This window comes from Streptomyces nymphaeiformis (assembly GCF_014203895.1).
Lineage (GTDB): Bacteria > Actinomycetota > Actinomycetes > Streptomycetales > Streptomycetaceae > Streptomyces > Streptomyces nymphaeiformis.
Genome location: NZ_JACHJY010000011.1, coordinates 55216 through 111348 on the forward strand (window position 1 = coordinate 55216; position 56133 = coordinate 111348).

General features: G+C 72.4%; 52 protein-coding genes (1 of these 52 only partly in view). 31 read left to right on the forward strand and 21 right to left on the reverse strand.

The window, feature by feature from the left end:
- Positions 1 to 433, reverse strand: partial view of a LysR family transcriptional regulator gene (locus GGE06_RS33525; RefSeq protein ID WP_184932553.1) — the start only. Its footprint begins 449 nt before the window's first position; only the first 433 of its 882 coding nucleotides appear in the window; its start codon is at positions 431 to 433; its stop codon lies off the left edge, out of view.
- Positions 433 to 843, reverse strand: a complete 411-nt coding sequence (locus GGE06_RS33530; RefSeq protein ID WP_116160410.1) for a PLD nuclease N-terminal domain-containing protein — start codon at positions 841 to 843, stop codon at positions 433 to 435. The genes GGE06_RS33525 and GGE06_RS33530 overlap by 1 nt, the downstream gene beginning before the upstream one ends.
- Positions 844 to 932: 89 nt before the next feature.
- Here GGE06_RS33530 and GGE06_RS33535 point away from each other — a divergent pair, with 89 nt between their 5' ends.
- The 3 genes from GGE06_RS33535 to GGE06_RS33545 are packed head-to-tail and all read left to right on the forward strand — an operon-like array spanning position 933 to position 4007.
- Positions 933 to 2390 (forward strand): menaquinone biosynthesis decarboxylase, encoded by a 1458-nt coding sequence (locus GGE06_RS33535; RefSeq protein WP_116160411.1) that lies wholly within the window; start codon positions 933 to 935, stop codon positions 2388 to 2390.
- Positions 2387 to 3289, forward strand: coding sequence for a menaquinone biosynthesis prenyltransferase MqnP (gene mqnP, locus GGE06_RS33540; protein WP_116160412.1), 903 nt, complete (start codon positions 2387 to 2389; stop codon positions 3287 to 3289). Before GGE06_RS33535 ends, mqnP begins: the two co-directional genes overlap by 4 nt.
- Positions 3290 to 3332: 43 nt before the next feature.
- Positions 3333 to 4007, forward strand: a complete 675-nt coding sequence (locus tag GGE06_RS33545; RefSeq protein ID WP_184932554.1) for a UbiX family flavin prenyltransferase — start codon at positions 3333 to 3335, stop codon at positions 4005 to 4007.
- On the opposite strand, the gene GGE06_RS33550 is transcribed toward GGE06_RS33545, so the two are convergent.
- Entirely contained in the window at positions 4004 to 4141 is a 138-nt protein-coding gene (locus GGE06_RS33550; RefSeq protein ID WP_181924608.1) for a hypothetical protein, read from the reverse strand. The genes GGE06_RS33545 and GGE06_RS33550 overlap by 4 nt on opposite strands.
- A 112-nt stretch (positions 4142 to 4253) precedes the next feature.
- Between GGE06_RS33550 and GGE06_RS33555 the strand changes: the two genes are divergently transcribed.
- Together GGE06_RS33555 and mqnE are read left to right on the forward strand one after the other, a co-directional pair.
- Entirely contained in the window at positions 4254 to 4709 is a 456-nt protein-coding gene (locus GGE06_RS33555; protein WP_017241016.1) for an Lrp/AsnC family transcriptional regulator, read from the forward strand.
- Positions 4710 to 4760: 51 nt separating this feature from the next.
- Entirely contained in the window at positions 4761 to 5924 is a 1164-nt protein-coding gene (gene mqnE, locus GGE06_RS33560; protein WP_116160414.1) for an aminofutalosine synthase MqnE, read from the forward strand.
- A gap of 61 nt (positions 5925 to 5985) precedes the next feature.
- Here mqnE and GGE06_RS33565 read toward each other — a convergent pair whose 3' ends face one another.
- Positions 5986 to 6519 carry a GNAT family N-acetyltransferase gene (locus tag GGE06_RS33565; RefSeq protein ID WP_116160415.1) on the reverse strand — a complete coding sequence of 178 codons (534 nt, stop codon included), beginning with the start codon at positions 6517 to 6519 and terminating at the stop codon, positions 5986 to 5988.
- A 135-nt stretch (positions 6520 to 6654) separates the two neighbouring features.
- Here GGE06_RS33565 and GGE06_RS33570 point away from each other — a divergent pair, with 135 nt between their 5' ends.
- The 3 genes from GGE06_RS33570 (at position 6655) to GGE06_RS33575 (ending at position 8591) form a co-directional block, all read left to right on the forward strand.
- Positions 6655 to 6921, forward strand: coding sequence for a DUF4229 domain-containing protein (locus GGE06_RS33570; protein ID WP_116160416.1), 267 nt, complete (start codon positions 6655 to 6657; stop codon positions 6919 to 6921).
- Between the two features lie 171 nt (positions 6922 to 7092).
- Positions 7093 to 7200 (forward strand): putative leader peptide, encoded by a 108-nt coding sequence (locus GGE06_RS43880; protein ID WP_312883392.1) that lies wholly within the window; start codon positions 7093 to 7095, stop codon positions 7198 to 7200.
- An 89-nt stretch (positions 7201 to 7289) separates the two neighbouring features.
- Positions 7290 to 8591, forward strand: coding sequence for a dicarboxylate/amino acid:cation symporter (locus GGE06_RS33575; RefSeq protein ID WP_184932555.1), 1302 nt, complete (start codon positions 7290 to 7292; stop codon positions 8589 to 8591).
- Between the two features lie 77 nt (positions 8592 to 8668).
- Here the strand turns inward: GGE06_RS33575 and GGE06_RS33580 are convergent, their stop codons facing one another.
- Positions 8669 to 11707 carry a CHAT domain-containing protein gene (locus GGE06_RS33580; RefSeq protein WP_184932556.1) on the reverse strand — a complete coding sequence of 1013 codons (3039 nt, stop codon included), beginning with the start codon at positions 11705 to 11707 and terminating at the stop codon, positions 8669 to 8671.
- 69 nt (positions 11708 to 11776) lie between these two features.
- Here GGE06_RS33580 and GGE06_RS33585 point away from each other — a divergent pair, with 69 nt between their 5' ends.
- From GGE06_RS33585 to GGE06_RS33600, 4 genes are all read left to right on the forward strand, one after another.
- Positions 11777 to 12127, forward strand: coding sequence for a hypothetical protein (locus GGE06_RS33585; protein WP_116160419.1), 351 nt, complete (start codon positions 11777 to 11779; stop codon positions 12125 to 12127).
- A complete protein-coding gene (locus tag GGE06_RS33590; RefSeq protein ID WP_312883393.1) occupies positions 12124 to 12828 on the forward strand; it encodes a hypothetical protein in 705 nt (234 codons plus the stop codon). Before GGE06_RS33585 ends, GGE06_RS33590 begins: the two co-directional genes overlap by 4 nt.
- 74 nt (positions 12829 to 12902) lie before the next feature.
- Positions 12903 to 13532, forward strand: a complete 630-nt coding sequence (locus tag GGE06_RS33595) for a TetR/AcrR family transcriptional regulator (RefSeq protein WP_116160420.1) — start codon at positions 12903 to 12905, stop codon at positions 13530 to 13532.
- A gap of 108 nt (positions 13533 to 13640) precedes the next feature.
- Entirely contained in the window at positions 13641 to 15512 is a 1872-nt protein-coding gene (locus GGE06_RS33600) for an AMP-dependent synthetase/ligase (protein ID WP_184932557.1), read from the forward strand.
- A gap of 46 nt (positions 15513 to 15558) precedes the next feature.
- Here GGE06_RS33600 and GGE06_RS33605 read toward each other — a convergent pair whose 3' ends face one another.
- The 4 genes from GGE06_RS33605 to GGE06_RS33620 form a co-directional block, all read right to left on the reverse strand.
- Positions 15559 to 16881 carry a phospholipase D-like domain-containing protein gene (locus GGE06_RS33605; RefSeq protein WP_184932558.1) on the reverse strand — a complete coding sequence of 441 codons (1323 nt, stop codon included), beginning with the start codon at positions 16879 to 16881 and terminating at the stop codon, positions 15559 to 15561.
- Between the two features lie 89 nt (positions 16882 to 16970).
- On the reverse strand, positions 16971 to 17624 hold the full coding sequence (locus GGE06_RS33610; protein WP_116160423.1) for a pyridoxine/pyridoxamine 5'-phosphate oxidase: 654 nt from the start codon (positions 17622 to 17624) through the stop codon (positions 16971 to 16973).
- Positions 17621 to 18865 (reverse strand): FAD-dependent monooxygenase, encoded by a 1245-nt coding sequence (locus GGE06_RS33615; RefSeq protein WP_116160424.1) that lies wholly within the window; start codon positions 18863 to 18865, stop codon positions 17621 to 17623. Before GGE06_RS33615 ends, GGE06_RS33610 begins: the two co-directional genes overlap by 4 nt.
- Positions 18866 to 18975: 110 nt before the next feature.
- A complete protein-coding gene (locus tag GGE06_RS33620; protein WP_184932559.1) occupies positions 18976 to 20139 on the reverse strand; it encodes a thiolase C-terminal domain-containing protein in 1164 nt (387 codons plus the stop codon).
- A gap of 106 nt (positions 20140 to 20245) precedes the next feature.
- Between GGE06_RS33620 and GGE06_RS33625 the strand changes: the two genes are divergently transcribed.
- Both GGE06_RS33625 and GGE06_RS33630 read left to right on the forward strand, forming a co-directional pair.
- A complete protein-coding gene (locus tag GGE06_RS33625) occupies positions 20246 to 21574 on the forward strand; it encodes an acyl-CoA dehydrogenase family protein (protein ID WP_184932560.1) in 1329 nt (442 codons plus the stop codon).
- Positions 21575 to 22045, forward strand: coding sequence for a nitroreductase family deazaflavin-dependent oxidoreductase (locus GGE06_RS33630; RefSeq protein WP_116160427.1), 471 nt, complete (start codon positions 21575 to 21577; stop codon positions 22043 to 22045).
- Between the two features lie 111 nt (positions 22046 to 22156).
- Here GGE06_RS33630 and GGE06_RS33635 read toward each other — a convergent pair whose 3' ends face one another.
- The gene (locus GGE06_RS33635) at positions 22157 to 22804 is read right to left on the reverse strand and encodes a TetR family transcriptional regulator (protein WP_041129739.1); all 648 of its coding nucleotides are present in this window, start codon (positions 22802 to 22804) and stop codon (positions 22157 to 22159) included.
- 318 nt (positions 22805 to 23122) lie between these two features.
- On the opposite strand from GGE06_RS33635, the gene GGE06_RS33640 reads away from it, so the two are divergent.
- Together GGE06_RS33640 and afsK are read left to right on the forward strand one after the other, a co-directional pair.
- Positions 23123 to 23908: a VOC family protein gene (locus GGE06_RS33640; RefSeq protein ID WP_116160428.1), complete on the forward strand. Its 786-nt coding sequence runs from the start codon at positions 23123 to 23125 to the stop codon at positions 23906 to 23908.
- A 139-nt stretch (positions 23909 to 24047) separates the two neighbouring features.
- Positions 24048 to 26477 (forward strand): protein serine/threonine kinase AfsK, encoded by a 2430-nt coding sequence (gene afsK / locus GGE06_RS33645; protein ID WP_184932561.1) that lies wholly within the window; start codon positions 24048 to 24050, stop codon positions 26475 to 26477.
- Positions 26478 to 26507: 30 nt separating this feature from the next.
- Here the strand turns inward: afsK and GGE06_RS33650 are convergent, their stop codons facing one another.
- Positions 26508 to 27071 carry a hypothetical protein gene (locus tag GGE06_RS33650; protein WP_184932562.1) on the reverse strand — a complete coding sequence of 188 codons (564 nt, stop codon included), beginning with the start codon at positions 27069 to 27071 and terminating at the stop codon, positions 26508 to 26510.
- Between the two features lie 126 nt (positions 27072 to 27197).
- Here GGE06_RS33650 and GGE06_RS33655 point away from each other — a divergent pair, with 126 nt between their 5' ends.
- Positions 27198 to 27761: a hypothetical protein gene (locus GGE06_RS33655; protein WP_116160431.1), complete on the forward strand. Its 564-nt coding sequence runs from the start codon at positions 27198 to 27200 to the stop codon at positions 27759 to 27761.
- A gap of 24 nt (positions 27762 to 27785) precedes the next feature.
- On the opposite strand, the gene GGE06_RS33660 is transcribed toward GGE06_RS33655, so the two are convergent.
- The 4 genes from GGE06_RS33660 to GGE06_RS33675 form a co-directional block, all read right to left on the reverse strand.
- On the reverse strand, positions 27786 to 28952 hold the full coding sequence (locus GGE06_RS33660) for a TolB-like translocation protein (RefSeq protein ID WP_184932563.1): 1167 nt from the start codon (positions 28950 to 28952) through the stop codon (positions 27786 to 27788).
- 127 nt (positions 28953 to 29079) lie between these two features.
- Positions 29080 to 29862: an enoyl-CoA hydratase/isomerase family protein gene (locus GGE06_RS33665; RefSeq protein WP_184932564.1), complete on the reverse strand. Its 783-nt coding sequence runs from the start codon at positions 29860 to 29862 to the stop codon at positions 29080 to 29082.
- Entirely contained in the window at positions 29859 to 30284 is a 426-nt protein-coding gene (locus GGE06_RS33670; protein WP_116160434.1) for a Zn-ribbon domain-containing OB-fold protein, read from the reverse strand. The genes GGE06_RS33665 and GGE06_RS33670 overlap by 4 nt, the downstream gene beginning before the upstream one ends.
- A gap of 9 nt (positions 30285 to 30293) precedes the next feature.
- Complete coding sequence (locus tag GGE06_RS33675; protein WP_184932565.1) at positions 30294 to 31436, reverse strand: lipid-transfer protein; 1143 nt, start codon at positions 31434 to 31436, stop codon at positions 30294 to 30296.
- A gap of 87 nt (positions 31437 to 31523) precedes the next feature.
- Between GGE06_RS33675 and GGE06_RS33680 the strand changes: the two genes are divergently transcribed.
- Positions 31524 to 33059, forward strand: a complete 1536-nt coding sequence (locus GGE06_RS33680; protein ID WP_116160436.1) for a FadD3 family acyl-CoA ligase — start codon at positions 31524 to 31526, stop codon at positions 33057 to 33059.
- A gap of 331 nt (positions 33060 to 33390) precedes the next feature.
- Here the strand turns inward: GGE06_RS33680 and GGE06_RS33685 are convergent, their stop codons facing one another.
- On the reverse strand, positions 33391 to 33600 hold the full coding sequence (locus tag GGE06_RS33685) for a hypothetical protein (protein WP_116160437.1): 210 nt from the start codon (positions 33598 to 33600) through the stop codon (positions 33391 to 33393).
- A gap of 212 nt (positions 33601 to 33812) precedes the next feature.
- Positions 33813 to 36908: an SARP-family global regulator AfsR gene (afsR, locus tag GGE06_RS33690; RefSeq protein ID WP_221518829.1), complete on the reverse strand. Its 3096-nt coding sequence runs from the start codon at positions 36906 to 36908 to the stop codon at positions 33813 to 33815.
- A gap of 177 nt (positions 36909 to 37085) precedes the next feature.
- On the opposite strand from afsR, the gene GGE06_RS33695 reads away from it, so the two are divergent.
- The 8 genes from GGE06_RS33695 to GGE06_RS33730 all read left to right on the forward strand — a co-directional run bounded on the left by GGE06_RS33695 (position 37086) and on the right by GGE06_RS33730 (position 48087).
- Complete coding sequence (locus tag GGE06_RS33695; RefSeq protein WP_184932566.1) at positions 37086 to 38303, forward strand: amidohydrolase family protein; 1218 nt, start codon at positions 37086 to 37088, stop codon at positions 38301 to 38303.
- Positions 38304 to 38495: 192 nt separating this feature from the next.
- Positions 38496 to 39824 (forward strand): hypothetical protein, encoded by a 1329-nt coding sequence (locus GGE06_RS33700; RefSeq protein WP_246532904.1) that lies wholly within the window; start codon positions 38496 to 38498, stop codon positions 39822 to 39824.
- 195 nt (positions 39825 to 40019) lie between these two features.
- The gene (locus GGE06_RS33705) at positions 40020 to 40937 is read left to right on the forward strand and encodes an LLM class F420-dependent oxidoreductase (protein ID WP_184932567.1); all 918 of its coding nucleotides are present in this window, start codon (positions 40020 to 40022) and stop codon (positions 40935 to 40937) included.
- An 18-nt stretch (positions 40938 to 40955) separates the two neighbouring features.
- Positions 40956 to 41717 (forward strand): SDR family NAD(P)-dependent oxidoreductase, encoded by a 762-nt coding sequence (locus GGE06_RS33710; protein WP_116160440.1) that lies wholly within the window; start codon positions 40956 to 40958, stop codon positions 41715 to 41717.
- Between the two features lie 102 nt (positions 41718 to 41819).
- The gene (locus GGE06_RS33715) at positions 41820 to 42944 is read left to right on the forward strand and encodes an LLM class flavin-dependent oxidoreductase (protein WP_116160441.1); all 1125 of its coding nucleotides are present in this window, start codon (positions 41820 to 41822) and stop codon (positions 42942 to 42944) included.
- Between the two features lie 139 nt (positions 42945 to 43083).
- A complete protein-coding gene (locus GGE06_RS33720; RefSeq protein WP_116160442.1) occupies positions 43084 to 44811 on the forward strand; it encodes an N-acyl-D-amino-acid deacylase family protein in 1728 nt (575 codons plus the stop codon).
- Positions 44812 to 44822: 11 nt separating this feature from the next.
- Positions 44823 to 46277, forward strand: a complete 1455-nt coding sequence (locus GGE06_RS33725) for an aldehyde dehydrogenase family protein (protein ID WP_184932652.1) — start codon at positions 44823 to 44825, stop codon at positions 46275 to 46277.
- A gap of 238 nt (positions 46278 to 46515) precedes the next feature.
- Entirely contained in the window at positions 46516 to 48087 is a 1572-nt protein-coding gene (locus GGE06_RS33730; protein ID WP_116160444.1) for an APC family permease, read from the forward strand.
- A gap of 92 nt (positions 48088 to 48179) precedes the next feature.
- Here GGE06_RS33730 and GGE06_RS33735 read toward each other — a convergent pair whose 3' ends face one another.
- Both GGE06_RS33735 and GGE06_RS33740 read right to left on the reverse strand, forming a co-directional pair.
- Positions 48180 to 48389, reverse strand: coding sequence for a hypothetical protein (locus GGE06_RS33735; protein ID WP_184932568.1), 210 nt, complete (start codon positions 48387 to 48389; stop codon positions 48180 to 48182).
- Positions 48390 to 48426: 37 nt separating this feature from the next.
- Positions 48427 to 48885: a carboxymuconolactone decarboxylase family protein gene (locus GGE06_RS33740; protein WP_184932569.1), complete on the reverse strand. Its 459-nt coding sequence runs from the start codon at positions 48883 to 48885 to the stop codon at positions 48427 to 48429.
- 23 nt (positions 48886 to 48908) lie between these two features.
- Between GGE06_RS33740 and GGE06_RS33745 the strand changes: the two genes are divergently transcribed.
- Positions 48909 to 49382 (forward strand): GNAT family N-acetyltransferase, encoded by a 474-nt coding sequence (locus GGE06_RS33745; RefSeq protein WP_116160447.1) that lies wholly within the window; start codon positions 48909 to 48911, stop codon positions 49380 to 49382.
- Here GGE06_RS33745 and GGE06_RS33750 read toward each other — a convergent pair.
- Positions 49348 to 49815: a carboxymuconolactone decarboxylase family protein gene (locus GGE06_RS33750; RefSeq protein WP_184932570.1), complete on the reverse strand. Its 468-nt coding sequence runs from the start codon at positions 49813 to 49815 to the stop codon at positions 49348 to 49350. The genes GGE06_RS33745 and GGE06_RS33750 overlap by 35 nt on opposite strands.
- Before the next feature lie 160 nt (positions 49816 to 49975).
- On the reverse strand, positions 49976 to 50716 hold the full coding sequence (locus GGE06_RS33755) for a GNAT family N-acetyltransferase (protein WP_312883395.1): 741 nt from the start codon (positions 50714 to 50716) through the stop codon (positions 49976 to 49978).
- Positions 50717 to 50857: 141 nt separating this feature from the next.
- Here GGE06_RS33755 and GGE06_RS33760 point away from each other — a divergent pair, with 141 nt between their 5' ends.
- From GGE06_RS33760 to GGE06_RS33775, 4 genes are all read left to right on the forward strand, one after another.
- Entirely contained in the window at positions 50858 to 51202 is a 345-nt protein-coding gene (locus GGE06_RS33760) for a hypothetical protein (RefSeq protein ID WP_116160449.1), read from the forward strand.
- Positions 51203 to 51258: 56 nt separating this feature from the next.
- Entirely contained in the window at positions 51259 to 52089 is an 831-nt protein-coding gene (locus GGE06_RS33765) for an LLM class F420-dependent oxidoreductase (protein WP_116160450.1), read from the forward strand.
- A gap of 85 nt (positions 52090 to 52174) precedes the next feature.
- Positions 52175 to 54760, forward strand: coding sequence for a bifunctional FO biosynthesis protein CofGH (locus GGE06_RS33770; protein WP_116160451.1), 2586 nt, complete (start codon positions 52175 to 52177; stop codon positions 54758 to 54760).
- Positions 54761 to 54892: 132 nt separating this feature from the next.
- Positions 54893 to 56008 carry an ADP-ribosylglycohydrolase family protein gene (locus tag GGE06_RS33775; RefSeq protein ID WP_184932572.1) on the forward strand — a complete coding sequence of 372 codons (1116 nt, stop codon included), beginning with the start codon at positions 54893 to 54895 and terminating at the stop codon, positions 56006 to 56008.
- Positions 56009 to 56133: the final 125 nt, after the last annotated feature.

Consider the following 56133-nt stretch of genomic DNA (forward strand, 5'->3'; position numbering starts at 1 on the left):
GGAACCCGACGTCGTACGTGCCCTGCCGCAGCGCCTTCCGGGTCTCGTCGCCGAGCGTGGGCCGCAGCGTCAGCCGCACCTTCGGGTAGCGGTGGTGGAAGTACTCCAGGAGCGGCGGCAGCCGGTAGGAGGTGAGGGACTCCATGGTGCCGACGGCGATCGGGCCCGAGGGCTCCGTCGTGGCCGCGACGGCCGTACGGGCCTCCTCCGCGAGGTCCGTCATGCGGCGGGCGTACGGGAGGAGCCGTTCACCGGCCTCCGTCAGGCGGATGCGGCTGCCGAGGCGCTCGAAGAGGTCCACCCCGAGGGAGGATTCGAGGGACCTGATCTGGGCCGTCACGCTCGACTGGGCGTATCCGAGTTCCGTGGCCGCCCGGGTGAAGGAGAGGACGTCGGCGACCTTCTCGAAGGTCGCCAGGAGCCGCAGCTCCATCAGCCCTCGGTCTCCGTGTCCTCGCCGGACTTGCCCTGCTCGCGCTTCTTCAGCTCCTCCTCGCGGCGGCGCAGGTCCGCCTCCCAGTCCTTGAGGAGGGATTCGTCCTTTTCGTTCTCCTCGCGGAGGGACTTCAGGAACTCCGGGTTGTCGTCGGGCGCCACCCACTCGTGCCGGTGGTTGCGGTACCCCGTCGAAAAGGGGGTGGGCGTACGGCCTCCGGCGGGCGCGTGGCGCAGCTTGCCGGCGGCGAGCCAGCCGATGGACCCGACGAAGGGGAAGAGGAGGATCACGATCACCCAGACCACCTTCGGCAGGTGCTTGACCTCGTCCTCGGGGGTGTTCAGGCAGTCGATGAAGGCGTAGATCAACAGCGCCAGCGGCAGGATGAACATCAACGCCCTGAGCATGTGGTGCAGCCCCCTGGAAGCAGCGGCGAGGCCGGTTCCGACGGCCCCGGTGACAGCCCAAGCCTAGCCCGTGACCGATACTGACCCCTATGGCTTACGACGATCTCCGCTCGCTGCTCAGGGCCCTGGAACGCGAAGGCGACCTCAAGCGCATCAAGGCCGAAGTCGACCCGTACCTGGAGGTCGGGGAGATCGTCGACCGGGTGAACAAGGCGGGAGGTCCGGCGCTCCTCTTCGAGAACGTCAAGGGCTCCGCCATGCCGCTCGCGATGAACGTCTTCGGGACGGACCGCCGGCTGCTCAAGGCGCTCGGCCTGAAGTCGTACGAGGAGATCAGCGAGAAGATCGGCGGGCTCCTCAAGCCGGAGCTGCCGCACGGCTTCGTCGGGGTCCGCGAGGCCTTCGGGAAGCTGGGCTCGATGGTCCACGTGCCGCCGAAGAAGGTGAAGGCCGGGGACGCCCCCGTGCAGGAGGTCGTCCTCACCGGGGACGACGTCGACCTGGACGAGCTGCCCGCGCTGTTCACCTGGCCGAAGGACGGCGGGTCCTTCTTCAACCTGGGCCTCACCCACACCAAGCACCCCGAGACCGGCGTGCGGAACCTGGGGCTCTACCGGCTCCAGCGGCACGACAAGCGCACCATCGGCATGCACTGGCAGATCCACAAGGACAGCCGCAACCACTACGCGGTCGCCGCCGAGCGCGGCGAGCGGCTGCCGGTCGCCATCGCCTTCGGCTGCCCGCCGGCCGTCACGTACGCCTCGACGGCCCCGCTGCCCGGCGACATCGACGAGTACCTCTTCGCCGGCTTCGTGCAGGGCAAGCGGATCGAGATGGTCGACTGCAAGACCGTCCCGCTCCAGGTCCCGGCGCAGGCCGAGGTCGTCATCGAGGGCTGGCTCGAGCCCGGCGAGATGCTGCCGGAGGGTCCCTTCGGCGACCACACCGGCTTCTACACCCCGCAGGAGCCGTTCCCCGCGCTGAAGATCGACTGCATCACCATGCGGCGGCGTCCGCTGCTCCAGTCGATCGTCGTCGGCCGGCCGCCGACCGAGGACGGGCCGCTCGGGCGGGCCACGGAGCGGTTCTTCCTGCCGCTCCTCAAGATCATCGTGCCGGACATCGTCGACTACCACCTGCCGGAGTCGGGCGGCTTCCACAACTGCGCGATCGTCTCGATCGACAAGAAGTACCCGAAGCACGCGCAGAAGGTCATGCACGCCATCTGGGGCGCGCACATGATGTCGCTGACCAAGCTGATCATCGTGGTCGACAAGGACTGCGACGTGCACGACCTGCACGAGGTGTCCTGGCGGGCCCTCGGCAACACGGACTACGCGCGCGACCTGACCGTGGTCGAGGGTCCGGTGGACCACCTCGACCACGCCTCCTACCAGCAGTTCTGGGGTGGCAAGGCGGGCATCGACGCGACGAAGAAGCTGCCCGAGGAGGGCTACACCCGGGACGGCGGCTGGCCGGACATGGTGGAGTCGGACCCGGCGACGGCGGCCCTGGTGGACCGCCGCTGGAAGGAGTACGGGCTGTGACGACCGCGGCCGTTCCCGGCGCCCAGCCGGGCCGTACGAAGGCCTTCCTCCGGCTCGTGATGATCGAGCACTCGGTCTTCGCGCTGCCCTTCGCCTACATCGCCTCGCTCACCGCGATGTTCCAGCTCGACCGGAACATCCACTGGTGGACGCTCTTCCTCGTCACCGTCTGCATGGTCGGCCTGCGGACCTTCGCCATGGCCTGCAACCGGATCATCGACCGCGAGATCGACGCCCGCAATCCGCGGACGGCCGGGCGCGAGCTGGTGACCGGGGCGGTGTCCGTGCGCTCGGCGTGGACCGGGGCCGGGATCGCCGTCGTGGTCTTCCTCGGCGCCGCCGCCCTCCTGAACCCGCTCTGCCTGGCGCTCGCGCCGCTCGCCGTCATCCCGATGGTCGTCTATCCGTACGGGAAGAGGTTCACGAACTTCCCGCACGCCATCCTGGGCCTCGCCCAGTCCATCGGCCCGATCGGCGCATGGCTCGCGGTGACCGGCGAGTGGTCCTGGGACGCGGTCATCCTGGGCCTCGCGGTGGGCGTCTGGATCGGCGGCTTCGACCTGATCTTCGCCTGCCAGGACGTCCAGGCGGACCGGGCGCACGGCGTCATGTCGGTGCCGGCCCGCTTCGGCGTCCCGGCGGCACTGTGGGGCGCCCGCGCCTCCGCGGTCGTCACCACGGGGCTCCTCGTCTGGTACGCCCTCGCGACGGACGCGGGTCTCTTCTTCTGGGTGGGCCTGGTGATCGTGGTCGCCGCCTTCGGCTACGAGCACACGATCGTGAAGCCGAACGACCTGTCCCGCCTGAACCGGGCGTTCTTCACGACGAACGGCTTCATCGGGATCAGCCTGTTCGTGTGCGCGCTCCTCGACCTGCTGGTCCGCGGGCTCACCCCGTAGTCCCGGCCGTGGTCCCGGTGCGAGGACGGATAGGCTCGGCGGCATGAACGACGGCAAGCGCACCCCCTGGATCGTGGGGGTTTCCGGGGCGTCGGGTACGCCGTACGCCGCCGCCGTGCTGAGGGGGCTGCTCGCGGCCGGGGAGGGCGTCGACCTCGTCGTGTCGCGCGCCTCGCGGCTGACGCTGCTCGACGAGACGGGGATCGCCTTCCGGGACGCGCACTGGCGCGAGGACCTGGCGACCTGGCTGGCGCGGGGCGCGGACGGGAAGCCGGACACCTTCGACGTGTCGGACCGGCTCGACGACGTGCGGTACTGGGCTGCCGGGGACCTGGCCGCGGGGCCGTCCTCCGGCTCGTACCCGGCCAGGGGGATGCTGGTGGTGCCGGCCTCGACCGCATCGGTGGCGGGAGTGGCACTCGGGCTCTCGAAGGACCTGCTGCAGCGGGTCGCGAGCGTGACGCTGAAGGAGCGGCGTCCGCTGGTGGTCGCGGTGCGGGAGACCCCGCTGAACGGACAGACGCTCAAGCACATGGTGACGCTGGACGAGGCGGGCGCCGTGGTGCTGCCCGCCTCTCCGGCGTTCTACGCGGGGGCGACGCACATCCAGGATCTGGTGGACTTCGTCGCCGGGCGGGTGCTCGACGCGGCAGGGGTGCCGCACGAGCTGTACCGCCGTTGGGAGGGAGACCTCGGTGGGGGCTCCCGTTCGGATTAGCGCTTCTTGGCGTGCTTCTTGGCGGCGCGCTTCGAGGCGGCGGACTGCTGGTGGGCACGCGAGCGGCTGGCCAGCTCCTGCAGCTCACGCATGCGGGCGTAGGCCATCTCGATCGTGTACACGGTGATCACCACTCCTGAAAGATCGTCTTTGATCCACTGAAAGATTCGCAGGGTGTCGCCCCTGCATGCCTTAGATTCTATACCTAAACTCGCTGTACCGCTGGACAATGGAAGGTGAATTCCTATGGATGCCGTGGACAGGCAGCTCATCCAGGCTCTGCGCGAGAACGGTCGCGCCTCGTACGCCGAGCTCGGCCGGCTCGTCGGGCTCTCCGGCCCCTCCGTCACCGACCGCATCAACCGGCTGGAGGCCGCCGGCGTCATCACCGGCTACCGCGCCACCGTCGACGCCGCCTCGCTCGGCCTCGGCGTCACCGCCCTCATCGGCATCTCCCTCTCCGACGCCGCCGACCACGAGGACGTGGCCCGCCGCCTGAAGGACCTCGCCGAGATCGAGGACTGCTGGTTCATCGCCGGCGACGACTCCTTCATGCTCAAGGTGCGCGCCAACGACGTCGACGGCCTGGAGAAGACGATCCGCCGGCTCTCCGGCACCAAGGGCGTCTCCCGCACCCGTACGACGATCGTGCTCTCCACCAAGTGGGAGAACCGGGTCGGGGAGCTGCCGGAGGAGGGCTGAGAGTACGGTTGGGCAGAGCTTGATTCGTAGGCAGAAAAGGGAGGCGGCCGTATGGACGCGGGGCTCAAGCGTGAGCTGGAGCAGAAGGTCCGGGACGGTGAGCGGCTGAGCCGTGAGGACGGCATCGCCCTGTACGAGTCCGACGACCTCGCCTGGCTCGGCGGTCTGGCCCACGAGGTCCGGACCCGCAAGAACGGCGACGTGGTCCACTTCAATGTCAACCGGCATCTGAACATGACCAACGTCTGCACCGCCTCCTGCGCCTACTGCTCCTTCCAGCGCAAGCCGGGCGAGAAGGACGCGTACACCATGCGCATCGAGGAGGCCGTGCGCCTCGCGAAGGCGATGGAGAACGAGAACCTCACCGAGCTCCACATCGTCAACGGGCTGCACCCCAACCTGCCCTGGCGCTACTACCCGCGCTCCCTCTCCGAGCTCAAGAAGGCGCTGCCGAACGTCTCGCTGAAGGCGTTCACGGCCACCGAGATCCACCACTTCGAGACGATCTCGGGGCTGAGCGCGAGCGAGATCCTCGACGAGCTCATCGAGGCCGGCCTGGAGTCGCTGACCGGCGGCGGCGCCGAGATCTTCGACTGGGAGGTCCGGCAGCACATCGTGGACCACAACACCCACTGGGAGGACTGGTCCCGGATCCACCGGCTCGCCCACGAGAAGGGTCTCAAGACCCCGGCGACCATGCTCTACGGGCACATCGAGGAGCCGCGCCACCGCGTCGACCACGTGCTGCGGCTCCGCGAGCTCCAGGACGAGACCAACGGCTTCCAGGTCTTCATCCCGCTGCGCTACCAGCACGACTTCGTGGACATGCAGGACGGCAAGGTCCGCAACAAGCTCCAGGCCCGCACCACGATGGCGACCGGCGCCGAGGCCCTGAAGACCTTCGCGGTCTCCCGGCTGCTCTTCGACAACGTGCCGCACGTCAAGGTCTTCTGGGTCATGCACGGCGTCCAGACGGCGCAGCTGGCGCTCCAGCACGGTGCCGACGACATGGACGGCTCGGTCGTCGAGTACAAGATCACGCACGACGCCGACAACTACGGCACGCCGAACAAGCTGGGCCGTGACGACCTGCTCGAACTGATCCGCGACGCGGGCTTCCGGCCGGTCGAGCGGAACACGCGGTACGAGATCATCCGCGAGTACCCGGGTCCGGACGCGGGGCGGCGCGAGTCGCCGCAGCCGATGCGGGTCTGACGTGATGTGACGAGAAGGGCCGGCGGGGACATCCCCGCCGGCCCTTCTCGTCTTCGCCCGCTCACTTCAGCGGCAGCAGCATGACGATGTCGTCGCGGTCGTCGCCGGGGGCGACCCGGATCGCGTCGGGGACGCGGCCGACCTCCTTGTAGCCGGACTTCGCGTAGAAGCCGTCGACGCCCGTGCCGCCCCGGCAGGTGAGGCGGATCGCCTCGATCTCCTCGAAGCCCTCGGCCGTGCGGGCGGTGTGCTCCACCGCCGCCATGAGGTCGCGGCCGTATCCGCGGCCCTGGTGCCGGGGGTGGACCATGACGGTGTAGAGCCAGACCCAGTGCTTCATCAGCGGGTGGCCGTTGAAGGTGAAGAAGGCGGTGGCGGCGACCTGGCCGTCCTCGTCGCGGCCGACGAGGAGGCGGGTGCCGCCCTCGGTCATCGCGACGAGGTGCTTGAGCAGCGCGGGGCGTATCGCGTCGGGCGTCACGGGGGGTACGAAGCCGACGGCGCCGCCCGCGTTGGAGACGTCGGCCCAGAGGGAGAGCACGCCGTCGCGCAGGGTGCGGTCGACCGCCGGGTCCACCTCGAAGGTAAGGGTCATGAGGAGAGGTTATCTATTACCTCCGAGGTGCTCAAGAGGGCCGGTCCCGGGTCCGGCGCCGGCGCGTGCTTCACTGGAGGACGCTCGTCCCGCTTGGGAACTTTGCGATCTTTCGGAACGGAAGAGTGGACTGACATGCTCCGCTACACGCTGATGCGGCTCGGGATCTTCGCCGGGTGCTTCCTCGCCCTGTGGGGTCTCGTCTACGTCGGCGTGCTGCCGCGCGGCCTGGGCGACTCGAACCTGCTCTGGGTCCTCGTCCTCTCCATCGTCGTCTCCGCCCCGCTCAGCTTCGTGCTCCTGCGCAAGGTGCGGGACGAGGCGAGCGCCGAGGTCGTGGCGCGGGTCGACCGCGCCAAGGGCCGGCTGGAGGCGAACCGTTCGCAGGAGGACGCGCTGTAGCCGCCGTCCGTCGTGTAAGGGCTGCGTAAGCTTCCTCACAGCGTCACACCCCGGGTAGGGCCTTCCAAGGCTCCGACCTGGGGTGTTCTGCGTTTCGGAGGCGAAGGGGCGTTTTCGCGCCTCAAAGAATGGCTTTGAGGATCTCAAAGTTCAAGTGTTAACGTGTTCGACATGAAGTCTGCAGTGCGCCCCTCTCATGCCGTGAGCACCCCGCTCGTGGCGCGCCTGCACGTCGATCTGTGCCGCTGTACGTCCGCGGTCTGTTGCCGTCAGCTCTGACCCGGCATCATCAGCGGCCCGCGAGAACAGCGCGTGTGTGCCGCACCCCCGTCCCCGTATTTCCCGATACGCACCTGTGGAGCGTGCCCGTGTCCGCGTCCGTGACGCCCGAGACGAAGTCCCGGATACCCAAGGTCCCCTTCTGGGCCCAGATCATCGCCGGTCTGGCCCTCGGCGCCCTGCTCGGCTGGATCGCCCGCAGCCAGGACGTCGCCTGGCTGAAGGAGACCCTGAGCCAGATCGGCGGCATCTTCGTCCAGCTGCTCAAGCTGGCCGTCGCCCCGCTCGTCTTCTTCGCGATCCTGGTGTCGATCACCAACCTGCGGAAGGTGAACAACGCCGCCCGGCTCGCCACCCGCACCCTGCTCTGGTTCATGATCACCTCGCTGATCGCGGTCGGCATCGGCCTCGCGATCGGCCTGATCACCAACCCGGGCGCCGGCACCGGCCTCACGCCGAAGGACGGCAAGCTCCCCAAGCACGAGGGCTCCTGGATCGACTTCCTCACCGGGATCATCCCGACGGACGTCATCACGCCCTTCACCGAGCTGAACGTCCTCCAGATCGTCTTCATGGCCGCCGTCGCCGGCATCGCCGCCCTCAAGCTCGGCGACCGCGCCAAGCCGATCCTCACCCTCTCCGAGTCGGTCCTGGAGCTCCTCCAGAAGGCCCTGTGGTGGGTCATCCGCCTCGCCCCGCTCGGCACCGTCGGCCTCATCGGCTTCGCCATCGCCGACTACGGCTGGGACCTGATCGGCAAGTACGCGACCTTCACCGCCGACATCTACGTCGGCTGCGCCCTGGTCCTCTTCGGCGTCTACCCGCTGCTGCTCGCCACGGTCGCCAAGGTCAACCCGCTGCAGTTCTACAAGGGCGCCTGGCCGGCCATCCAGCTGGCCTTCGTCTCCCGCTCCTCGGTCGGCACCATGCCGGTCACCCAGAAGGTCACCGAGCGCCTCGGCGTCCCGAAGGAGTACGCCTCCTTCGCCGTCCCGTTCGGCGCGACGACCAAGATGGACGGCTGCGCCGCGATCTACCCGGCCCTGGCCGCGATCTTCATCGCGCAGATCTTCGACGTGCAGCTCGGCCTCGGCGACTACCTGCTGATCGCCTTCGTCTCGGTCATCGGCTCGGCGGCCACCGCCGGCCTCACCGGCGCGACGGTCATGCTCACCCTGACCCTCTCCACCCTGGGCCTCCCCCTGGAGGGCGTCGGCCTCCTCATGGCGATCGACCCGATCCTGGACATGATGCGGACCGCCACGAACGTGGCCGGCCAGGCTCTGATCCCGGTGATCGTCTCGGCCCGCGAGAAGATCCTCGACCTCACCGCGTACGAGAACGCCTCGGCGTCCCCGGTCGACGAGAAGGAGACCGTGCTGGCCGCCTGACCCGCGCCAGGCTCGTACGCGATGTGCCCCGCACCCCGATCACGGGTGCGGGGCACATCGCGTTTCCGGCGTCCCGGTCACGGGCCGTCGTGGACGAAGGGGACCCAGACGGTCGGGTCGGTGGGGTCCTTGGCGCGGAGCTCGGCGACGGCCCGGTGGAGGGCACGGGCGGCGCCGGTGGACGCCGGGCCGTCCGGGCCGGAGAGGTGACGGTAGAAGGCGGCCGCCACCTCGGGTGCGGCCCCGTCGTTGATCGACCACAGGGTCGCCACCACGTGCCGGAACCCCGCGATGCGCAGGGCGGCGGCGGTGTGCACGGCCTCGTCCGGGAGCTCCCCGGCGCCCAGGCGGGTGTGGCAGGCGGACAGGAACGCCAGGTCGGCGCGGTCGAGCCGCAGATCCGCGAGGTCGAGAAGGCTGAGGTCGCGGTCCCTGAGACAGAGTCCCGCGCCGGCCGGTGCCGTCATGTCGAGCCAGCCGTGACAGGCGAAGTGCGCCCAGGCGTGTTCCGGCAGCCGGTGTCGCACGGCCGCCGTGGTGGCCGCCTCGTCGGCCAGGACCGTCAGCCGCGGGCGGCCGAGGATCCGGTCGAGGGCCTGGAGCTCCGCCGCGACCCCGGGCAGGACGGTATGGCCGCGTCCGGTGTCGGTGAGGGCGACCGCCAGGAGAGCGGGATCGGTGGGTTCCGGGCGGCGCCGGGCGTCGACGAGGGCGGAGAGCGTGGTGGTGTACGAGGACACCGCCGCGTACGGCAGGCCGACGGGCTCGGCCGGGCCGGCCGTGATGCGGGGGTAGCGGCCCGCCGCGTGCAGCGGAAGGATCGAGAGGGACGCCGTGGGGCACCACCACAGGCGGGGCGGGTCGGCCGACTCGGTCGGCCAGTCCAGTCGTTCGAGGACCGGCAGGGCGATGCGGTTCCAGAGCCATTCCAGGGTGTCGTGCACGGTGTGCCGGGCGCATTCGTGGGTGTCCCAGCTGGCGTCGGGCGCCATCGCGTCGTCGAGGTGGCTCAGGTAGGTGTTGGCGATCGCGTCGATGCCGGGCACGTCGACGTCGGGCAGTTCCACGACCTCGATCCCTCCGCCCGGAAGCACGATGATCGCGTCGCAGCGGATCGTGCTGATGTTGACGATGACGACGGGGCCTGCGTCCGCGGCCGGTGCCAGCTTCTTGAACGGGGCCGGGCCGAGGAACTCGGTGCCGTCAGGCAGCGGCTGCACCTCGGACACCAGCCGCTGCCAGCGCCGGGCCAGTCGCAGGCGTTCCTCCTGGTCGAGCCGGTCGTCCCCGGCGAGCCGCGTGCGGATCCGCTCCAACTCGGCCGCGCGGTCCCGGTCGTGGGCGGCGAGCGCGGCGAGGTCCGTCCGCAGGTGCAGGGTGGAGGACCACAGCACCGACCGGCCCTGTTCGAGCAGTTCCACGGCCAGTTCGGGCTGTCCGGTCTCGAGGGCCAGGGCCGCCGCGTCACGCGGCATCGCCTTGCTCTCCTGGATGCTCTTCACCTGGTCGGCCCGGTCCAGGCCGGCCCAGCCGTACTCGCGGAGCAGTGCGACAGCGGCGCGTGCTCCGGTCAGGGCCTCGTCCAGGTCGCCGGACGCCCGCGCCTCCCCGGCCCAGCCGCGCGCGGCGAACAGCCTTTCCTGGACGGGGGAGCCCTTCGCCTCCGCCGCCGCGCGCATCGCCGCCACCGCGGCCCGGCGGTCCGCCTTGTGTCCGTGGCGGCTGAACCGGCGGAACAGCCCCACGGCTTTGCCGAGCATCACCTCGGCGCGGGCGAGATGCATCGGGGGGCAGCATTCCGCGGCCGTCGTGAAGACCTTCAGTACCTCGTCCTCCTCGACGAGGACCCCGTGGTCCTCCGCCCCGAGGAGGAGCGTGCCGAGCATGCGGTTCGCGTCGAGTGCGTGCCGGCCGCTCCCGGCCAGCGCGACCGCCTCCCTCGCCGCGTCCACGGCCTCGCCGCGCCGTCCGACGGAGCCCAGTGCCTGGGCCAGCCGCGCCAGGAGGAGCGGCCGGTCGACATGCGTGGCCGGCATGACGGCCAGGGCGCGGAGGGCCGGGTCCACGCCGTCGGCGCGGTCGGCGGCGAACGCGGCTCGGACCAGGGTCTCCGGGTACTCGCCGGGCACCGCCGGCAGGGTGTCGCCGAGGATCCGCCGCATCGCCTCGGCGGCCCGCCGGTCGGCGGCCCGTCCGATCATGTCGGCCCGCGTCTGCAGCGCACCCATGAGTGAGGTCGCGGCCAGGGAGGCGTGCTTTCCGTCATCGTCCTCCAACGCCGGGAACAGCACCTCGACCGCGTCGTTCAGATCGTCGACCGAGCCGCGCCGCCTGCCCCTCAGGGTCAGCGCGGCTCCCAGGTTGTTCCGGAACAGGCCGTCGCCGACCGTCGCACGGTCGACCGCCGCCCGGCCCCAGCGGACGGCCTCGTCCAGGTACCGGTCCTCGTCCGCGTCCCGGGCCAGGTTCAGCAGGGACGAGCAGAGGCTCGACTCCAGTGCCGCCCGGTCCTCGGGGGGTCCGCCGGGCTGGGCCAGGGCCGGTCTGACGACCTCGTCCAGGAGGCTGTGGAGCGGGTCCGGGTCCTGCGTCGTCTGGAACCGCGTGTTCGCCAGGGCGAGCGCACCCTGGGTGGCCCGCAGCCGCGCGTAGTGGCCCGTCGGCAGGACGCGCAGCGCCTCGTACGCGGTGTCGATCGCCTCGGTCAGGTCCTCGTCCCGTCCCCAGCGCTCGTACTGCTCCCTCAGTACGTCACGCAGCGAGCCCAGCATCAGGGGCCGGGCGGGGTGGTCGGCGGACGCCGACCGCACCGCCTCCCGGTTGAGCGCGACCGCCCGGTCCATCAGCTCCCCGTCGCCTGTGGCCGTGGACGCCACGTACGCGCGGGCCGCGGCCGCGTACAGCATGACGGGAGGGGTCGCCGACTCCCATACGGAGGGGGGCTGGTCCGGCTCGACCTCGATACGGGCCATCCGGTAGACCCAGTCGGCCGCTTCCGGGTGCCCGGCGGTGTGCGCGCGGGCGAACCAGTGGAACGCCTTGCCGTACCGCCGCTTCGCGAACGCGTGCACACCGTTCCGGTAGAGGTCCGCGCCCTGTTCTTCGTCGACCGACATCAAACCCCTTGCCACACAGGATGGTTCGAATCGGTCTCAGCGTAGGGTGCCGCTCACTACTGTGATGTCATGTCCGAAGAAACCGCCCTCGCCTACCTGCAGACCGCCGACTACAGGTGGACCAGGCGCGCGTTCGAGTTGCTCGGGGCGCGTGAACTCACGGTCACCCCGTACGAGGGGGGCGGCGCGCCCTGTTTCGTGGTCGAGGGCCCGTGTCCCCGCTGTGACCACCACCTGGTGGACCGTCAGGTGACCACCGGGCTCACCGGTCTGTCCGGCCCCAGCCGCGGCGAGGGCGGCAACCGGGCGCCCGCGATCGTGCTGGACGTGACGTGCGGTTGTGGCGGCGCGCACGAGAACGCTCCGGCGGGGGCGGTCGGTTGCGGCGCCAGCTTCCGGATCGTGATGGACGCTGCGTGAACCCGGTGCCCCGGCCGTCGGAGCGGCCGCCCACCGAGCCCGCGCCGGCGGAACCCGGACGGTTCCGCCTGCCGGAGCGGCCGCTCACCGAGGCCGACCTGGCGGAACGCGAACGGTTCCGGGCGATGGTGCAGCAGTCGCTGCCGAGCGTGCGGGCCAGCGCGGAGGCGTGGCGCAACGGTCTCGCGGCCTTCGTCACCCTGATCGGCGCCGCGGTCGTGATCAAGGGGCGGACCACGACGGCGGAGCTTCCGCCGCTGTGGCGGCTGGCGGTCACCGTCCTGATCGGCGGCGGCCTCGCCCTCGCCGTGACGGGCCTGTGGCACGCCCTGGCCGCGCAGGCCGGGACGAAGCCGCTGGCGGTCACGCTGGCCGACATCCACCGTGAGCACGGCTCGATCGACGGCTTCGAGGTCGCGACCGCGATCCGGGCGGCGCACCGGCTGACACTCGCCCGTCGTGCGGTCGGCCTCGCGCTGGCCTGCCTGTTCGCCGGGACGGCCCTCACCTGGTGGGCGCCCGGCACGACACCGGGGAACCTGCGGGTGACGTACGGCCCGGACACCGTCTGCGGCACCCTGCTGGCAGCCGACGGCGGGCGGCTGAGGATCTCCGTGGACGGGCAGACCGAGGCGGTGGAGGTTCCGCTCACCGCCGTCACGGGCATGACGGTCACGGCTGACTGCAACCCACCCCTCTGACATGCGCTCGCCCGGCTGATCGGCGACACTGCTGCGGGGCATCCAATGGATCTTGGAAGCAGGGGTGGGGCGCCATGGCCGGTGGGGCGAAGGCGCGGCGGTTGCCGCGGGTGGTGCGGGAGCGGCAGATGGTGGACGCGGCCGTGCGGTGCTTCGCGCGGCACGGGTACCAGGCGGCGTCCATGGACGAGATCGCCGAGCTCGCCGGGGTCTCGAAGCCGTTGGTCTATCTGTATCTGGGCTCCAAGGAAGAGCTGTTCACCGCCTGCATACGGCGGGAGGCGGCGGCGCTGCTCGGGGCCGTCGCCGCCGAGGTCGGGGAAGCCGAGGTGCCGCCCGACGAGCGGCTCTGGGCGGGACTGCTCGCCTTCTTCACGTACGCCGCCGAGCACCCGGACGCGTGGGTGGTGCTGAGCCGGCAGGCGCGGACGCACGGGGAGCCGTTCGCCGGCGAGGTGGCGCGGATGCGGGACGAGATCGTGGGCTTCGTGGCGGGGCTCATCGGCGAGGCCGCCGGGATGGTGATCGCCGGGCGGGACGTGGAGGCGCTCGCGCAGGCCCTGGTGGGATCCGCCGAGTCCTTGGCCAGCTGGGCGAACGAGACCCCCGGGGTGACGGCGAAGGAGGCCGCCGCGACGCTGATGAACTTCGCCTGGGCCGGGCTCGGAAACCTCATGAAAAGCGAGCGCTGGTCTCCCCGGTAGCGCTTACCGGACAGTAAGGTTACCGGCTAGTCCGGGCAGTTGGGGCAACTCAGGGCTCAACGTACCGACGCACGACCTCAGTTCATCGCGCCAACCGAGGAGCCGCACGTGTCCGTCGTACCCGCCGCATCCGAGACCGAGCCCGCCGAGCCGCGGAAGGTGGTGGTGGACGGGCGGGTGCGGGAGGTGTCCGTCCCCGCGCTCGTTCCCCGGGTCGACCGCGGCTCGCTCGCCGACCTGCCGTACGACAACGCCCGGCAGGACCCCGAGGCCGTCCTGTTCTCGCGGAAGGACGCCGACGGGGCCTGGTACGACGTCAGCGCCGGCCGGTTCGCCGCCGAGGTGCACTCCGTCGCCAAGGGGCTCATCGCCTGCGGCCTGCGCCCCGGCGACCGGCTCGCGCTCATGGCCCGCACCACCTACGAGTGGACCCTGATCGACTTCGCCGCCTGGGCCGCCGGGCTCGTCACCGTCCCCGTCTACCCCACCTCCTCCGCCTTCCAGACCCGCTGGATCCTCCAGGACTCCGGGGCCGCGGCCTGCGTCGTCGAGGACGCCGAGCAGGCCCGGCTCGTCTCCGCCGAGCGCCGCCAGCTCCCCGGCCTCGCCCACCTCTGGGTCCTCGACGCCGGCGCCGTCGAACAGTTGCGGCAGGCCGGGGCGCGGGTCGCCGACGAGACCGTGACCGCGCGGCGCGGACTGCTCACGCCCGAGGCGCTCGCCACCCTCATCTACACCTCCGGCACCACCGGCCGGCCCAAGGGCTGCGCCCTCACCCACGCCAACTTCTTCGCCGAGGTCGACAACGCCGTCCGGCTCCTCCACCCCGTCTTCGTCTCGGAGAGCAAGGAGCCCGCCGCCACCCTCCTCTTCCTGCCGCTCTCCCACGTCTTCGGCCGGATGGTCGCCGTCGGCTGCGTCCGCGCCCGCGTCCGGGTCGGGCACGCCCCCACCGTCGAGGGCGAGGAGCTCCTCACCGACCTGGCCGGCTTCCGGCCCACGTTCCTCCTCGCCATCCCGTACGTCCTGGAGAAGGTCTTCAACAAGGCCCGCGCCACCGCCGAACGCGGCGGGAAGGCCGCCGCCTTCGACCGCGCCGCCCGGATCGCCCGCCGGTACGGGCGGACCGCCTCGCCCCCGCTCGCCCTGCGGGCCGCCCGGGCCCTCTACGACCCGCTCGTCTACCGGCGGATCCGCACCGCCCTCGGCGGCCGGGTGAAGTACGTGATCTGCGGCGGCTCCCCGCTCGGCGCCCCGCTCGCCGAGTTCTTCGCGGGCGCCGGCGTCGAGGTCTTCGAGGGGTACGGCCTGACCGAGACCACGGCCGCCTCGACGGTCACCCCGCCCCGCCGGCCGCGCACCGGGACCGTCGGCCTTCCGGTGCCGGGCACGGCGGTCCGGATCGCCGGCGACGGCGAGGTCTGGCTCAAGGGCGGTCACGTCTTCGCCGGGTACTGGGACGGGCAGCGCGGCGCGGCCGTGCCGTACACCGACGACGGCTGGTTCCCCACCGGGGACATCGGCTCCCTCGACGAGGACGGCTACCTCCGGATCACCGGCCGCAAGAAGGACCTGCTCATCACCTCGGCCGGCAAGAACGTCGCCCCGGCCCCGCTGGAGGACTGGCTGCGCGCCCACCCGCTGGTCGCCCAGTGCATGGTCCTCGGCGACGACCGCCCGTACGTCACGGCCCTGATCACCCTCGACCACGAGGGGCTGACGCACTGGCGGCGGATGCGGCACAAGGACCAGCTGGCGCTGTGGGAGCTGGCCCGCGACCCGGAGCTGCTGGCCGCGCTCCAGCGGGGGGTGGACGACGCCAACCGGCTGGTCTCGCGCGCCGAGTCGATCCGCGCCTTCCGCGTCCTGACCACCGAGTTCTCGGAGACCTCGGGACACCTGACGCCGTCGATGAAGCTCAAACGGCGGGCGGTGCTGCGGGACTTCGCCCGGGACATCGAGGAGATGTACCGGGAGTGAGGCGCACCCGGGGGTGCACGGGCGTGTCCGGGTGCGCCTCCGTGGCTCAGCAGGTGGCGTCGACGGCGTCACCGTTGGCGGGCCGGTGCGTGGTCGCGGCCCGCAGCTTGTTGTAGTTGGCGACGTACGCGTCGTGGACCGCGGGGTCCTCGAACTGGAGCATCGTCTCGTCGCTCTGGCGCAGCGAGTTGGTGGACCAGTTGTGGCTGCCGGTCCACACGATCTTGCGGTCGGGGACGCCGTAGTAGTTGCCCTCGATCAGCAGGTACTTGTCGTGGATCCAGGTGGAGTCCTTGCCGCAGTAGTACGTGGTGATGACGCCGTTGTACGCGTTGGTCGTGGCGGCCAGGAGCTTCTCCAGGGAGGTCCTGGCCAGGCCGTTGGAGCCGTCGTGGGTGAGGGCGACCTCGACGTAGCAGCCCTGGGCGTCGAGCTGGACGAGCTTGTCCGCGAGGTAGGGGCGGGAGAAGATCGTCATGGCGACGCGGATCCGCGTGCGGTGGTTGTCGGTGGTGCCGACGACCGAGTTGCCGAAGCAGTTCACGTGGTCGAGGACGGTCGCGACGGTGTCCTCTCCCGGGTCGTCGTAGAACACCGAGTCGCTGGTGGCGGCGCGCGGATAGAAGTGGATCTTCGCGTTGCCGGAGGCCACCGGGGCGCGGCCGGTGTCGTAGTAGTTGTTGTTCGGGACCTTGGCGGCGAGGTCGTCGAAGTAGCCGTTGTAGGCGTTGTAGATGCCGTCGTTGCCGGTCAGGACCAGGGCGTTGTTCCAGCCGAGGTAGCCGTCGCGGCCGGTGTGGAGGTTCGCCGAGGACTGCATGACGACGCGGGGCGTGCCGTTCGTCTCGGTGAAGAGGATGAACTTGTTGTGGTTGATGGCGTCGACGCCGCCCTTGGCCAGGGTGCCGATGCAGCCGCGGGCGGTGCCGCAGTGGGTCACCCAGGAAGGCTTCGAGGTGTCGGTGCCGAGCTCGGCGGCGAGCGTGTCGTACAGCGCGTACCCGGTGGCCTTCACGTCGAAGATCGCCTGGACGTTCACGCCGCGGTCGTGGGCGGCGGTCAGGGCGTTCGTGAACGTGGCGTCGTTGAGGTAGTAGTACGAGAGCCGGATCCGGGAGCCGGCCGGGGCGCCGCTGATCAGCTCGATCTGCTTGTCGACGATCGCCCGCTGCTCGGTCGCGGTGCCGACCGGGTTGTTGAAGACGGCCTGGGTGGTCACGCCCGCCGCCGCCGTCGCGCCTGCGGTCCCGGCGCCTGTGGTGTCGGCGCCCGCGGGCGAGGCGGAGACGGGCGAGGCGGAGACGGTGAGGGCCGAGGCCAGGAGCGCCGCCGCCAGGGAGGCGGCGCGGAGCTTGTGCCGGATGCGCATGGAGTTCCCTTCTGTTTTCGGACTCCGGTACGACTCGGGCGGGGGCTCGGGGGTTGCGGCCGATTCCGGCCCGATCGGCACGGCGCCCGTCAGGGCCAGAGGAGTTCGCGGGTCCAGCCGCCCGCGGTGCGCCGGTAGCGGAGGCGGACGTGGCGGCGGCGGGCGTCGCCCTGGAAGAACTCGACCTCGGCCGGCTCGACCACGTACAGGGTCCAGGTGGGGGCGGGGGCGTCCGGTTCGGCCTCGGCCCGGCGCCAGGCGGCGGCGCTCGCCTCGGCGAGGGTCTCGGGGGAGTCGAGGACCTCGCTCTGCCGGCCGACGAGCGCCGAGGCGAGGGCGCCGGTGGTGCGGGCGTGGAGGTCCTCGTACGCCTCCTGGGGGGTGCCGGTGGTGACGTGGCCCCGGACGCGGACCTGGCGGCCCTGGACCGGCCAGTAGAAGCCGAGGGCGGCCTCGGGGCGGGCGGCGAGCTGGCGGCCCTTGGCGCTGGTGGCGTGCGAGGCGAAGTGCCAGCCGCGGTCGTCGGCGTCGTGCAGCATCACCGTGCGGACGTCGGGCCTGCCGTCCTCGTCCACGGTGGCCAGGGAGAGGGTGTGCGGCTCGGTCTGTCCGGCCGCGGCCGCCGCCGTGAACCAGTCGTGGAAGAGGGGGAGCGGCTCGGGCGGGGCGCTCGCCGGGTCGAAGGAGGGGAGTTCGGTGTCCCAGACCCTGAGCGAGTGGAGGGCGCGGTGGAAGTCGGTCATGCCGCCACCGTAGGCCGTGCGGTGGTGTCGTAGTCCTCGATCGCGACGGCGTTCGCCGTGGCCTGGATCTCGTCGCGGATCTTCTTCGCGATGAGGTTCTTCCAGGGGGTCTTCGGCAGCGTCCGGACCATGAGCATGCGCAGGGCGATCTTCCACTTCCGGTCGACGACCATCTCCTTGACGAAGCGCTCGGCCATCCGCTGGTTGCGCTCCACGCCGGGTCGCATCCGCTCCTCGTAGCGGGCGAAGGCGACGGTGTGGTCGCCGCCCGCCCGGGCGAGCTCGCCCGCCAGGACGTACGCGCCGGTGAGGGCGAGGCCCGTGCCCTGGCCGGAGGCGGGGGAGGTGCAGTGGGCGGCGTCGCCGAGCAGCACGACCCGGCCGGTGGACCAGTGGTCCATCTCCACGAGGGCGATGGAGTCGAGGTAGAAGTCGTCGGCCTCGGCGGCGTGCCCGAGCAGGCGCGGGATCTCCCAGCCGTCGCCCTCGAAGGTGCGGGCGAGGAAGCGCTTCTGGGCGGCGGTGTCGCGGTGGTCGGGCTGCTCCTGGGTGGAGGAGAAGACGAAGAGGTTCTTGGCGTCGGTCTCGCCGGCGGAGCTGTAGACGCAGGTCAGCTTCCCGGGGAGCGCGTGGTAGGTCTCCCAGCGGTCCAGGCCCAGGTGGTTGGGGGCCGTGAAGATGGAGATGTACGCGTCGAGGTGGCGCTTGTACCGCTCCTCCGGGCCGAAGACGAGCCTCCGGGTGTTCGAGTGGAGGCCGTCGGCGCCGACGACCAGGTCGAAGCGGCGGACGGTGCCGGACTCGAAGGCGACGGTGACGCCGTCGGGGTCCTCCGTCAGGGCGGCGATCGAGTCGCCGAAGACGTACTCGACGTCCTCGCGGGTCCGGTCGTACAGGATGCGGGCGAGCTCGCCGCGCATGATCTCGTCGTCCTGCTCGACGCGGCCGCCGAAGATGTCGGCGGGCAGTTCGCCGATGGTGCGGCCGGCGTCGTCGACGTACGAACCGCCGCGCATGTCCGTGGAGTTGGCGCGGATCTCGTCGAGGACGCCCATCCGGCGGCAGACCTCGATGGCGGTGCCGCGGATGTCCACCTTGTAGCCGCCGGTGCGGAGTTCGGGGGCGCGCTCGACGACGGTCGGGACGAAGCCGTAGCGGTGCAGCCAGAGGGCGAGGGCGGGGCCGGCGATCGAGGCGCCGGAGATCAGGACGGTCTTGGCGGTCTTCGTGGTGCTGGTCATGGCAGGACTCCTCGTCGGGTGTCTGCGGGCCGTTCCCCTGCCCGCAGACATGACTATACGGATGTCCTACACGGTTGTCTATGACGCTTGTATAGATCCTTCGGGGGTGGTCAGCCGCGACCGAGCACCACCGTCCCCGAGGAGCAGAACCAGCCCCCCGTCCCCGAGGCCACCGCCAGCTCCGGCAGCGAGCCGTCCGGGCGCCGCACCTGCAACCCCGGCGCCTCGCCGCGCAGTTGGCGCACCGCCTCCACCAGCAGGAACAGGCCCCGCATCCCCGGGTGGCAGGCCGAGAGGCCGCCGCCGTCCGTGTTCACCGGCAGCCGGTCCTTCTCCTGGACGAACGCGCCGCCCTCGCCCTTCGCGCAGAAGCCCAGGTCCTCCAGGGTCACCAGGGTCATGTAGGTGAAGGCGTCGTAGATCTCGGCGACCTCGACGTCGGCCGGCCGGACGCCCGCCCGCCCGAAGGCCAGCCGGCCGCTGACGGCCGCCGGGGAGACCGTGAAGTCCTCCCACTCGGACATCGTGGTGTGCGAGACGTGCTCGCCCGTGCCGAGCACCCAGACCGGGGCCTTGCGGCAGTCCTTCACGTACTCCTCGGCCACGAGCAGCACCGCGCAGCCGCCGTCGCTGCGGATGCAGCAGTGCAGCTTGGTGAACGGGTCCGCGATCATCGGCCCGTCCAGGACGTCGTCGACGGTGATCGGCTCGCGGAACATCGCCTCCGGGTTGAGCGCCGCGTTCGCCCGCGCCCGCACGGCCACCTCCGCGAGCTGCTCCAGGGTCGTGCCGTACTCGTGCATGTGACGGCGGGCGGCCATCGCGTACTTGGCGATCAGGGTGTGCCCGTACGGCACCTCGAACTGGAGCGGGCCGCGCGAGCCGAACGAGAGGTTCGAGGTGCGGCGCCGGGCCCGGATGTCGGCGCGGGCCGTGGAGCCGTACACGAGCAGGACCGCGTTCGCACGGCCCGCGGCGATCGCGTCGGCGGCGTGCGCGGCCATGACCTCCCAGGTGGCGCCGCCGACGGCGGTCGAGTCCACCCAGAGGGGGCGCAGGCCCAGGTACTCGGCGACCTCGACCGGGGCGAGCGTGCCGAGGCCCGCCGAGGCGAGGCCGTCGATCAGCGAGCGGTCGAGGCCGCTGTCCGCGAGGGCGCGGCGGGCGGCCTGGGCGTGCAGGGCGTAGGGGGTGGCCTCGTCGACCCGGCCGCAGTCGGAGAGGGAGACGCCGACGACGGCGACGCGGCGGGAGCTGCGTGTGGTGGTGGGCATGAATCTGACGGTACATCAGATTCCTTGAATCGGGACCGGCACCTCTCTGGGCAACCGGGCCCGCACCGCCCTAGCATGACGGACCGTCAGATACGGAGGGAGCCCCATGGACGCCGATTCCGCTGCGCTCGACGCCCCGAGGGCGGAACCGCCCGCGGGCCCGCCCCCGGCGGACCCGCCCGCCGCGACGGCGGCGCGACCGCCCGCCGCCCCGGCCGCAGGCCGAGCGGACCCGTGCGCCACCCCGCCCGCGGCACCGTTCGCCGGCGCGCCCGCGCCGGCCGCGGACCCGCCGGCCGGCCGGGCGGACCCGCCCGCCCCCGGCGGACCCGCCTCCGCACTCGCCCAGGAGCAGCGGGAGCTCCGGCACGCCCTGCGGGGGCTGCTCGCCGAGTGGGCCGGGCCGGACGGGAGCCGGGCGGCCTCCGCCGGCCCCGACCGGTACGACACCGCACTCTGGGCCCACCTCGCCGGCACCCTCGGCCTCGCCGGGCTCGCCGTCCCCGAGGAGTACGGAGGCGCCGGCCGCGGCCCCGCCGACCTCGCCCTCGTCTGCGAGGAGGCCGGCCGCGCCCTCGCCCCCTCCCCGCTCCTCGCCACCACCGTCCTCGCCGCCCCGCTGCTCGCCGCCCTCGGCACCCCCGCCCAGCGCGCCGCCCACCTCCCGCGCGTCGCCACCGGCGCACTCACCTGCGCCCTCGCCGTCCCCGGCGGCCTCTCCCACGCCCTCGGCCTCACCGGCGACAACACCGACGGGAACTGGTCGGGCGACGGCCGGGCCGGCGGCATCCAGGCCGCCCGCGCGGCGGACGGCGGCTGGCGCCTCTACGGCGAGGCCGCCCAGGTCGTCGACGGACACAGCGCCGGACTGCTCCTCGTCGCCGCCCACACCGGCGGCTTCGCCCGCAGCCGCACGCTCCTCTTCCTCGTCCCCGCGGACGCCCCCGGCCTCGTACGGACCCGGCAGCCCGCCCTCGACCCCACCCGGCCCCTGGCGACCGTCCAGTTCCGGGACACCGGGGCCGAACTCCTCGGCGAGGAACCGGCCGACGTCCTCGGCGCCCTCGCCGCCGCCGGCCGCACCGCCGCCGCCATGCTGGCCGCCGAGGCCGTCGGCGCCGCCGCGGCCGCCCTCGACCGCGCGGCCGGGCGCCCCGGCTCCCGCGAAGGCTCCCGGCACCGCCTCGCCGACCTCCACGTCCAGGTCGGGGTGGCCCGCTCCCTGGCGTACTGCGCGGCCCGCGAGCCCGACGGCGGACCGCTCGCCCTCGCCCACGCCCTGGAGGCGCTGCGCGCCACCGCCGGCGAGTGCCTCCAGCTCGACGACCTCTGCTTCAAGCGGGCGGCCTCCGACGAGCTGCTCTTCGGGCCCGCCCGGCGGCTGCGCGCACGGGCCGCCGAACGGACCGGACTCTTCGGAGAGGAGGCGGCGTAGATGCCCGCCGGACGGAAGCTCGTGCAGAAGGTGTCCTCGACCCGGACCTTCGCCAGGGTCGCCCCGCACCTCATCCCGGCCATGGACCGGGCCGTGCACCGGCTGACCAAGGGAAAAGTGCTGCTCAGCGCGCGGATGCTGCCCGGCGTGATCCTCACCGCCCGGGGCGCGAAGAGCGGGCGGCCGCGGGTCACCCCGCTCGCCTGCATGCCCGAGGGGGACGGCCGCTGGCTCCTCGTCGGCTCCAACTTCGGCCGGACCGGCCACCCGGCCTGGACGGCGAACCTGCTCGCCCATCCGGACGTCGAGGTCAACTGGCGGGGCGAGGACGTACCCGTACGGGCGGAACTGCTCGCGGGCGAGGAACGGGCGGCGGCCTGGAAGGCGGCGCTCGAGTTCTGGCCGCCGTACGCCACGTACCAGGCACGGATCGAGCGCGAGATCCGGCTCTTCCGGCTCACCCGCCGGTAGGGGGGATCCCGGGCCCGGCACGGCGACGCCGACGGCGGTCCCGCCCCCCGTTTCCCGGGGAGCGGGCCGCCGCCGGCGTCGTCGACAGGACCGGTGAAGGAGAGGGTGGCGCTATCTGGTCGGCTTCTTGCCGGTGATTCCCAGGTGCACCAACAGCGCGAGGTTCGGCTTGAGTTCGGCCTGCTTCACGCCCCAGGTCTGGAAGCCCTTCTGGTGGCCGGCGACCGAGGCCAGCATCGCCACCAGGGAGCCGGCCATCGCGGCGGGGCTGACGTCCTTGTCGACCTTGCCCTTGGCCTGGAGCTCCTTCACCGCGTCCGTCAGGGAGTTGGTGACCGAGTTCAGGATCTTCATGCGGATCTTGTAGAACCGCTTGTCGCCCTCGGCGGCACCGAGGTCCACGACCCGCAGGATCGCGTCGTGCTTGCGCCAGAAGTCCAGGAAGCCCTCGACGAGTTCCTCCGAGGTCTGCCAGCCGGCCTTGCCGACCCAGGAGCGGCCGGAGACCAGCTCGGTCAGCGCGGCGCCCTCCTTGGCCATTTCCTCCGCGATCTCGAGGACCGCTCCCTCGACGTCCGGGAAGTACTGATAGAACGTCGCGGGTGAAGTACCCGCCTTCCGGGCCACATCGATGACCTTGACGTCCCGGTAGGGCGAGGAGCTGAGCATCTCACCGAGGCAGTCGAGCAGCTTCTGCCGCGTCGCCTGGCCGCGTCGTCCGGCCACGCGGCCGTCGACGGTGCGTACTTGTCCTGTCATGCCGTCAGCTTACCGAGGGGGCCTCGGAGCGCGATTCGGCCGAGTGCAAATGGGGTGCACCCCGTTCTCCGAGGTCGGCACGCGTGTCCCCGGCGGAGGGGAGGGGCGGGTTCCGGCCACCTCGGCGCCGGATCCGGGACGCCCGCCCCCGGGGTCCCCGGACCGCCGTACCCGGAGGTACCCGGATCGGCTTATGAACAGTCTGTGGACAACTTCGGTGGACAACCCAGGCGCCCCAAGGGATCCGGCCCGGTGAATCGGCATTCTGTTCCCATGCCGGGGCGTGCGGGGCGGCCCCCGCCGTCCTAGCGTGTTGACATGGCCGTACGCATTGAGGGCACCCCCTGCTGGGTGGACGCACAGCTCCCCGACCTGGAAGCGGGCAAGCGCTTCTACGGCGAGCTCTTCGGCTGGACCTTCGACCCCGACCGCGACGAGGCCCTCCTCGACGGCCGCCGGGTCGCCGGGCTCGTGCCCAAGCGCGACGGGCGCATGCCCACCACCTGGACCCTCTACCTCGCCACCGAGGACGCCGGCACCCTCGCCGCCCGGATCAAGGCCGCCGGCGGGCAGATGGTCATGGAGCCCTATCCCGTCGGCCCCTTCGGCGTCTACGCGCTGGCCGCCGACCCCGGCGGCGCGGTCTTCGGCATCCGCCAGGAGGGCGACCCCGACGGCTTCGAGGTCACGAACGAGCCGGGCTCCTTCTGCTGGATGGAGGTCTACACCCGCCTTCCCGACGCCGTCGACACCTTCTACGCCACGGTCTTCGGCTACCTCGGCCGGCAGGCCGACGCCGAGGAGGAGGGCAGGGACGCCGGCTTCGACTACCGCGTCTGGTCCCCGCCCGGCTCACGCCCCGGCGACGACAGCGCCTTCGGCGGACGGGCCGTCATCAGCGACGACTTCCCCGCCGAGATGCCCGGCCACGTCCTCGTGTACTTCGCCGTCGCCGACTGCGACGAGGCCTGCGAGACCACCGTCCGGCTCGGCGGCCGGGTCGCCACCCCGGCCTTCGACACCCCGCACGGCCGCATCGCCGTCCTCCACGACAACCAGGGCGCCCGCTTCGCCGTCCTCGCGGAACCCGCCGCCGGAAGCTGATCCGTCGCCTCCGATCCGCCACCGATATGAGGTAGGACACCCCGATCCGCCCCCGGGTTCGCAACCAGGCCCTCGGACAGGAAGAATCAGGGGCCACGGGGCCGTACCCTCATGGCCCGTACGGGGAGGTGGCAGGCAAGTGGAACAGCTGACGCAGCACGACCCGAGACGTATCGGGCCCTTCGAGGTGCTGGGCCGGCTCGGCGCGGGCGGAATGGGCCTGGTCTATCTCGCGCGCTCGGCCTCGGGTCGGCGCGTGGCGATCAAGACCGTGCGCACGGAGCTCGCGGAGGACCAGCTGTTCCGGGTCCGCTTCACCCGGGAGGTGGAGGCCGCCCGGGCGGTCTCCGGCTTCTACACGGCCGCCGTCGTGGACGCCGACCCGCGCGCCGCCGTGCCCTGGCTGGCCACCGCCTATGTGCCGGCGCCCTCCCTCGAAGAGATAGTGAACGAGTGCGGGCCGCTCCCGGCCCAGGCCGTCCGCTGGCTCGCCGCGGGCGTCGCCGAGGCCCTGCAGTCCATCCACGGCGCGGGCCTGGTCCACCGCGACCTCAAGCCCTCCAACGTCCTCGTCGTCGAGGACGGCCCCCGGGTGATCGACTTCGGCATCGCGTCGGGCGTCTCCAACACGCGCCTGACCATGACCAACGTCGCCGTCGGCACCCCCGCCTACATGTCGCCCGAGCAGGCCCGCGACTCGCGCAGCGTCACCGGCGCCAGCGACGTCTTCTCGCTGGGCTCGATGCTGGTCTTCGCCGCCACCGGGCACGCGCCCTTCCACGGCGCCAACCCCGTCGAGACCGTGTTCATGCTGCTGCGGGAGGGCCCGGACCTGGAGGGGCTGCCGGACGAGCTGCGGCCCCTCATCGACTCCTGCATGCAGATGGACGTCAGCCGCCGGCCCACCCCGGCCGACCTCCAGGCGCAGCTCGCCCCGCACCTCTTCGGCCCCGGCAGCGACGACAGCGGCACGGCCTCCGCGTGGCTGCCGCTGAGCGCCACCGCCATGATCGAGCGGCGCCGCGGCGGCGGACGTCAGGTGCCGGGACCGACGCCGCCCCCGCCCCCGGCGGACCCGCCGGGCCCCCGCCAGGACCCCCGCTTCCCGGAGCACACGCCGGAGCGCGCGCCGGAGCACGCGCCCCTCGGTGGCCGGCACGCCGGCCACCCCGAGAGCGCGGGCGGTCCCGTGCGCCTCGGCGGCGCGACCGTGCCGATCGGCCCCGGCCCCCGGGTCGCCGACACCCGCGCGGCGATCGCCGTCGGCCGGGGCGCCGACGCGGGCCCCGCGACCGGCTGGATCCGCCCGCCCGGCGGCGGCCCGGGCGCCGCCGAGCCCGGTACGGCACCGGGGTCCGGGTCCCAGCACGTCCCGGCCCAGGGGAACGGCCAGGCGGCCGCCGCCCCGCAGCCCCCGCCGGAGCCCGGCCACTGGCGGCCCTGGCGCTTCCGGATGTCGAACGACGTCTGGGGCACCCCGGTCGTCGACGGCGACCTGCTGTACGTGACCTCCTTCGAGGTGCACGCCCTGGACACGGGCAGTGGCCGGCGCCAGTTCAAGACCCGGGACGTGGCCTGGTCGATGGCCGTCGCCTCGGGCCGTATCCACGCCTCCGACGGACCCACCCTGTACGCCCTCGACGCCGCCGACGGCAGCGAGCGCTGGCGGCTGCCCACGGACGCCTGGGTGTACTCGCTGAAGGTCGACCGGGGCACGGTCGTCACCGGTACCCGCGGCGGCGGCGTGCAGGCCTGGGAGGCCTCCAACGGCGCCAAGCTGTGGGAGCTCACCGGCGCGCAGACCGACTTCGAGACCCCGGAGGCGGGGCCCGCCGTGCACGGCGACACCGTGTACGTGTGGCGGGACGCCCGGCTCCAGGCCCTCGACGCCCGCACGGGCGTGGAGCGCTGGTCGTACCCGATCGGCGACGCCGCCTCCTGCGCCAACGTGCCGGTCCGGGTCTCCCCGGCCGAGGACGGCTGCGTGTACGTCTCCGCCGGGACCCGGGTCCTGTCGATCGACATCGCCGCCGGGCACGTCCGCTGGCACTTCGAGGCCCCGGCCGTGTTCCTCTCCCCGCCCGCGTTCGCGCCGGGACCGGCCGTCACGGGCGGCGGGGTGTACCTCTCGGACCACCTCGGCACCGTGTACGCGCTTGACGCCACCACCGGGCAGGACCGCTGGCGGATCGCGACCGAGCCGCGCCAGTCCGCCGAGCCGGTGCTCGTCGCCGACGGGAACGTGCACGTCGGCAGCGGCAGCGCGCTCTACACGCTCGACGCGGTCACCGGCACCCCCCGGTGGCGGTTCGCCGCGGGCGGCGAGCTGGTCGGCTCCCCGGTCGTCGCCGACGGCCGGGTGCACTTCGGCTCGGCCGACCACGTCCTGTACACCCTGGACGCGACCGGCGGGCAGCTCCGCTGGAAGCTCGCGACCGGCGGCGAGATCACCGGCTCGCCGGTGGCGAAGGGCGGAGTCGTGTACGCGTGCAGCAAGGACCGCTGCGTGTACGCGCTCGACGCGGTCAAGGGCACGGCGACGGGACGGGGCGCGGCGGCGCGGACCTGACGGCCCGGGGCCCGAGGGGCCGGGGCCGGCCTAGGTCCGGTCCGGGCCCTGCGAGCGTTCGGGGCCGTCCTCCACGGGCGGCTCCGGCGGGCTCGGGTAGGTGAGCGTCCGGTCGGTCGCCTCCGTTCCGGCAGGCTCCGGAGGGTGCGGGGGCCGGTGCGGCCGGTCCACCCGGTGGGTGCGGCTCCGGCCCGACATCACGAGCGCGCCGATGAGCAGCAGGACCCCGCCGCCGAAGGCGAACGCGAGCCCGTCGCCGAGCCCCGTGCCGTCGGCGTCGATCGTGAGGCTGCCCTCCGCCTCGCCGACCCGCACCATCCACAGGATGGTGAAGCCGAGGACGACGATCCCGGCGAAGGCGACGAGCAGGCGGGAGCGGAGCACGACGCCGACGACGGTCACGAGGGCCGCGAAGGCGAGGGGCAGCAGGATCGAGCCCGCGATGTCGGCCTTGACGTCGGTGATGCCGGTGAACAGGTCACCGATGGCGTAGTCGCGCCCGTGACGGCCGTCGTACCAGGCACGGAAGGGGCTCCAGACGGCGGCCGTCGCTCCGGCGAGAGCCAGGACGGAGCCGGCGACGTTGCGGATCATCGATGCGGCCTCCTCGGCGGTCCGGCCCTCGTTCCCGACGCTACGCCGGGTGCGGGGGCCCCGCCACGTGGCACGGCCCCGCCGCTAGGGTGGCGCGGACACGACACACAGGGAGGGGTGGCGGCGATGGTACGGACGCGCCTGAAGCTCGCGGCGACGCTCACCGTGGTGGTCCTCGCGCTGACCGGTTTCCACACCGGCAAGGGCGGCCACGGCAGCGGTGGCGGCAGCGGGAAGAGCAAGAGCGGCAAGAGCCGGAGCCACAAGGGCTCCCACGACGACGACGATTCGGGCGGCGGCTGCTCCAGCGACGAGCAGGGCAACGACGACTACATCAGCGCGGACGACTCGGGCGGCTCCACGGCCACCGCCAGCCCTTCCCCCACGTCGGCGAAGACCGAGGTCGTGGTCGTCGACTGCGTGAAGCCCGCCCAGAAGAAGCGCAAGGGCAAGCCGGCCCGGAAGGCCGACACCACGTCGACCCTGAGGATCACCTCGCACGACGCGCTGGAGGGCACGTACGAGGTGACCCTGGAGTTCAAGGGCGCCACGGGTTCCGCGGTCGACTCGGTCACGACGGCCGTCACGGTCGGGGCCTACGAGACCAAGACCTTCGAAGTCGCGATGAAGAACCCGAAGGCCGTCTCGTCGGTCAGGAACTGCTGGGTGTACGACGTACGGAAGAAGTGACCCCGGCGGGGGCCGGTGCCGGCGTCAGTTCCAGCGGATCAGCGTCGTGCGGAGGTGGTCCTCGTCCGGGACCGGCGGGTCCACGCTGGTGATCTTCACCGGCGCGCCGCCGGAGAAGTCCCCGCGGAAGAGGCCCGTGCGGCCGTCCTCGCCCCTGGAGAGGAACGCGAAGCTCCTGCCGTCCGGGGCGAGGACCGGCTGGCCGTTGTGCCGGTCGTTCTCCGGGACGAGGTCCTCGGTCTTCAGGAGCCTCTTGTAGTCGGCGGAGAACGTCAGCTGCTTGAAGTCGCAGACCAGGGTGGTGGCGTTCCGCCAGAAGGCCGGCTCGCAGAAGACCTTGTTGTTCTCGTCGAGGCCCGCGGTGGCGATGTCGGTCAGGTAGGACCCCGAGCCGACGCCGTTGCTCGTGCGGCTCGCCCGGCTCAGGCTGACGCCGCCGTCCGTGGTGGACGTCGCGACGACCCCGCCCCCGGGGACGGCCACCGCGTGGATGTCGTCGAGGGCGAGCACCGTGACCGCCGTGGGGCCGTCCTTCTCCAGAAGATCGGGGATCTTCTCGAAGGGGGTCTGCTCCTCGGTCTTCAGGCCGCCCTTGGGGTCCCGGGAGGCGAGGCCGTCGGTGGACTGGAAGTCCTCGGTCTGCATGTCGTACCAGAGGCGGCCGGTCACCGGGTGGAAGGCGATGCCCTGGTTCTCCGGGCGCTTCGTGAAGGAGTCGGGGTCGGGCGCGCCGACCTCGCGGCCCGTGGCGAGGTCGAAGGCGGCGGCGCGGTCCGAGTCGACGGAACCGGCGACCAGCGTGAGGTCCTTGTTGAACGCGAGGTCGACGCGGTAGCTGGGCCCGTCGGACTCGCAGCCCGCCGCCGGCTCGGCGTTGGGCGGCATGGCGGCGGAGCGCTCGCCGACGAAGGCGCCGTCCTTCGCGGCGAAGGAGCGCAGGATGACCTGGTAGCCCCTGCCTCCGTCGCCGCTCTCGATGGTCTGGCAGAAGGCCACCGTGAGGCTGTCCGGCCGCGCGAGCGACGCGGTCCTGGACGCGCCGCCGTCGCCGTCGCCCTTCCCGGCCTCGCTGCCGCCGCCACCGATGCCGGCCGTGCCCGCGCCCGTCGTCGGGTCGTTTCCGCCGCCGCAGGCGGCCAGCACGAGTGCGGCTCCGGCCGCGAGTCCGGCCTTGGCGATGCGTCGTCCCATCACAGCTCCCCGTTGCGTGTCACAGCGGCAGGGCGCGGCCCGTTCCGTCCGTGAACGCGGGGCTTCGCCACCGCTGTTGACGGTGAATCATCAAACGAAGATCCATTAAAACAGACCTTCGCATCTGCTATCGGAGCCGGTGACCGTCGCTCGCCCCCGGCCTCCTTCGGGTGAACAGCTCCGCCTGCCGTTCCGGCGGCAGGTTCCCGAGTGCCACCAGGTGCGGGGCGTGGGCGAGGGCCTGGGCGCGGGCGGCCTCGCCGGCGGACCACAGCGCCCGTACCGTCCCCTGGACGGCCTCCGTCGGGTACGAGGCGATGACGGCGGCGGCCTCGCGGGCGGCCTCAAGGGCTCCGCCCGGCTCCGTGACCTCGCTGACGAGCCCCGTCTCGTACGCGCGCCGGGCGGAGATCCGCTCGGCGGTGCCCATGAGCGCCATCCGGGCGAGCTCTCCGTACGGCATCTTCCGTGCCAGGTGGATGGTCTCGAAGGCGGAGACCATCCCGTAGGTGGTGTGCGGGTCGAAGAAGGTGGCGCTCTCGCCCGCGATCAGGAACTCCGCCTCGCCGAGCAGGTAGAAGGCCCCGCCGCAGGCCATGCCCTCGACGGCGGCGACGACCGGTTTCCACAGGTCGTTCGTCTTGGGTCCGAGGGCGAGGAGGGGATCGTCGATCGTGTACGGGGAGGAGGGCTGCGGCACGTCCACGGAGCGGTCGATCCCGGTGCAGAAGGCGCGGCCGCCGGCCCCGGTGACGACGACCGCCCGGACCTCGTCCTCGTACCGGAACCCCCGCCAGACGGCGCCGAGTTCGCGGGCCATGGCGAGGGTGATCGCGTTGTGCTTCTCCGGCCGGTCGAGGGTGACGACGGCGACCCCGGTCTCCTTGTCGCGTTCGACCCGGATGCTCACGGGCGCTCCAGGAGCCAGCGGGGGACGGTGACGCCGTCGACCTCGGTGAAGGCGACCCGTACGGGGGCGCCGATGCGCAGCCGGGCCGGGTCGACCGAGTTCAGGGGTGCGTCCGGGGCGGCGACGACGTTGCCGACGAGGCGGACGCGGGGGGCGTCGGCGAGCTCGACGAGCACCGCGTTGTACGGGGCCTGGGCGGCGTACTCGGGGAGGAGCGGCGGGTGGGGGAGGACGTACGACCAGATCCGGCCGCGTCCGGACATGAGCCGCCACTCGCTGTCGAAGGACTGGCAGTGCGGGCAGCAGGGCCGGGGCGGGAAGCGGAGCTCACCGCAGTTCGTACAGCCCTGAACGCGCAGTTCGCCCCGGGCGGCGTACTCCCAGAAGGGCGCGCCGTCCTCGTCGATGAGAGGTGTGAGCATCTCGACTCCTCAGGCTCGAAGCAGGATGGCCGATGTGGGGACGCCCTCGCCGGCCGTGACCAGGCAGGTGGCCGCGTCGGGGACCTGGGCGGTGGAGGTGCCGCGGAGCTGCTTCACGCCCTCGTTGATGAGGTTGAAGCCGTGCACGTACGCCTCGGAGAGCCCGCCGCCGCCGGTGTTGAGCGGCAGCCGGCCGCCGATCTCCAGGGCGCCGCCCTCGGTGAAGGCGGCGCCTTCGCCCCGGCCGCAGAAGCCGTAGCCCTCCAGGGAGAGCGGGACGAGCGGGGTGAAGGCGTCGTAGATCTGGGCGACGTCGACGTCGGCCGGGCCGAAGTCGGCGGTCTTCCACAGGTGCCGGGCGGCGGTCCAGGCGGGGCCGGAGAGCGGGTCGTCGTTCCAGTAGTTGACCATGCCGTGGTGCTGGGCGGGCAGGCCCTGGGCGGCGGAGTGCACGTAGACGGGCTTCTGCCGGCAGTCGCGGGCGCGTTCGGCGCTCACGATCACGCAGGCGAGCGCCCCGTCGGTCTCCAGGCAGTTGTCGAAGAGGCAGAGGGGTTCGCTGATCCAGCGGGCGGTCATGTACATCTCGCGGGTCAGCGGCCGCTCGTACATGATCGCGGCGGGGTTCTGGTTGGCGCGGTTGCGGCAGGCCAGGGCGACGTTGAAGAGGTGGTCGCGGGTGGCGCCGTACTCGTGCATGTAGCGGCGGGCGAGCATGCCGATCTCGTCGGCGGGCCGCAGCAGCCCGAAGGGCCGGGTCCACTGGCCGGGGGTGGGCAGCTGGACGGCGGTGTTGGTCCAGGGCCGGGGTCCGGAGCCCCGCTTCCGCGACCGCCAGGCGACGCCGACGCTCGCCTGTCCGGTGGCGACGGCGGCGGCGAGGTGCCCGACGGTGGCGCAGGAGCCTCCCCCTCCGTACCCCACCTTGCTGAAGAAGGTGACGTCACCGGCCCCGATGGCCTTCGCCACCTCGACCTCGTCGGTCTCCTCCATCGTGTACGAGGCGAAGGCGTCGACCTCGGACGGGTCGATCCCGGCGTCGTCGAGAGCGGCGAGGATCGCCCGGCAGGCGAGGGTCTTCTCGGTCTCGGGGAGCTGTTTCGCGAAGGGTGTCTGTCCTATCCCGACGATGGCCGTGGCGTCCTTGAGCACCGAACCTCCTCATGGGGCAGCACTGCTGACAGCGCGTCAGGCTACAACTAATCTGACGGATAGTCAGCTACGGGAGGTGGGGTCAGGATGGAGCACGGCTCGATACCGGAGTTGGTGCGCTGGGCGGCCGAGCGGTACGGGCCGGGGGAGGCGGTCGTCGAGGGCCGCACCCGCGTCTCGTACGCCGAACTCGGCGCCCGGGTGGAACGGGCGGCGGCCGCGTGCCTCGCGGCCGGCGTACGGCTCGGGGACCGGGTCGCGATCTGGGCGCCCAACACCCTCGACTGGATCGTCGCCGCGCTCGGCGCGGTGAGCGCGGGCGCCGTCCTCGTCCCGCTGAACACCCGTTTCAAGGGCGCCGAGGCCGCCGACGTCCTCGCCCGCTCGCGGGCCCGGCTGCTCTTCGTCACCGGCACCTTCCTCGGCACCTCGTACGTCGCCTCGCTGCGCCGCGCCGAGGCCGGACTCCCGGACCTGCGGCGGGTGGTGGTGTTCAGCGACACGGTGCCGGACGACCCGGCGTACACCACCTGGAAGGCCTTCCTCGCGGAGGGCGACGGGGTGGATCCGGCACGGGTGCGGGCACGGGCCGACTCCGTCGCCCCCTCGGACCCCTCCGACGTCATCTACACCTCGGGCACCACGGGCCGCCCCAAGGGCGCCGTCATCACCCATGAGCAGACCCTGCGCTGCTACGAGGTGTGGAGCGAGCTCGCGGGCCTGCGGGAGGGCGACCGCTATCTCATCGTGAACCCCTTCTTCCACACCTTCGGCTACAAGGCCGGGATCGTCGCGTGCCTGCTGCGCGGGGCGGTGATGGTGCCGCAGCCGGTCTTCAACGTGGACACGGTCCTCGCCAACATCGCGGCGGAACGCATCTCGGTCCTGCCCGGCCCGCCGACCCTCCACCAGTCCCTCCTGGACCACCCGGCCCGCACGGCCCACGACCTGTCCACCCTCCGCCTGGTCGTGACGGGCGCGGCGGTGGTCCCGCTGAGGCTGGTCGAACGCCTGCGGTCGGAACTGGGCGTGGGCACGGTCCTCACGGCGTACGGCCTCTCCGAGGCGAGCGGCATCGTCACGATGTGCCGCCGAGGCGACCCGGCCGAGGTCGTCGCGCACACCTCGGGCCGCGCGATCCCCGACACGGAGGTCCGCCTGTCGGACGCCGGCGAGGTCCTGGTCCGCGGCTTCCACGTCATGCGCGGCTACTTCGAGGACGAGGAGGCGACGGCGGCCGCGATCGACGCGGACGGCTGGCTGCACACGGGCGACGTGGGAGTCCTGGACTCCTCGGGCAACCTCCGCATCACGGACCGGATCAAGGACATGTTCATCGTCGGCGGCTTCAACGCCTACCCGGCCGAGATCGAACAGCTCCTCGGTCTCCACCCCGACATCGCGGACGTCGCCGTCATCGGCGTCCCGGACCCCCGCCTCGGCGAGGTCGGCAAGGCCTTCGCGGTCCGCCGCCCGGGCTCGACCCTGACCGCGGACGACGTCATCGCCTGGTCACGCCGAGAGATGGCGAACTACAAGGTCCCGAGAGAGGTCGAGTTCGTACCGGAGCTGCCGCGGAACGCGAGCGGGAAGGTGGTGAAGGGGGAGTTGCGGGGGCGGTAGGGGGCCCGGAGCCCGCCGGTCCGCGTCACGCCGGAGGAGGCCATCGGCCACGGCTCCGGCGGGCGGGTGCGGCGGGCGGCTGCGGCGGCGATCAGGTCGCGTGCGGGGCGACGCTCGGCGCCCGAACGCGCGGAGGGGCCGGGCAGATGCCCGGCCCCTCCGTTGTGCGGTGGTCCGATCGCGTTGCGCACGGGCCCTGCCCGGACGGATCCCCCCTGGTTCCGCCGGGTGTCCCCCGGGCCCGTGTGCTCCCCCGTCGACCGGACCTCCCTGGTTGGCCCCGGCGGCTCCCCCGAAGTCGCCGCCGCGGCCGTTCCCCGTCGGGAGTGGCTTAGTTGGCCGGCTCGGACGTGGCGTGCATGTTGTCCGTGGTGGCCGTGCCCGCGCTGCCGTCGATGGGCTCCGTGGTGGCGTGCATGTTGCCGCTGATGCCGAGCTTCTCGGCCACCGCGTCCGTGACCGGAGCGTCCGTCGCGTGCATGTTCTTGCTGACGATGTCTTCGCCGGCAATGGGCGTGTTTACCGGGTTCAGGTCGGCCATTCTGATCAACTCCCGTAAATGACTTCGGATGGGGCGAGTGGGCCCTGCCAGCCGTTCCCCCGTGGACAGCCGGAGGGCCCACTCGGAGCCGTTCACCCTAGTGCGACGGTGTGACGGCCGTACCACCGACCCGTCTGCCCCCCGACACGGCGGATCGATGAGTGAAGACTGCCCCACTGCCATAAACGAACGATGAACGGGCAGCTCAGTGGTCAGGCCGCAGCAGTTTCCATCAGCAGGGTCCGTACCTCGGATTCCTCCGGCGTTCCCAGCTCCACGAAGATGTCGAGGGCCTCCTGCCAGCAGACCCTTGCCCGCCCGTGCTGCCCTATGCCGGACAGCGCGCGTCCCAGGACGACAAGGACCTGCCCCCGCCGCCACTCGCCGCCCACTCCCCAGAGGATGGCCAGAGCCATCTCGGAGTTCGATGCGGCTTGGGCGTACCGGCAGGCGGCGATGTCCACCTCGGCGATTCTGAAGAGAGACATCCCCTCCCAGAGGCGTTGTCTGCTGTCCTGGAACACCCCGAGTGCTTCGGTGAGCCGCGTCGCCGCTTCTACCAGCTGGCCGCCCTGCGTCAGCGCGAGCCCGAGTGCGTAGCGGCCGTTGGCGCCCTTGAGGGAATGACCCATGGCGTCGTACATGTCGGTTCCTCGCTGCGCCAGTTCGACCGCGATGTCCGTCTGTCCCATGGCGAGGTGGATCCGGGAGAGGTTGCACAGGGCGCTGGCTTCGCCGGCTGCGTCGTCGCAGGCGCGGAACGCTTCGGTCGCCTTGGCGAGGAAGCGTTCTCCGTCATTGTTGCGCCCCTGGTAGAGAGCCATGATGCCCAGGGCGTTGGCCGCCCAGCACAGGGGAAGGGCATCGCCCGTCGAGGAGGTGAGATCCATCGCCTCGTGGGCGTGACCGTCGGCCTCGTCGAAGCGGCCCGCCACATGCTGGACGTACGCCAGGGTCAGCGCCGCGCGGCCACCTGCGCGGGTGTCCGATCCGTTCTTCGCCGCCTCCCGCAGCACCGTCGCCACCGCCTCGTACTCGCGGGAGTTCGCCCCGGATTCCGCCAAGTCCAGCGACGCCCACAGCAGGTCCACCCCCCGTCGCAGAGTGCCCGGTGTCGCGGCCGACTGGCGGACCGTGGCCAGGAGGCAGTTCGCTTCCGCGTAGAGCCAGTCCTGGGCCTCGTGGCGGTCCGTGAAGGTGAGGCCTTCGTAGGAGGTGGGTTCCAGGTGGTCCACCAGGCGGTCGCCCGGGCGCTCGATGGCGTACACGCGGGCCGCCGTCGACAGGTAGAAGTCCAGGAGGCGGGAGAGCGCCGCCTCCTTCTCCGACGGGGGCTGTTCGTCGCGGTCCGCGCACGCACGCGCGTAGAGGCGGACCAGGTCGTGGTAGCGGTAGCGGCCGGGAGCCGCCGATTCCACCAGGGACGTGTCCACCAGGGCCTCCAGGAGGTCCTCCGTGTCCCAGAGCGGGAGGTCCAGGACCGCCGCCGCTGCCGCCAGCGAGATGTCCGGGCCGTCCGCCAGGCCCAGGAGGCGGAAGGCGCGTGCCTGGGCCGGCTCCAGCTGGCCGTAGCCGAGTTCGAAGGTGGCCTTGACCGCCAGGTCGCCCGCCTGGAGCTCGTCCAGGCGGCGCCGCTCGTCCGCCAGCTTCGCCGCCAGGACCGAGACCGTCCACGTCCGGCGCGCCGCCAGGCGGGACGCCGCGATACGGATCGCCAGGGGGAGGAAGCCGCAGGCCGCCACCACGTCCAGGGCGGCGTCCCGTTCGGACTGCACCCGCTCCTCGCCGACGATCCTGGTGAAGAGCTGGAGCGCCTCCTCCGGGGACATCACGTCCAGGTCCACCAGGTGCGCCCCCGCCAGGTCGACCATGCGGATGCGGCTCGTGACCAGGGCCGCGCAGCCCGCCGTACCGGGGAGGAGCGGGCGGATCTGCGCCGCGTCCCGCGCGTTGTCCAGGAGTACCAGGACCCGGCGGCCGTCCAGCGTCGAGCGGTACAGCGCCGCCCGGTCGTCGAGCGAGTCCGGGATGGCCGAGTCAGGGGTGCCCAGGGCCCGGAGGAACGAGCCGAGGACCGTCTCCGGTGCGGCCGCGCGGTTGCCCGCGCCCTGGAGGTCCACGTACAGCTGGCCGTCCGGGAAGTGCGGCCGCGCCTCGTGGGCGACGTGCACGGCGAGCGTGGTCTTGCCGACGCCCCCGATGCCCGCGAGCGCCGAGACCGCCATGACCGATCCCTCGGCCGTGGCGAGACGCGTGCCCAGTTCCCGTACGAAGGACGACCGGCCCGTGAAGTCCGGGACCGTCGCCGGGAGCTGGGCCGGGCGGGCGACCGGCGCCGCCGTCGGCGCCGGCTCCTCCACCGGACGGGCGAGTTCCGCGTCGGCCTGGAGGATGCGCTGCTGGAGCCGGGACAGCTCCGGGGTCGGGTCGACGCCCAGCTCGTCGGCGAGGAGCCGGCGGGTGTCCGCGTAGACCGCGAGCGCCTCCGCCTGCCGTCCGCTGCGGTAGAGCGCCAGCATCAGGAGCTCGCGCAGGCGTTCGCGCAGGGGATGGGCGGCGGTCAGGGCGGTCAGTTCGGAGACCGCCTCCGCGTGCGCGCCGACCTCCAGGTCGATGTCCAGGCGGGTTTCGAGGAGGGTGAGCCGCCACTCCTCCAGGCGGGTCCGCTGCGTCTCGGCGTACGGGCCGGGCACGGAGGCGAGCACCTCGCCGTCCCACAGGTCGAGCGCCTCGGCCAGCCGCGCCCGGGCGGCCGTCCGGTCCCCGGCCGCGCGGAGCTTCTCGGCCTCGGCGGCCAGCTCCTGCGCGGCGGTCACGTCGAGCGCGTCGGCGGGGGTGCGGAGCGCGTAGCCGCCGGACTCGCTGACCAGGACCTTCGGGTCGAGGGCCTTGCGGAGCCGGGAGGCGTACGTACGGACCGCGGCGAGCGCCTGGGAGGGGGGGTCCTCGCCCCACAGCGCGTCGATCAGCTCGTGCGCGGTCGCGGTGCGGCCGCCGCGCAGGAGCAGCGCGGCGAGCAGGGCGCGCTGCTGCGGGGAGCCGGTGGGGACGGGCTCGCCGTCGCGCCAGGCGCGGACGGGCCCGAGCACGCCGAAGCGGAACCCGCCGCCGGAGGGCCGCCCCGCGAGGGTCGTCTCCTCGGTGCCGGTCTCGATTCCGGTCTCGACGCCGGTCGTGGCCTTGTGCTGTTCACCGCCGGGAGCTGCCGTCCTCCGGCCGTTCCGCTGTGCAGGCACGCCGGGTGCGGCCTTGGCGTCGCTCCCGTCCGGGATCCGTGCCGGAACTCGCGGCCCGTTCTCACGGTCCATCGCTCCCCCTGCCCTTACCGCTGGTTTCGCCCAGGACAGTCTGCCTTGTCCGGAGCGAGTCCGTCAGCATCGGGTCGGCCGTTGTACGGGCGTTGTGAAGCCGTTGTGAGGCCGCAACCCGGTCGTTCTGAGCCCCACTAGCTGACGGGTCGTCAGATCGGCGCTACCGTGAAGGACATGGAGACCTTCCCGAAGATCATCTCGGTGGACGACCACACCGTGGAGCCCCCGCACGTCTGGCGGGACCGGCTCCCGTCCCGGTACCGCGACACCGGACCCCGGATCGTCCGCGCCCCCCTCAAGGAAATGACCTTCCTCGGAGGAAAGTTCGCCCCCGTCATGGGACAAAAGGGGGATGAGGGGCCGATCGGCGACTGGTGGGTGTACGAGGATCTGCACAGGCCCCTCACCCGGCTCGACACCGCCGTCGGCTACGACCGGGACGAGATACGCCTCGAAGTCATCACCTACGAGCAGATGCGGCCCGGCTCCCACTCCGTCCCGGACCGGCTCGCCGACATGGACGTCAACCACGTCCAGTCCGCGCTCTGCTTCCCCACCTTCCCCCGTTTCTGCGGGCAGACCTTCACCGAGGCGAGCGACCGCGAGCTCGGGCTGCTCTGCGTCCGCGCCTACAACGACTGGATGGTCGAGGAGTGGTGCGGGCCCGAGGCGCACGGGCGGCTGATCCCGCTCACCCTCATCCCGCTCTGGGACCCCGAGCTCGCCGCCGCCGAGGTCCGCCGCAACGCCGCGCGCGGCGTCCGGGCCGTCGCCTTCTCCGAGATCCCGCCGCACCTCGGGCTCCCCTCCGTCCACACGGACCACTGGGACCCCTTCTTCCGCGCGTGCGACGAGACCGGCACGGTCATCGCGATGCACATCGGCTCCTCCAGCCGGATGCCCTCGACGTCCGCCGACGCGCCGCCGGCCGTCGGCTCCACCATCACCTTCGCGAACTGCTGCTTCTCGATGGTCGACTGGCTGATGAGCGGCAAGTTCGAGCGCTTCCCGAACCTGCGGATCATGTACGCGGAGGGGCAGATCGGCTGGATCCCGTACATCCTGGAGCGCGCCGACGTCGTCTGGGAGGAGAACCGCGCCTGGGGCGGCGTCGCCGACAAGGTCACGCGGCCGCCCTCCGAGCTCTTCGCCGGCCATGTCTTCGGCTGCTTCTTCGACGACGCCTTCGGGCTGCGCAACCTCGACGCGATCGGGGCGGGGAACGTCCTGTACGAGACGGACTACCCGCACTCCGATTCCACCTGGCCCAAGTCGAAGGAGGTCGGCGAGGCCCAGATGGGCCACCTGTCGGCGGACGTCGTCGAGCGGATCGTGCGGGGCAACGCGATCGAGCTGTTGGGGCTGACGCCGGAGGGGCTCTGGCGGGCGTAGTCCCGTGACCGCGGTCGGGCTCCTCGCCGGAGGGGCCCGGCCGTTCGTCGCCCGAACAGCCCAACGGGACGGGCCCCTGATGGCGGAGTGTCGTGGACTGCGCACAAATAGTAGTCAAGTGTGCGTTTCTTGCACATCACGAGACAGCCAGTGGATGTCCCCCAGGGGACGTTCACGAACGGAGCCTGTGACATGACCCCCGACCCCCTCCCGCACGTTCATTCCGCGGACGACGACATAGAACCTGCCGACATAGAACCGACCACAGAGCCCCGCCCGGGTCCGTCCCGCCAGCTGGTTGTCTCCTCGCCCCCGGCGCCGACGAAGTACCCCGTCGCGGCGAAGTCCCCCGCCGTGTCGGCGGTTCCGCTCGGGGTGGCGTTCCCGCAGACCGCCCCCAAGTCCCCGGCCGGCCCGGAGCCGCAGGCCGCCGACTCGGAGTCCCCGGCCGACTCGGAGTCCCCGGCCGACCCGGAGTCCCCGGCCGACTCGAAGCCCCCGGCGGATCCGGATCCGGAGGCGCAGGCCGCGCCCGAGCCCCCGGCCGCGCCCGGCTCCCCGACCGCCTCCGGGCCCCCCGCCGCCCCGCAGTCCCGGCCCGCCGCCGAGGCGTCCGCCCACGACGAGACCGGTGAAGAAGCGGTCCACACGCTGCTGCGGACCGCGGCGACCGAGCGGCCGGTGGAGGAGGTCGCCGCGCTGGTGGCCCGCCTCCAGGAGACCGGCGAGCTCTCCAGCCCCGCGGACGTGGCCCTCCGCGCCGCGGCCGTCACCCGCCCCCTGGGCGAAGTGCGCCAGCTGCTCGCCCTCCTCAACGCCTCCGGCTACGACCTCCACCAGGCCGAGACCACCCTGCGCGCCGCGGCGGTGGGCCGTCCGGTCGAGGACGTGGTCCAGCTCGTCGGCATCCTCGGCGCCGACAGCGGCGACTGGCAGTCCACCTCGGGCGGCGAGGGCGAGAGCCGTGAACGCATCGGCGGGGAAGCCCCATCGGCCGCCACCGCCACCGCCAACGCCACCACCAGCGCCGCCGCCACCCCCCAGCGCGTCCGGAACGCCCCCAAGGGCCGCAAGTCCCCCCTGGACGCCGCGCTGGCCTCAGGCCCCGGCAGTCACACCGCCTCGCCCGCGCTGCGGTCGGTACTGCGCTGGCCCGCCGCGCTCGCGCTCTTCGCCTGCGGCCTCATCCATCTGCCGACGGACCTCTCGGGCCTGCGCTCGGGCGGCGACGCGCAGGCGCTGTCCGTGGTCGTCACCGTGCTCTGCCTGGCGTGCGCGGTGTGGCTCGCGGCCAGGGACACCCTGATCGCCTGGGCGGCCGCCGCGGGTGTCGCCGTCTTCGTCATCGCGCTCCACGGCGTGGCGGGCGTGCGCACCGTCGACCTCCTGAGCGGCAGCCTCGGCACCGCCTTCGCCTGGGCGAAGGCGGTGGCGCTCCTGAGCGCCGTGGGCATCGTCTGCCTGGCCGCCTCGGCCCTGGTGCGCCACGTGCGGGCGACCGGCGCGGCGGACAGCGCCTGACGCGCCGGAGCACGAAGACCGTTCCCCCGTCCGGGCGGCCCCGCGCCGCCCGGACGGGGGCGTGCCGTGTGCCCGGATCGCTCCCGCGCGCCCCCACCCCTTGCCTGATGGATCGTCAGGTACGAGCATGGGCCTGCTCGTAGAAGTGACGATCCGTCAGATGCGGGCCGCGTGCCCGGGCACAAGGGGGTTTCCATGGTGGTCTACGGCATGCAGCTGCCGGTCCAGTCGCAGAGCACCCTCTACGCCGAGGCCTGGGAGGCGACCGCTGGTCCCGCGGATCTGGTCGCCATCGCCCGGGCCGCCGAGGCCCACGGCTTCGACTACCTCGCGAGCTGCGACCACGTCGCCATCCCGCGCCGGCTCGCCGGTCCCATGAGCACCGTCTGGTACGACCCGGTGGCCACGCTCTCCTACCTCGCCGCCGCCACCGAGCGGGTCCGGCTCCTCTCGCACGTCGCCGTCGTCGGCCTGCGCCATCCGCTCGTCACGGCCAAGGCGTACGCGACGCTCGACCACCTCTCCGGCGGCCGCCTGGTCCTCGGGGTCGGCGCCGGGCACGTCCAGGAGGAGTTCGAGGCGCTCGGCGTGGACTTCGAGCGGCGCGGCGCCGTGCTCGACGAGACCGTCGACGCGCTGCGGGCGGCCCTCGGGCCCGAGGAGTACCCGGAGCACGTGGGGGAGCGGTTCGCCTTCAAGGACCTCGGGCAGCTGCCCCGGCCCGCGCAGGAGCGGGTCCCGCTCTGGGTGGGCGGCTCCTCGCCGGCCGCCGTGCGCCGGGCCGCGCTCAAGGGCGACGGCTGGCTTCCGCAGGGCGACCCGCGCGACAGGCTCCCCGGGCAGATCGAGAGGCTGCTGCGGCTCCGTACGGAGGCCGGGATCGCGGAGCCGGTCACCGTCGGCGCGATCACCGAGGCGCTGTACGTCGGCACGCCCGGCTGGGAGGTCGGCCGGCGCACCCTGAGCGGCCGGCCGGAGGAGCTCGCCGCCTCCCTGCGCGCGTACGGGGAGATGGGCGTGCACCAGATCCAGGTGCGGTTCCGGTCCCGGAGCCGTACCGAACTCATCGACCAGATCGCGGCCTTCGGCACGGAGGTCGCCCCCCACCTCTAGGAAACAGGGAGTGCGGACATGGGAAAGCTCGACGGGCGGGTCGTCCTCGTCACCGGGGCGGCGCGCGGGCAGGGCGAGCAGGAGGCGCGGCTGTTCGCCGCCGAGGGCGCGAAGGTGGTGCTCGGGGACGTCCTCGACGACGCGGGCGGGGCGCTGGCCAAGGAGCTGGGGGAGGACAGGGCGGCGTACGTCCGTCTGGACGTGACGAGCGAGGGCGACTGGGCGGCGGCCGTGGCGGCGGCCAAGGAGCGGTTCGGGAAGATCGACGGCCTCGTCAACAACGCGGGCATCCTCCGCTTCAACGAGCTGGTCTCGACGCCCCTGGAGGAGTTCCAGGCGATCGTGTCCGTGAACCAGACCGGCTGCTTCCTGGGCATCCGTACGGTCGCGCCCGAGATCGCGGCGGCGGGCGGCGGGACGATCGTCAACACCGCCTCGTACACGGGTCTCACCGGCATGGCCGGGGTCGGCGCCTACGCGGCGAGCAAGCACGCCGTCCTCGGCCTGACCCGGGTCGCCGCCCTTGAGCTGGCCGGGAAGGGGATCCGGGTGAACGCCGTCTGCCCGGGCGCGATCGACACCCCCATGAGCAACCCGGAGGGCGTGGACCCGGCCGCCACGGCCGAGCTCTACCGCAAGCTCGTGCCGCTCGGGCGGATCGGGCGGCCGGACGAGGTGGCGGCCCTGGCGCTCTTCCTGACCGGGGCGGACTCGGCGTACATCACGGGCCAGCCGTTCGTGATCGACGGCGGCTGGCTGGCCGGCGTCAGCCTTTTCTGACGCCTCATCAGGTATTGACGCACCTGCACGGCGGTGCGAGAGTCGGGCACATCGATGAATCTGACGGATCGTCAGAAACATGAAAGAGGGCGGTGAACTTCCTTGGAATTCGGGATCTTCGTACAGGGATACGTCGGCAAGCGCGCCGAGACCGATCCCGAGGCCGAGCACAAGGCGCTCATGGAGGAGACCGAGTACGTCATCCAGGCCGACAAGTCCGGCTTCAAGTACGCCTGGGCCTCCGAGCACCACTTCCTGGAGGAGTACTCGCACCTCTCCGCCAACGACGTCTACCTGGGCTACCTCGCCCACGCGACCGACCGGATCCACCTCGGCTCGGGCATCTTCAACCCCCTCGCACCCGTCAACCACCCGGTCAAGGTCGCCGAGAAGGTCGCCATGCTCGACCACCTCTCCGGCGGCCGCTTCGAGTTCGGCTCCGGTCGCGGGGCGGGCTCCCACGAGATCCTCGGGTTCATGCCGGGCATCACCGACATGAACCACACGAAGGAGATCTGGGAGGAGACCATCGCCGAGTTCCCCAAGATGTGGCTCCAGGACGAGTACGCCGGCTTCCAGGGCAAGCACTGGTCGCTCCCGCCCCGCAAGGTCCTCCCCAAGCCGTACGGGAAGTCCCACCCCGCCATGTGGTACGCGGCCGGCTCCCCGTCCTCGTACGCCATGGCCGGGAAGATGGGCCTCGGCGTCCTCGGCTTCAGCGTCCAGAAGGTCTCCGACATGGAGTGGGTCGTCGAGTCCTACAAGAACGCGATCAAGGAGGCGAAGGCGGTCGGCGACTTCGTCAACGACAACGTGATGGTGACGTCGACGGCGATCTGCGCGGAGACGCACGAGAAGGCGGTCGAGATCGCGGTCGGCGGCGGACTGAACTACCTCCAGTCCCTCCTCTTCCGCTACCACGACACGTTCCCCCGGCCGGAGGGCATCCCGGAGTGGCCCGAGCTGCTGCCCGAGTACTCCGCGGAGATCATCGAACTCCTCATCGCCGAGGAGCTGATGATCTGCGGCGACCCGAGCGAGGTACTGGCGCAGTGCAAGCGCTGGGAGCAGGCCGGGGCCGACCAGCTGTCCTTCGGCCTCCCGATCGGGATCTCGTACGAGGACACGATGAACTCGATCAAGCTGATCGGGGAGCACGTGATCCCGGAGATCGACACGGACCCGGTCCACCGGACGACCCGGATGAGGCAGTCGGCGGGGTCCTGAGGCGGGCGCACGACGAAGCGCGGGGCGGTGTCTTCCCGGACCGCCGCCCCGTACCTGCCCCGGCCGGAGGCCGTTCCGCGGCGGCCCCGGTCCGGGGCACACCCACGTCCACGGTCACGCACCACAGAGAGGGACCGGCATGCTCGACCACCTGATCAAGGGCGCCACCGTCGTCGACGGCACCGGCGCCCCCGCCCGCGTCGCCGACGTCGGCATACGGGACGGGCGGATCGTCCTCCCCGAACCGGGGGCGACCGCCCGCACCACCGAGGACGCCACCGGCCTCGTCCTCGCGCCCGGCTTCGTCGACCCGCACACCCACTACGACGCCCAGCTCTTCTGGGACCCGTACGCCACCCCGTCCATGAACCACGGCGTCACCACCGTCGCCGGCGGCAACTGCGGGTTCACCCTCGCGCCGCTGCACCCCGACCGCCCCGAGGACGCCGACTACACGCGCCGCATGATGTCGAAGGTCGAGGGCATGGCCCTCAAGGCCCTCGAAGAGGGAGTGGACTGGAGCTGGTCCTCCTTCGCCGAGTACCTGGACGCCCTCGACGGCCGGATCGCCGTCAACGCCGGCTTCATGGTCGGCCACTGCGCCCTGCGCCGGTACGTGATGGGCGCCGACGCCGTCGGCGGGCAGCCCACCCCCGAGCAGCTCGCACAGATGGTGGCTCTCCTCAAGGAGGCCATGGACGCCGGAGCCTGGGGCCTCTCCACCACCCAGTCCTCCACGCACTCCGACGGCGACGGCGCCCCCGTCGCCTCCCGGCACGCCGCCCCCGCCGAGCTGATCGCCCTCTCCCGGGCCGTCGGAGAGCACGAGGGGACCCAGATCGAGGCGATCCTCGCCGGCTGCCTCGACCAGTTCTCCGACGACGAGATCGACCTGTTCGTCGAGATGACCGCCGCCGCGGGCCGTCCCCTCAACTGGAACGTCCTCACCATCGACGCCGCCGTCCCCGAGCGCGTCCCGCGCCAGCTCGCCGCCTCCGAGCGGGCCCGGAAGTCCGGCGGCCGGATCGTGGCGCTCACGATGCCGATCCTCACCCCCATGAACATGTCCCTCGGGACCTTCTGCGCGCTCAACCTCATCCCGGGCTGGGGCGAGGTCCTCGGCCTGCCCGTCCCCGAGCGGATCGCGAAGCTCCGCGACCCCGAGGTGCGGGCCGGGATGCTGCGGCGCGCGGACTCCAGGGAGGCAGGGGTCTTCCGGCGGCTCGCGCACTTCGGCCGGTACGTCATCGGCGACACGTACAGCAGGGAGAACGAGGGCCTCACCGGCCGCGTCGTCGGCGACATCGCCGCCGAGCGCGGCCAGGACCCCTTCCAGGCCCTCGTCGAGATCTGCGCCAACGACGACCTGAGGACCGTCCTGTGGCCGATGCCCAGCGACAACGACCCGGCCTCCTGGGCCCTGCGCGCCGAGACCTGGCAGCACGAGGACGTCCTGCTCGGCGGCTCGGACGCGGGCGCGCACCTGGACCGGATGTGCGGCGCCCCGTACACGACCCGCTTCCTCGGCGACTGCCTGCGCGGCCGGAAGCTGGTCCCCCTGGAGCGGGCGGTGAAGATGCTGAGCGACGACCCGGCCCGGCTCTTCGGGCTCCGGGAGCGCGGCCGGATCGCGGAGGGCTTCCACGCCGACCTGGTCCTCTTCGACCCGGAGCGGATCGACGCGGGCCCGGCGACCCTCGTGCACGACCTGCCGGGGGACAGCCCGCGCCTGGACTCGCGCGCGGTCGGGATCGTGTCGGTGCGGGTCAACGGCGTGGAGACGGTACGGGACGACGAGGTGACCGGCGCGATCCCGGGGCGCGTCCTGCGCTCGGGCCGTGACACGAGGACGGTGAGCACGCAGTGACGACTCAAAGCGTGAAGGCGGAGAAGCTCTTCATCGGCGGGCAGTGGGTCGAGCCCGACGGCGGGCACTACGAGGTCGTCGACCCGGCCTCCGAGGAGGTCGTCGGGCTCGCGCCCGAGGCCTCCCGGGCGCAGGTGTACGAGGCGGCCGCCGCCGCCCGCGACGCCTTCGCGAGCTGGTCCCGCACGAAGCCGGAGGAGCGGGCGGCGATCCTCGACCGGGCCGCGGACCTGATGGCCCGGGACGCCGAGGCGAACACGCTCCTCGCCCGCGCCGAGACCGGGGCCACCACCGGCACCGCGCGCGGGATGCAGGTCGCGGTCGGCGCCTCCCGTTTCCGCCGGTACGCGCGCGGGGCGATGGAACCGGTCGAGCAGGCGCTGCCCCCGCAGATCAACGAGGCCGGCCCGATGGGGAAGGCCGGGGTGTTCGGCGCGGTGGCGGTACGGCGCCCGGTCGGCGTCGTCACCTGCATCACCTCGTACAACAACCCCTGGGCCAACCCGGCCGGCAAGATCGCCCCGGCGCTCGCGATGGGCAACACGGTCGTGGTGAAGCCGGCCCCACAGGACCCGCTCTCCGTGTACGCGATGACCCGGGCCCTGGAGGAGGCCGGGGTCCCGGCGGGCGTGGTGAACGTCGTCACCGGCTCCGCGCAGGCGGTCGGCGAGGCGGCCGTCGACTCCCCGGACGTCGACATGGTCTCCTTCACCGGCTCCACGGCCGTCGGGCAGGCGATCGGCGAGGTCTGCGGCCGCTCGCTCAAGCGGCAGCTGATGGAGCTGGGCGGGAAGGGCGCCGCGCTCGTCTTCGACGACGCCGACCTGGACTCGGCGGTGATGGGGATCGGCACGACCTTCGCCTTCTACAGCGGCCAGATCTGCACCGCTCCCACCCGGGTCCTCGCCCAGCGCGGGATCCACGACCGTCTGATCGAGAAGCTGACCGGCTACCTGGGCTTCATGAAGGTGGGGGACCCGGCGGAGAAGGGGACGGTCGTCGGCCCGGTGATCTCGGCGGCCCACCGCGACCGGGTGGAGTCGTACGTCGACCTGGGCAGGAAGGAAGGGGCCCGGGTGGTCGCGGGCGGTGAGCGTCCGGACTTCGCGAAGGGCTTCTACGTGGCCCCGACGCTGCTCGCCGACTGCACCAACGAGATGCGGGTGGTGCGCGAGGAGATCTTCGGCCCGGTCGTCGTGGTCGTCCCCTTCGACGACGAGGAGGAGGGGATCGCGCTCGCGAACGACAGCGACTACGGCCTGATCGACTACGTGTGGTCGGGCGACGTGGCCCGCGCGTTCCGCGTCGCGGCCCGGCTGCGGGCCGGCGGGGTGGGCGTGAACACGATCGGCCGGAACATGGAGGCGCCGTTCGGCGGCTTCAAGAAGAGCGGTGTCGGACGGGACGTGGGTTCGTACGCGCTGCACGCGTACAGCGAGCTCCAGGCGGTCGTCTGGCCGGGGTGAGGAGCGTCTCGAAAATTTCACGGGAAATTTTTGAAACGGACATTTGGGGCACGGCTGCGGTTCCCGCATATCGGACACTCGCCACCGGACTTGTCGGTTGACCGACTCGTCCGGTTGGTCGATCTTTCAATCAATGGCGAGTGTCCGGTTCGACCCGCGCAATGCAAGGCGATGATCGATCAAATGAGCGGAGTCCGATCCTCCGGATGTGGAAACCGCAGCATTTAACGTCGAGTTCATGACTCAGGTGGACGTACGGCCCCAGGCCGGAGACACGGTAAGGGGCGCCGACGCTCAGGGCGGCGCCTCCGGCGTGCGCACCAAGGGCCTCGGCGGCAACTCCGTGGGCCTGCTCGGCAGTGCCGTCATCGGCATCTCGACCGTCGCCCCCGTCTACTGCCTGACCTCCACGCTCGGCTCCACCGCCGGCGAGGTCGGCCTGCAGATGCCCGCCGTCTTCCTCGCGGGCTTCCTGCCGATGCTGCTCGTCGCGTTCGCGTACCGCGAGCTCAACAAGCGCATGCCCGACTGCGGCACCTCCTTCACCTGGACCGTGAAGGCCTTCGGCCCCAAGGTCGGCTGGATGTGCGGCTGGGGCCTCGTCATCGCGACGATCATCGTGCTGTCCAACCTGGCCGGCGTCGCGACCTCGTACTTCTGGCTGCTCGCCGGGGAGATCAGCGGCAACCCCTCGATCGCCGCCCTGGACGACAACAAGGCCGTCCACATCCTCACCTGCCTCACCCTGATCGCCGCCGCGACCGCGATCAGCTACCGAGGCATGACCGCCACCAAGGGCGTGCAGTACACCCTCGTCGGCCTCCAGCTGGCCGTCCTCGCGGTCTTCGTCGTCATGGCCTTCTCCAAGGCCGGCTCGGTCGACTTCCCGACCGGGGCGAGCTTCTCCTGGTCCTGGCTGAACCCCTTCTCCGTCGGCTCCTTCGCGGCCTTCACCGCCGGCCTCTCGCTGTCGATCTTCATGTACTGGGGCTGGGACACCTGCCTCACGGCCAACGAGGAGACCGTCGACAGCGACAAGACCCCGGGCCGCGCCGCGCTCATCTCGATGGTCGTCCTGGTCGGCTCCTACCTGGCCACCGGCGTCGCCGCCCAGATGGTCGTCGGCTCCGGCGACAAGGGCCTCGGCCTCGCCAACCCGGAGACCTCCGACAACGTCTTCGCCGCCCTCGCGGGCCCCGTCATGGGCCCCGTCCTCGGCATCGCGCTCTTCGTCGCCGTCCTCGCCTCCGCCGCCGCGAGCCTGCAGACCACCTTCATCCCGGTCGCCCGCACGGTCCTCGCCATGTCCAGCTACGAGGCGCTGCCGCCGTCCTTCGCCCGGGTCCACCCCGTCTTCAAGGTCCCCGGCAAGGCCACGATCGTGGCCGGCGTCGCCACCGGCGTCTTCTACACCGTGATGACCCTGGTCAGCGAGAACGTCCTGGTCGACACCATCTACGCGCTCGGCCTGATGATCTGCTTCTACTACGCGCTGACCGCCTTCGCCTGCGTCTGGTTCTTCCGCGCCGAGCTCTTCGACTCGGCCCGTGACCTCGCCTTCAAGGGCGTGATCCCGCTCCTCGGCGGCCTGATGCTCACCGCCGTCTTCGGCAAGACCCTCTACGACATGTGGGACCCGGCGTACGGCTCCGGCTCCGCGGTCTTCGGCGTCGGCTCGGTCTTCGTGATCGGCGTCGGGCTGCTGCTCCTCGGCGTGGTGATCATGCTGGTCATGCAGCGCCGGAGCCCCGCGTTCTTCCGCGGCGAGGTCCTGACGAAGGAGACCCCGTCGATGGTGATCGCCGACTGACGCCCCCGAGGCGTCCACGAAACGCGAAGGCGGCGGGCCCGTGGGGGGTCCCGTCGCCTTCGTGCGTCGTGCGTCGTGCGGTCTCGTGCGGGTCAGTGGTGCCCGGGCAGCAGGCGCTCCACCGCCGCGTTGGCGGGCGGCAGGTCGGGCGTGCCGGCGGGCTTCGCCTTGGGGGTCAGGACGCCGCTGAGCGGGACGACCGACGGAAGGTTCATGCCGCCGGTGTCGGCGGACGCGGTCCCGGCGGCCGCGCCGGCGGCGGCGAAGACGGTCAGGGCGGCTGCGGTGAGGATCCTCTTCATGCCCGCACCAACGCGGACGGCGGGGGTCCGGTTACGACTACCAGGTCGCGCCGGCCGGCTGCCGGGTCGTCGCGTTGATCCGGTTGAAGAGGTTGGTGACCCCGAGCCACAGCACGATCTGCGCCAGCTGCTTCTCGTCGTAGTGGCGGGCCGCCTCGTCCCACACCGCGTCCGGCACGGCGTCCGGACGGTCCGCGAGCCGGGTCGCGTACTCGGCGAGGGCCAGCGCCGCCCGCTCCGCCTCCGTGAAGTACGGGGTCTCCCGCCAGGCCGCGACGGCGTGCAGCCGCTCGTCCGTCTCGCCCTCCTTCTGCGACTTCAGGGCGCCGCCGACCACGCAGTACCCGCAGCCGTTGATCTGGCTCGCCCGGAGGTGGACCAGGTCCAGGGTGGTGGCGGGCACGTCGCCGCCGGACTGGACCGCCTTGATGAGCTGGAAGATGGCCGGCATGGCCTCGGGCAGGACGGTGGCGGGGTTGGGCATGCGTACGGACATGGAGGACTCCTTAGGATGCGTACATGTATCGGGGAACGAACTGGGCGCTGCGGCCCGGCCGCGCGGAGGACGTCGAGCCGATCGCCGAGCTGCGGGCCGAGGCCATGCGCGAGGACCTGGTGCGCCTCGGCCGCTACGACGAGCACCGGGTGCGCCAGCGGCTCCGGGACGGCTTCTCGCCGGAGCACACCTCGGTGATCGAGGTGGACGGCGCCCTCGCCGGGTGCGTCACGGTGCGCCCGTACGAGGACGGCGAAGGGCTCTGGCTGGAGCACTTCTACCTGGCCCCCTCGACCCGGGGCCGGGGCCTCGGGACGGCGGTGCTGCGCGGCCTGCTCGACCGGGCCGACGCGGAGGGCGTACCCGTCCGGCTCGTGGTCCTGCAGGGAAGCGCGGCCCGCCGTCTCTACGAGAGGGAGGGGTTCGGGCTCGAGTCCGAGGACCCGGTGGACGTGCTGATGGTCAGAACCCCACGCCGGCCGGCTGCCGCACGGTGACGTTGATCCGGTTGAACAGGTTGGTGACGGCGACCATCAGCACGATCGCGGCGAGCTGCTTCTCGTCGAAGTGGTCGGCGGCCGCGTCCCACACCTCGTCCGGCACGGCGTCCGAGACGTCGGCGAGCCGGGTGGCCGCCTCGGCGAGGGCGAGGGCCGCGCGCTCCTCGTCGGAGAAGTACGGCGCCTCGCGCCAGGCGGCGACGGCGAACAGCTTCTCGTCGCTGACGCCGTTCTTCTTGGCGCTCTTGGCGCCGTAGTCGACGCAGAAGCCGCAGCTGTTGATCTGGCTGGCCCGCAGGTGCACCAGCTCGAGGATCGACTCGTCGACGCCGCCCTGACGGGTGGCCTTGACCAGGTTCTGGATCGCCGGAGCGGCGTCGGCCAGGAGGTGGGCGGGGTTCGTCATGCGGGCCTGGGGCGTGTGCGCCATGGTGACTGCTCCTCGGTTCGGTTCGCTTCGTGCGTCGCTTTCACTGCACTGACGGAGCGCGCGCCGAGGATGTGACACGGCCGGAGAAGTTTTTCGAGATTTTCTTCCGGGCCCGGGATCGAGCGGCTGTGATCAGGCCTCCTCGATCAGGCCTCCGCGATCAGGCCTCCGCGATGAGGGCGGTCGCGACGCTGCGGAAGCCGAGCCGCCCGTAGAGCCGGGCCACGTCCGCGTCCGAGGCCGTGAGGAACACGAGCTCCGTGCCGTGGGCGCGGGCGTCCGCGACGAGGGCGGCCGTGACCGCGAGCCCGAGGCCCCTGCGCCGCGCCGCCGGGACGGTGCCGACGCCGACGACCTCGGAGACGGCCCCGACGGGCTGGTGCTGGCCGGCCGCGAGGGCGTTCCCCGAGCCGTCGAGGGCCGCCGCGAGCCGGGTCCAGCCGGCGGTGATCCGGTCGGCGACCCGCGCGGTGGTGCCGGGCTGCGGCTCCGCCTCGAAGGCGGCGTACGGGGCGGCGACGGCGCTCTCCAGGGCCGGGTCGTCGGCGCCCACCATCCGTACGGTGAAGCCCGCGGGCTCCGGTACGGCGAGCGGCGCGCCCTCCAGGACCATCAGCGGGTGCTCGTGCACGGTGAGTCCGGTCGCCTCCACGGCGGCCCGCAGCCCCGGCGTCGTCTCGGCGACCCACTCGAAGGCCTCGGGCACGCCCAGCTCCCGCTGCCGGGCCCGCACCTCCTCCACGGCCCCGGCGGACACCTCGCCCTCGTGCCCGAGCGCCGGACGGGCGTAGTACGGCCAGCCCTGCCCCTCCTGCACGAAGAGGGTCAGCGGCCCGAAGTCCTCGGCGCGGGCGGAGGAACGGGGGACGGCGTCGTAGTACGCCTCGATTCGCTTCAGCACCCGGACACGGTAGGGGGCGGTGCGGGAAGCCGCAGGCGGTTTTCGAACGGGCCGGAAGGAACCGGGCGACGGCGTCCTCCCGTCCCACAGCGCGACCGTGGAAGAAGGGGGAGCCATGAGCCGCACGACGTACACCTGCCCGTGCCGGACTTCGCGCAGTTCGGGCCGCCGCCCCGTCTCGGCCCGGACCTGGGGTTCCTGGGCTGGGTCTCGGCGCTCGCGCTGGTCGTCACCGTCCTGGTCGTCGTCGAGCTGCGGCGGCGCAAGGCCGCCTTCGCCCGCCTGACGCGCGGACGGCACCGCGCCGAGGAACTCTGGTCGCACGGCTGGTACTGCCACCGCTGCGGCACGGTCCACTTCGAGGGCGTCCCCGGCGAGGACCGGACCCCGCTCACGCTCCAGCGCTTCCGGGAGAGGGTGTGGGAGCACGGCGGGTACGGGGACCTGGCGGCGGAGCAGCGGGCGGTGGACCCGGCCCGTTCCTGACGAGCCGGCCCCGCGTACCCCTCGGAATTCCGCGCCGCACCCCCTACCGTGCGGCTATGCGGATCTCGACCACGATCTTCCTGACCGACGAGACCATCAGCCCGGTGCGGCTCGCGCGCGAGCTGGAGCAGCGCGGCTTCGCGGGGCTCTACCTCCCCGAGCACACCCACATCCCCGTCTCCCGTGACACGCCCTATCCGGCGGGCGGGGAGCTGCCCCGGGAGTACGCGCGGACGCTCGACCCGTTCGTGGCCCTGGGGCAGGCCGCGGCGGTCACGGAGACGCTCGGCCTCGGCACGGGCATCACCCTGGTCGCCCAGCACGACCCGATCGTGCTGGCGAAGCAGGTCGCCACGCTCGACCACCTCTCCGGGGGCCGGTTCACGCTGGGCGTCGGCTTCGGCTGGAACCGGGAGGAGGCCGCGGACCACGGCGTCGACTGGTCCACCCGCCGGGAGCTCGGCCGGGAACGCCTGGACCTGATGCGGGCCCTGTGGGCGCCCGAACCGACGGCGTACGAGGGGGAGTCCGGGGTCTCGGTGCGCGCCTCGGAGGTCTGGCCCAAGCCGGCGGGCGGCGCGCCGCGCATCCTCCTGGGCGGGGCGGCGGGTCCGAAGCTGTTCGCGCAGATCGCGGCGCAGACGGACGGGTGGATGCCGATCGGCGGCCGCGGCCTGACGGAGTCCCTCCCGGTGCTCCGCGAGGCCTGGGAGAAGGCGGGCCGCGCCCCGGAGACCCTCCAGTTGGTCCCGTACGCGGTCCTCCCGAACCCGGGCAAGCTGGCCCACTACGAGGAACTGGGCTGCGAGGAGGTGGTCCTCCAGCTGCCGCCGGGGGACGAGGCGGAGGTCCTGGGCGTGCTGGACGCGTACGCGCGGTACCTCTGAGGCCTCCGTGCGGGCGATCGTCCCGTCCTGCGGGACGATCGCCCGGAACGGACGGCGGAGCCCGGCCCGCTCGTATGCTCGGTTCATGACGGATCACCAGGCAGGACGACCCACCGAGAACGCCATGCGCCGTGCCCTCAAGCGGGCCAGGGACGGGGTCGCGCTCGATGTCGCCGAGGCCGCCGTGCTGTTGCGGGCGCGGGGGAGCGATCTGGACGACCTCGTCGCCTCCGCGGGGCGCGTGCGGGACGCCGGACTCGAGGCCGCGGGGCGGCCCGGGGTCGTCACGTACTCGAAGAGCGTGTTCATACCGCTCACCCGGCTCTGCCGGGACAAGTGCCACTACTGCACCTTCGTCACCGTCCCCGGCAAGCTCCGCCGGGACGGCCACGGGATGTTCATGTCGCCGGACGAGGTCCTCGACGTCGCCCGCCGCGGCGCCGAGATGGGCTGCAAGGAGGCCCTGATCACCCTCGGCGACAAGCCGGAGGACCGCTGGCCCGAGGCCCGCGAGTGGCTCGACGCGCACGGGTACGACGACACCATCGCGTACGTACGGGCCATGGCGATCCGCATCCTGGAGGAGACCGGGCTCCTTCCCCACCTCAACCCCGGCGTCCTGTCCTGGACCGACTTCCAGCGCCTCAAGCCCGTCGCGCCCTCCATGGGCATGATGCTGGAGACGACCGCGACCCGCCTCTGGTCCGAGCCCGGCGGCCCCCACCACGGGTCCCCCGACAAGGAACCCGCCGTGCGGCTCAGGGTGTTGGAGGACGCCGGCCGTTCCTCCGTGCCGTTCACGAGCGGGCTGCTGCTCGGCATCGGGGAGACCCTGGAGGAGCGGGCCGAGTCCCTCTTCGCGCTGCGCCGGATCGCCCGCGCCTACCACTCGATCCAGGAACTGATCATCCAGAACTTCCGCGCCAAGCCGGACACGGCGATGCGCGGGATGCCGGACGCCGAGCTCGACGACCTCGTCGCCACCGTCGCCGTCGCCCGGCTCATCATGGGCCCCTCCGCCTGCCTCCAGGCCCCGCCGAACCTCGTCGACTCCGCGTACGAGCGGCTGATCGCCGCCGGCATCGACGACTGGGGCGGCGTCTCCCCGCTCACCATCGACCACGTCAACCCCGAGCGCCCCTGGCCGCAGATCGAGGAGCTCGCCGAGCGGTCCCGCGCCGCCGGCTTCGAGCTGCGCGAACGGCTCTGCGTCTACCCCGAGTTCGTCACCCGGGGCGAACCCTGGCTCGACCCCCGGCTCCTCCCGCACGTGCGCGCCCTCGCCGACCCCGGGACCGGTCTCGCGAACCCCGACGCGCCCGTCCGCGGACTGCCCTGGCAGGAGCCCGACGAGGCCTTCACCGCCACCGGCCGTACGGACCTGCACGCGACCATCGACACCGAGGGCCGCACGTCCGACCGGCGCGAGGACTTCGACGTCGTGTACGGGGACTGGGAGGCGCTCCGCGAGGCCGCCGCGCCCGGGATGGTGCCGGAGCGCGTCGACGCCGACGTGCGCGAGGCGTTGCGCACGGCCGCCGACGACCCGACGAAGCTCACCGACGCCCAGGCGCTCGCCCTGCTGCACGCGGACGGCCCCGCACTCGACGCGCTGACCCGCATCGCGGACGACGTCCGCAGGTCCGTCGTCGGCGACGACGTCACGTACATCGTCACGCGGAACATCAACTTCACCAACGTCTGCTACACCGGCTGCCGTTTCTGCGCCTTCGCCCAGCGGCGCACCGACGCCGACGCGTACACCCTCTCCCTCGACCAGGTCGCGGACCGCGCCGAGCAGGCCTGGGACGTCGGCGCCGTCGAGGTCTGCATGCAGGGCGGCATCCACCCGGACCTGCCGGGCACGGCGTACTTCGACATCGCGAGGGCGGTGAAGGAGCGGGTCCCGGGGATGCACGTCCACGCCTTCTCGCCGATGGAGGTCGTCAACGGCGCGACCCGCACGGGCCTGTCGATCCGTGAATGGCTGACGGCGGCGAAGGAGGCGGGGCTCGACTCGATCCCCGGCACGGCGGCGGAGATCCTCGACGACGAGGTCCGCTGGGTGCTGACGAAGGGCAAGCTGCCGACGGCGACGTGGATCGAGGTCATCACCACGGCGCACGAACTCGGCATCCGCTCCTCCTCCACGATGATGTACGGGCACGTGGACCAGCCCCGGCACTGGCTCGGCCACTTCCGCACGCTCTCCCGCATCCAGCAGGAGACGGGTGGGTTCACGGAGTTCGTGACCCTCCCCTTCATCCACACCAACGCGCCCGTCTACCTCGCCGGCATCGCCCGCCCCGGCCCGACCGCCCGCGACAACCGCGCCGTCATCGCCATGGCCCGGCTCCTCCTCCACCCGCACATCCCTAACATCCAGACCAGCTGGGTGAAGCTCGGCACGGAGGGCGCGGCGGAGATGCTCCGCTCGGGAGCCAACGACCTGGGCGGCACCCTCATGGAGGAGACCATCTCCCGCATGGCGGGCTCCAGCTACGGCTCGTACCGCTCCATCCGCGACCTGGAGGCCATCGCGGAGGCGGCGGGCCGCCCGGCGAAGCCGCGCACGACGCTGTACGGCGAGGTCCCGGAGGAACGACAGCGCACGGCCCGGGCCTCGGACGGCCACCTTCCGGAACTCCTCCCGGTGCTGCCGGAGAACTGACGGCAACGGGCGGTCGAACGCGGTCAAACGTGGCCTGAAGGGCGTCCGATCACATAACGTTCCGGGCCCCGAACGCGCGTATCCGGTCCATTACAGTGCTGCGCAGACCGGTCTACGGGGGGAGGGCACGTCGTGGCCACGACAGCCGCAGCCGTGTGGGGTCGCGCCGAGCAGCAGGACTTCCGGTCCCGTGTACGGGGCTGTCTGCTCGGCGGGGCCCTCGGTGACGCCCTGGGCGCCGGAGCCGGCGGACGTCTGGAAGAGCTGCGCGAGGCGTACGGACCTGACGGACTCACCGACCCCGTGCCCGCGTTCGGCCGCCGCGGCGCCGTCACCGCCGCGACCCAGATGGCCCTGTTCACCGTCGACGGCCTCATCCGCGCCCAGGTCCGCCGCGACACCGGCCACTGGCACCCGCCCACCGACGTCCACCGGGCCCATCTCCGCTGGGCCGCCACCCAGCGCGACTGGGGCCCCGACGAGCGCCGCAAGGACAACGGCTGGCTCGCCCGCGAGGAGTGGCTCTACGCCCGCCGCAACCCGCCCCGCGCCTGCCTGACGGGCCTCGGCGACGACACCCTCGGCACGCTCGACAGACCGAAGAACCCGGACGCCGAGGACTCCGGCGCCCTGGCCCGCTCGGCCCCCTACGGGCTGCTCGTCGGCTGGGAGCCGCAGCTCGTCTGCCAGATCGCCGTGGAGTGCGCCGCGCAGACGCACGGCGCCCCGGCGGCCGGCCTCGCGGCGGGAGCGTTCGCGGTGACCGTCCACGGCCTGGCGCGCGGCGGCTCCGTGGAGGCGGCGGTGGCCGGCGCCCTGGAGCAGCTCGCGGTGCGCCCCGGGCACGAGCCGGTGACAAAGGCGCTCGCCCGGGCCCTCGGGGCCGTACGGGAGGGGGCACCGGACGCGGACCGGGTGACGGCCCTGGGGGCCGGCGAGGACCGGGCCGAGGGGCAGCTCGCTGCGGCCGTCTACTGCGCGCTCGTCGGCGAGGACGTACGGCACGGGCTGCGGCTCGCGGTGAACCACGACGGGCCCTCGGCGGTGACCGGCGCGCTCACGGGCGCGCTGCTCGGCGCCCTGCACGGCGAGACGGCCCTCCCGCCGGCCTGGCTCGCCGAACTGGAGGGCCGCGCGACGGTCCTGGAACTCGCGGACGACTTCTCGATGGAGATGACGCAGGGCGCGGCCCTGCACAGCGCCACGGACTCCTCCCCGGGCTGGCTGACGCGCTACCCGAGGGGCTGACGGGCCACGGGGCCGCGGGCCGCGGGGGAGAGGGGCGCGGGGGAGAGGGCTCAGCGCATCAGTGCTCCCCTCCGCACAGGCTCAGCACATCGGCGCTCCCCCTCCGCGCAGGCTCAGCGCATCAG

Coding starts and splice junctions, on each gene's coding strand:
- GGE06_RS33720 (WP_116160442.1), top strand. CDS start 43,084: ATGCTCGACCACCTGATCAAGGGCGCCACCGTCGTCGACGGCACCGGC.
- GGE06_RS33685 (WP_116160437.1), bottom strand. CDS start 33,600: ATGGCCGACCTGAACCCGGTAAACACGCCCATTGCCGGCGAAGACATC.
- GGE06_RS33765 (WP_116160450.1), top strand. CDS start 51,259: ATGCGGATCTCGACCACGATCTTCCTGACCGACGAGACCATCAGCCCG.
- GGE06_RS33620 (WP_184932559.1), bottom strand. CDS start 20,139: ATGCCCACCACCACACGCAGCTCCCGCCGCGTCGCCGTCGTCGGCGTC.
- GGE06_RS33565 (WP_116160415.1), bottom strand. CDS start 6,519: ATGACCCTTACCTTCGAGGTGGACCCGGCGGTCGACCGCACCCTGCGC.
- GGE06_RS33770 (WP_116160451.1), top strand. CDS start 52,175: ATGACGGATCACCAGGCAGGACGACCCACCGAGAACGCCATGCGCCGT.
- GGE06_RS33535 (WP_116160411.1), top strand. CDS start 933: ATGGCTTACGACGATCTCCGCTCGCTGCTCAGGGCCCTGGAACGCGAA.
- GGE06_RS33650 (WP_184932562.1), bottom strand. CDS start 27,071: ATGATCCGCAACGTCGCCGGCTCCGTCCTGGCTCTCGCCGGAGCGACG.
- GGE06_RS33625 (WP_184932560.1), top strand. CDS start 20,246: ATGGACGCCGATTCCGCTGCGCTCGACGCCCCGAGGGCGGAACCGCCC.
- GGE06_RS33710 (WP_116160440.1), top strand. CDS start 40,956: ATGGGAAAGCTCGACGGGCGGGTCGTCCTCGTCACCGGGGCGGCGCGC.
- mqnE (WP_116160414.1), top strand. CDS start 4,761: ATGGACGCGGGGCTCAAGCGTGAGCTGGAGCAGAAGGTCCGGGACGGT.
- GGE06_RS33700 (WP_246532904.1), top strand. CDS start 38,496: ATGACCCCCGACCCCCTCCCGCACGTTCATTCCGCGGACGACGACATA.
- GGE06_RS33660 (WP_184932563.1), bottom strand. CDS start 28,952: ATGGGACGACGCATCGCCAAGGCCGGACTCGCGGCCGGAGCCGCACTC.
- GGE06_RS33585 (WP_116160419.1), top strand. CDS start 11,777: ATGTCCGAAGAAACCGCCCTCGCCTACCTGCAGACCGCCGACTACAGG.
- GGE06_RS33635 (WP_041129739.1), bottom strand. CDS start 22,804: ATGACAGGACAAGTACGCACCGTCGACGGCCGCGTGGCCGGACGACGC.
- GGE06_RS33545 (WP_184932554.1), top strand. CDS start 3,333: ATGAACGACGGCAAGCGCACCCCCTGGATCGTGGGGGTTTCCGGGGCG.
- GGE06_RS33735 (WP_184932568.1), bottom strand. CDS start 48,389: ATGAAGAGGATCCTCACCGCAGCCGCCCTGACCGTCTTCGCCGCCGCC.
- GGE06_RS33695 (WP_184932566.1), top strand. CDS start 37,086: ATGGAGACCTTCCCGAAGATCATCTCGGTGGACGACCACACCGTGGAG.
- GGE06_RS33630 (WP_116160427.1), top strand. CDS start 21,575: ATGCCCGCCGGACGGAAGCTCGTGCAGAAGGTGTCCTCGACCCGGACC.
- GGE06_RS33750 (WP_184932570.1), bottom strand. CDS start 49,815: ATGGCGCACACGCCCCAGGCCCGCATGACGAACCCCGCCCACCTCCTG.
- GGE06_RS33580 (WP_184932556.1), bottom strand. CDS start 11,707: ATGTCGGTCGACGAAGAACAGGGCGCGGACCTCTACCGGAACGGTGTG.
- GGE06_RS33555 (WP_017241016.1), top strand. CDS start 4,254: ATGGATGCCGTGGACAGGCAGCTCATCCAGGCTCTGCGCGAGAACGGT.
- GGE06_RS33655 (WP_116160431.1), top strand. CDS start 27,198: ATGGTACGGACGCGCCTGAAGCTCGCGGCGACGCTCACCGTGGTGGTC.
- GGE06_RS33605 (WP_184932558.1), bottom strand. CDS start 16,881: ATGCGCATCCGGCACAAGCTCCGCGCCGCCTCCCTGGCGGCGGCGCTC.
- GGE06_RS33640 (WP_116160428.1), top strand. CDS start 23,123: ATGGCCGTACGCATTGAGGGCACCCCCTGCTGGGTGGACGCACAGCTC.
- GGE06_RS33670 (WP_116160434.1), bottom strand. CDS start 30,284: ATGCTCACACCTCTCATCGACGAGGACGGCGCGCCCTTCTGGGAGTAC.
- GGE06_RS43880 (WP_312883392.1), top strand. CDS start 7,093: ATGAAGTCTGCAGTGCGCCCCTCTCATGCCGTGAGCACCCCGCTCGTG.
- GGE06_RS33610 (WP_116160423.1), bottom strand. CDS start 17,624: ATGACCGACTTCCACCGCGCCCTCCACTCGCTCAGGGTCTGGGACACC.
- GGE06_RS33730 (WP_116160444.1), top strand. CDS start 46,516: ATGACTCAGGTGGACGTACGGCCCCAGGCCGGAGACACGGTAAGGGGC.
- GGE06_RS33740 (WP_184932569.1), bottom strand. CDS start 48,885: ATGTCCGTACGCATGCCCAACCCCGCCACCGTCCTGCCCGAGGCCATG.
- GGE06_RS33705 (WP_184932567.1), top strand. CDS start 40,020: ATGGTGGTCTACGGCATGCAGCTGCCGGTCCAGTCGCAGAGCACCCTC.
- GGE06_RS33570 (WP_116160416.1), top strand. CDS start 6,655: ATGCTCCGCTACACGCTGATGCGGCTCGGGATCTTCGCCGGGTGCTTC.
- GGE06_RS33530 (WP_116160410.1), bottom strand. CDS start 843: ATGCTCAGGGCGTTGATGTTCATCCTGCCGCTGGCGCTGTTGATCTAC.
- afsR (WP_221518829.1), bottom strand. CDS start 36,908: ATGGACCGTGAGAACGGGCCGCGAGTTCCGGCACGGATCCCGGACGGG.
- GGE06_RS33680 (WP_116160436.1), top strand. CDS start 31,524: ATGGAGCACGGCTCGATACCGGAGTTGGTGCGCTGGGCGGCCGAGCGG.
- GGE06_RS33595 (WP_116160420.1), top strand. CDS start 12,903: ATGGCCGGTGGGGCGAAGGCGCGGCGGTTGCCGCGGGTGGTGCGGGAG.
- GGE06_RS33745 (WP_116160447.1), top strand. CDS start 48,909: ATGTATCGGGGAACGAACTGGGCGCTGCGGCCCGGCCGCGCGGAGGAC.
- GGE06_RS33615 (WP_116160424.1), bottom strand. CDS start 18,865: ATGACCAGCACCACGAAGACCGCCAAGACCGTCCTGATCTCCGGCGCC.